55 protein-coding genes and 4 pseudogenes (1 of these 59 only partly in view) are annotated in these 55,317 nt (G+C 59.7%); 29 read left to right on the top strand and 30 right to left on the bottom strand.

Annotated features, from left to right (window positions below):
• Together NKG99_RS17325 and NKG99_RS17320 are read right to left on the bottom strand one after the other, a co-directional pair.
• A protein-coding gene (locus tag NKG99_RS17325) for a xanthine dehydrogenase family protein molybdopterin-binding subunit (RefSeq protein WP_352869812.1) crosses the window boundary here: on the bottom strand, positions 1–629 show its start. The gene continues 1,525 nt to the left of window position 1, outside the view; only the first 629 of its 2,154 coding nucleotides appear in the window; the start codon lies at positions 627–629; the stop codon falls past the left edge of the window.
• A gap of 7 nt (positions 630–636) precedes the next feature.
• The gene (locus NKG99_RS17320; RefSeq protein ID WP_352869810.1) at positions 637–1,089 is read right to left on the bottom strand and encodes a (2Fe-2S)-binding protein; all 453 of its coding nucleotides are present in this window, start codon (positions 1,087–1,089) and stop codon (positions 637–639) included.
• A gap of 306 nt (positions 1,090–1,395) precedes the next feature.
• Here NKG99_RS17320 and NKG99_RS17315 point away from each other — a divergent pair, with 306 nt between their 5' ends.
• A complete protein-coding gene (locus tag NKG99_RS17315; protein WP_352869808.1) occupies positions 1,396–2,697 on the top strand; it encodes a cytochrome c in 1,302 nt (433 codons plus the stop codon).
• 477 nt (positions 2,698–3,174) lie between these two features.
• On the opposite strand, the pseudogene NKG99_RS17310 reads toward NKG99_RS17315, so the two are convergent.
• A pseudogene (locus tag NKG99_RS17310) lies at positions 3,175–3,537 on the bottom strand (type II toxin-antitoxin system VapC family toxin); the annotation flags it as partial.
• Between the two features lie 101 nt (positions 3,538–3,638).
• Between NKG99_RS17310 and NKG99_RS17305 the strand changes: the two are divergent.
• Both NKG99_RS17305 and NKG99_RS17300 read left to right on the top strand, forming a co-directional pair.
• Entirely contained in the window at positions 3,639–3,848 is a 210-nt protein-coding gene (locus tag NKG99_RS17305; protein ID WP_352869806.1) for a hypothetical protein, read from the top strand.
• Positions 3,848–4,867 carry a choline/ethanolamine kinase family protein gene (locus NKG99_RS17300; RefSeq protein ID WP_352869804.1) on the top strand — a complete coding sequence of 340 codons (1,020 nt, stop codon included), beginning with the start codon at positions 3,848–3,850 and terminating at the stop codon, positions 4,865–4,867. Before NKG99_RS17305 ends, NKG99_RS17300 begins: the two co-directional genes overlap by 1 nt.
• A 469-nt stretch (positions 4,868–5,336) precedes the next feature.
• Here the strand turns inward: NKG99_RS17300 and NKG99_RS17295 are convergent, their stop codons facing one another.
• The 4 genes from NKG99_RS17295 to NKG99_RS17280 all read right to left on the bottom strand — a co-directional run bounded on the left by NKG99_RS17295 (position 5,337) and on the right by NKG99_RS17280 (position 7,724).
• Positions 5,337–5,537 carry a P-loop NTPase family protein gene (locus NKG99_RS17295; RefSeq protein ID WP_352869802.1) on the bottom strand — a complete coding sequence of 67 codons (201 nt, stop codon included), beginning with the start codon at positions 5,535–5,537 and terminating at the stop codon, positions 5,337–5,339.
• The gene (locus NKG99_RS17290; protein WP_352869800.1) at positions 5,534–5,728 is read right to left on the bottom strand and encodes a MutS-related protein; all 195 of its coding nucleotides are present in this window, start codon (positions 5,726–5,728) and stop codon (positions 5,534–5,536) included. Before NKG99_RS17290 ends, NKG99_RS17295 begins: the two co-directional genes overlap by 4 nt.
• Before the next feature lie 198 nt (positions 5,729–5,926).
• A complete protein-coding gene (locus tag NKG99_RS17285) occupies positions 5,927–6,241 on the bottom strand; it encodes a hypothetical protein (RefSeq protein ID WP_352869798.1) in 315 nt (104 codons plus the stop codon).
• Positions 6,242–7,544: 1,303 nt separating this feature from the next.
• Positions 7,545–7,724, bottom strand: a complete 180-nt coding sequence (locus NKG99_RS17280) for a hypothetical protein (protein WP_352869797.1) — start codon at positions 7,722–7,724, stop codon at positions 7,545–7,547.
• A gap of 282 nt (positions 7,725–8,006) precedes the next feature.
• On the opposite strand from NKG99_RS17280, the gene NKG99_RS17275 reads away from it, so the two are divergent.
• From NKG99_RS17275 to NKG99_RS17265, 3 genes are all read left to right on the top strand, one after another.
• Positions 8,007–8,198, top strand: a complete 192-nt coding sequence (locus tag NKG99_RS17275) for a hypothetical protein (RefSeq protein WP_352869795.1) — start codon at positions 8,007–8,009, stop codon at positions 8,196–8,198.
• A gap of 259 nt (positions 8,199–8,457) precedes the next feature.
• Positions 8,458–8,793: a helix-turn-helix domain-containing protein gene (locus tag NKG99_RS17270; protein WP_502911005.1), complete on the top strand. Its 336-nt coding sequence runs from the start codon at positions 8,458–8,460 to the stop codon at positions 8,791–8,793.
• Positions 8,786–10,030 (top strand): type II toxin-antitoxin system HipA family toxin, encoded by a 1,245-nt coding sequence (locus NKG99_RS17265; protein WP_352869793.1) that lies wholly within the window; start codon positions 8,786–8,788, stop codon positions 10,028–10,030. The genes NKG99_RS17270 and NKG99_RS17265 overlap by 8 nt, the downstream gene beginning before the upstream one ends.
• A 33-nt stretch (positions 10,031–10,063) precedes the next feature.
• Here NKG99_RS17265 and NKG99_RS17260 read toward each other — a convergent pair whose 3' ends face one another.
• Positions 10,064–10,243 (bottom strand): hypothetical protein, encoded by a 180-nt coding sequence (locus NKG99_RS17260; protein ID WP_352869791.1) that lies wholly within the window; start codon positions 10,241–10,243, stop codon positions 10,064–10,066.
• 177 nt (positions 10,244–10,420) lie between these two features.
• On the opposite strand from NKG99_RS17260, the gene NKG99_RS17255 reads away from it, so the two are divergent.
• Complete coding sequence (locus tag NKG99_RS17255) at positions 10,421–11,002, top strand: hypothetical protein (protein WP_352869789.1); 582 nt, start codon at positions 10,421–10,423, stop codon at positions 11,000–11,002.
• Here NKG99_RS17255 and NKG99_RS17250 read toward each other — a convergent pair.
• On the bottom strand, positions 10,962–11,474 hold the full coding sequence (locus tag NKG99_RS17250; protein WP_352869787.1) for an AI-2E family transporter: 513 nt from the start codon (positions 11,472–11,474) through the stop codon (positions 10,962–10,964). The two genes, NKG99_RS17255 and NKG99_RS17250, sit on opposite strands and share 41 nt — an antisense overlap.
• Positions 11,475–11,577: 103 nt before the next feature.
• On the opposite strand from NKG99_RS17250, the pseudogene NKG99_RS17245 reads away from it, so the two are divergent.
• Together NKG99_RS17245 and NKG99_RS17240 are read left to right on the top strand one after the other, a co-directional pair.
• Positions 11,578–11,835 (top strand): annotated as a pseudogene (locus tag NKG99_RS17245) (histidine kinase); the annotation flags it as partial.
• 44 nt (positions 11,836–11,879) lie between these two features.
• Entirely contained in the window at positions 11,880–12,440 is a 561-nt protein-coding gene (locus NKG99_RS17240) for a GDSL-type esterase/lipase family protein (RefSeq protein ID WP_352869785.1), read from the top strand.
• A 201-nt stretch (positions 12,441–12,641) separates the two neighbouring features.
• Here the strand turns inward: NKG99_RS17240 and NKG99_RS17235 are convergent, their stop codons facing one another.
• Entirely contained in the window at positions 12,642–12,803 is a 162-nt protein-coding gene (locus NKG99_RS17235) for a hypothetical protein (protein ID WP_352869784.1), read from the bottom strand.
• A gap of 33 nt (positions 12,804–12,836) precedes the next feature.
• Positions 12,837–13,043: a hypothetical protein gene (locus NKG99_RS17230; protein WP_352869783.1), complete on the bottom strand. Its 207-nt coding sequence runs from the start codon at positions 13,041–13,043 to the stop codon at positions 12,837–12,839.
• 125 nt (positions 13,044–13,168) lie between these two features.
• Here NKG99_RS17230 and NKG99_RS17225 point away from each other — a divergent pair, with 125 nt between their 5' ends.
• Positions 13,169–13,570 (top strand): diguanylate cyclase domain-containing protein, encoded by a 402-nt coding sequence (locus NKG99_RS17225; protein ID WP_352869782.1) that lies wholly within the window; start codon positions 13,169–13,171, stop codon positions 13,568–13,570.
• 233 nt (positions 13,571–13,803) lie between these two features.
• Here the strand turns inward: NKG99_RS17225 and NKG99_RS17220 are convergent, their stop codons facing one another.
• On the bottom strand, positions 13,804–14,772 hold the full coding sequence (locus NKG99_RS17220) for an enoyl-CoA hydratase/isomerase family protein (RefSeq protein ID WP_352869780.1): 969 nt from the start codon (positions 14,770–14,772) through the stop codon (positions 13,804–13,806).
• Positions 14,773–14,876: 104 nt separating this feature from the next.
• Between NKG99_RS17220 and NKG99_RS17215 the strand changes: the two genes are divergently transcribed.
• Positions 14,877–15,446: a TetR/AcrR family transcriptional regulator gene (locus NKG99_RS17215; protein ID WP_352869778.1), complete on the top strand. Its 570-nt coding sequence runs from the start codon at positions 14,877–14,879 to the stop codon at positions 15,444–15,446.
• A gap of 192 nt (positions 15,447–15,638) precedes the next feature.
• Here the strand turns inward: NKG99_RS17215 and NKG99_RS17210 are convergent, their stop codons facing one another.
• From NKG99_RS17210 to NKG99_RS17200, 3 genes are all read right to left on the bottom strand, one after another.
• A complete protein-coding gene (locus NKG99_RS17210) occupies positions 15,639–16,640 on the bottom strand; it encodes an NADP-dependent oxidoreductase (protein ID WP_352869777.1) in 1,002 nt (333 codons plus the stop codon).
• 62 nt (positions 16,641–16,702) lie between these two features.
• The gene (locus NKG99_RS17205) at positions 16,703–17,569 is read right to left on the bottom strand and encodes an alpha/beta fold hydrolase (RefSeq protein WP_352869775.1); all 867 of its coding nucleotides are present in this window, start codon (positions 17,567–17,569) and stop codon (positions 16,703–16,705) included.
• Positions 17,570–17,654: 85 nt separating this feature from the next.
• Positions 17,655–18,467, bottom strand: a complete 813-nt coding sequence (locus NKG99_RS17200) for an oxidoreductase (protein WP_352869773.1) — start codon at positions 18,465–18,467, stop codon at positions 17,655–17,657.
• A gap of 103 nt (positions 18,468–18,570) precedes the next feature.
• On the opposite strand from NKG99_RS17200, the gene NKG99_RS17195 reads away from it, so the two are divergent.
• On the top strand, positions 18,571–19,128 hold the full coding sequence (locus NKG99_RS17195; protein WP_352869771.1) for a TetR/AcrR family transcriptional regulator: 558 nt from the start codon (positions 18,571–18,573) through the stop codon (positions 19,126–19,128).
• A gap of 61 nt (positions 19,129–19,189) precedes the next feature.
• On the opposite strand, the gene NKG99_RS17190 is transcribed toward NKG99_RS17195, so the two are convergent.
• The gene (locus NKG99_RS17190) at positions 19,190–19,771 is read right to left on the bottom strand and encodes a TetR/AcrR family transcriptional regulator (RefSeq protein WP_352869769.1); all 582 of its coding nucleotides are present in this window, start codon (positions 19,769–19,771) and stop codon (positions 19,190–19,192) included.
• A 110-nt stretch (positions 19,772–19,881) separates the two neighbouring features.
• On the opposite strand from NKG99_RS17190, the gene NKG99_RS17185 reads away from it, so the two are divergent.
• The 3 genes and pseudogenes from NKG99_RS17185 to NKG99_RS17175 form a co-directional block, all read left to right on the top strand.
• Positions 19,882–20,670 carry an SDR family NAD(P)-dependent oxidoreductase gene (locus tag NKG99_RS17185; protein WP_352869768.1) on the top strand — a complete coding sequence of 263 codons (789 nt, stop codon included), beginning with the start codon at positions 19,882–19,884 and terminating at the stop codon, positions 20,668–20,670.
• Between the two features lie 58 nt (positions 20,671–20,728).
• Positions 20,729–21,823, top strand: coding sequence for an alkene reductase (locus NKG99_RS17180; protein ID WP_352869766.1), 1,095 nt, complete (start codon positions 20,729–20,731; stop codon positions 21,821–21,823).
• A 488-nt stretch (positions 21,824–22,311) separates the two neighbouring features.
• A pseudogene (locus NKG99_RS17175) lies at positions 22,312–23,335 on the top strand (IS110 family RNA-guided transposase); the annotation flags it as partial.
• A 199-nt stretch (positions 23,336–23,534) separates the two neighbouring features.
• Here the strand turns inward: NKG99_RS17175 and NKG99_RS17170 are convergent.
• Together NKG99_RS17170 and NKG99_RS17165 are read right to left on the bottom strand one after the other, a co-directional pair.
• Entirely contained in the window at positions 23,535–25,019 is a 1,485-nt protein-coding gene (locus tag NKG99_RS17170; protein WP_352869764.1) for a xylulokinase, read from the bottom strand.
• Positions 25,020–25,125: 106 nt separating this feature from the next.
• A complete protein-coding gene (locus NKG99_RS17165) occupies positions 25,126–26,082 on the bottom strand; it encodes a sugar-binding transcriptional regulator (protein WP_352869762.1) in 957 nt (318 codons plus the stop codon).
• A 138-nt stretch (positions 26,083–26,220) separates the two neighbouring features.
• Here NKG99_RS17165 and NKG99_RS17160 point away from each other — a divergent pair, with 138 nt between their 5' ends.
• The 10 genes from NKG99_RS17160 (at position 26,221) to NKG99_RS17115 (ending at position 38,622) form a co-directional block, all read left to right on the top strand.
• Positions 26,221–27,576: a sn-glycerol-1-phosphate dehydrogenase gene (locus NKG99_RS17160; protein ID WP_352869760.1), complete on the top strand. Its 1,356-nt coding sequence runs from the start codon at positions 26,221–26,223 to the stop codon at positions 27,574–27,576.
• A gap of 4 nt (positions 27,577–27,580) precedes the next feature.
• Positions 27,581–28,393 carry an HAD-IIB family hydrolase gene (locus tag NKG99_RS17155; RefSeq protein ID WP_352869758.1) on the top strand — a complete coding sequence of 271 codons (813 nt, stop codon included), beginning with the start codon at positions 27,581–27,583 and terminating at the stop codon, positions 28,391–28,393.
• Positions 28,390–29,937, top strand: a complete 1,548-nt coding sequence (gene glpD, locus NKG99_RS17150; protein WP_352869756.1) for a glycerol-3-phosphate dehydrogenase — start codon at positions 28,390–28,392, stop codon at positions 29,935–29,937. Before NKG99_RS17155 ends, glpD begins: the two co-directional genes overlap by 4 nt.
• 164 nt (positions 29,938–30,101) lie before the next feature.
• A complete protein-coding gene (locus NKG99_RS17145; protein ID WP_352869754.1) occupies positions 30,102–30,989 on the top strand; it encodes a carbohydrate ABC transporter permease in 888 nt (295 codons plus the stop codon).
• A 1-nt stretch (position 30,990) separates the two neighbouring features.
• Positions 30,991–31,872 carry a carbohydrate ABC transporter permease gene (locus tag NKG99_RS17140; protein ID WP_352869752.1) on the top strand — a complete coding sequence of 294 codons (882 nt, stop codon included), beginning with the start codon at positions 30,991–30,993 and terminating at the stop codon, positions 31,870–31,872.
• A gap of 70 nt (positions 31,873–31,942) precedes the next feature.
• Positions 31,943–33,442 carry an ABC transporter substrate-binding protein gene (locus NKG99_RS17135; protein WP_352869750.1) on the top strand — a complete coding sequence of 500 codons (1,500 nt, stop codon included), beginning with the start codon at positions 31,943–31,945 and terminating at the stop codon, positions 33,440–33,442.
• 125 nt (positions 33,443–33,567) lie between these two features.
• Entirely contained in the window at positions 33,568–34,293 is a 726-nt protein-coding gene (locus tag NKG99_RS17130) for an SDR family oxidoreductase (RefSeq protein WP_352869748.1), read from the top strand.
• A gap of 65 nt (positions 34,294–34,358) precedes the next feature.
• Complete coding sequence (locus tag NKG99_RS17125; RefSeq protein WP_352869746.1) at positions 34,359–35,423, top strand: ABC transporter ATP-binding protein; 1,065 nt, start codon at positions 34,359–34,361, stop codon at positions 35,421–35,423.
• A gap of 69 nt (positions 35,424–35,492) precedes the next feature.
• Positions 35,493–37,541 carry a bifunctional aldolase/short-chain dehydrogenase gene (locus NKG99_RS17120; protein WP_352869744.1) on the top strand — a complete coding sequence of 683 codons (2,049 nt, stop codon included), beginning with the start codon at positions 35,493–35,495 and terminating at the stop codon, positions 37,539–37,541.
• Between the two features lie 40 nt (positions 37,542–37,581).
• Positions 37,582–38,622, top strand: a complete 1,041-nt coding sequence (locus NKG99_RS17115; protein WP_352869742.1) for an NAD(P)H-dependent glycerol-3-phosphate dehydrogenase — start codon at positions 37,582–37,584, stop codon at positions 38,620–38,622.
• Between the two features lie 105 nt (positions 38,623–38,727).
• Here the strand turns inward: NKG99_RS17115 and NKG99_RS17110 are convergent.
• The 4 genes and pseudogenes from NKG99_RS17110 to NKG99_RS17095 all read right to left on the bottom strand — a co-directional run.
• Positions 38,728–39,424, bottom strand: a pseudogene (locus tag NKG99_RS17110) (FAD-dependent oxidoreductase); the annotation flags it as partial.
• 24 nt (positions 39,425–39,448) lie between these two features.
• Positions 39,449–40,345 carry a formyltetrahydrofolate deformylase gene (gene purU / locus NKG99_RS17105; protein ID WP_352869740.1) on the bottom strand — a complete coding sequence of 299 codons (897 nt, stop codon included), beginning with the start codon at positions 40,343–40,345 and terminating at the stop codon, positions 39,449–39,451.
• Positions 40,346–40,368: 23 nt separating this feature from the next.
• On the bottom strand, positions 40,369–41,253 hold the full coding sequence (folD, locus tag NKG99_RS17100; protein ID WP_352869738.1) for a bifunctional methylenetetrahydrofolate dehydrogenase/methenyltetrahydrofolate cyclohydrolase FolD: 885 nt from the start codon (positions 41,251–41,253) through the stop codon (positions 40,369–40,371).
• 109 nt (positions 41,254–41,362) lie between these two features.
• Positions 41,363–42,640 (bottom strand): 2-methylserine hydroxymethyltransferase, encoded by a 1,278-nt coding sequence (locus tag NKG99_RS17095; protein ID WP_352869736.1) that lies wholly within the window; start codon positions 42,638–42,640, stop codon positions 41,363–41,365.
• Positions 42,641–42,770: 130 nt separating this feature from the next.
• On the opposite strand from NKG99_RS17095, the gene NKG99_RS17090 reads away from it, so the two are divergent.
• Positions 42,771–43,667 (top strand): LysR family transcriptional regulator, encoded by an 897-nt coding sequence (locus NKG99_RS17090; RefSeq protein ID WP_352869734.1) that lies wholly within the window; start codon positions 42,771–42,773, stop codon positions 43,665–43,667.
• Positions 43,668–43,680: 13 nt separating this feature from the next.
• Here the strand turns inward: NKG99_RS17090 and dsdA are convergent, their stop codons facing one another.
• The 5 genes from dsdA to NKG99_RS17065 all read right to left on the bottom strand — a co-directional run bounded on the left by dsdA (position 43,681) and on the right by NKG99_RS17065 (position 49,296).
• A complete protein-coding gene (gene dsdA / locus NKG99_RS17085) occupies positions 43,681–45,057 on the bottom strand; it encodes a D-serine ammonia-lyase (RefSeq protein ID WP_352869732.1) in 1,377 nt (458 codons plus the stop codon).
• 20 nt (positions 45,058–45,077) lie between these two features.
• Entirely contained in the window at positions 45,078–45,836 is a 759-nt protein-coding gene (locus NKG99_RS17080) for an amino acid ABC transporter ATP-binding protein (protein WP_352869730.1), read from the bottom strand.
• A 25-nt stretch (positions 45,837–45,861) separates the two neighbouring features.
• The gene (locus NKG99_RS17075) at positions 45,862–46,992 is read right to left on the bottom strand and encodes an amino acid ABC transporter permease (RefSeq protein ID WP_352869728.1); all 1,131 of its coding nucleotides are present in this window, start codon (positions 46,990–46,992) and stop codon (positions 45,862–45,864) included.
• The gene (locus tag NKG99_RS17070; protein WP_352869726.1) at positions 46,989–48,197 is read right to left on the bottom strand and encodes an ABC transporter permease subunit; all 1,209 of its coding nucleotides are present in this window, start codon (positions 48,195–48,197) and stop codon (positions 46,989–46,991) included. Before NKG99_RS17070 ends, NKG99_RS17075 begins: the two co-directional genes overlap by 4 nt.
• Positions 48,198–48,264: 67 nt before the next feature.
• On the bottom strand, positions 48,265–49,296 hold the full coding sequence (locus NKG99_RS17065; RefSeq protein WP_352869724.1) for a transporter substrate-binding domain-containing protein: 1,032 nt from the start codon (positions 49,294–49,296) through the stop codon (positions 48,265–48,267).
• 1,518 nt (positions 49,297–50,814) lie between these two features.
• Between NKG99_RS17065 and NKG99_RS17060 the strand changes: the two genes are divergently transcribed.
• Positions 50,815–51,171 carry a MarR family winged helix-turn-helix transcriptional regulator gene (locus NKG99_RS17060; RefSeq protein WP_352869722.1) on the top strand — a complete coding sequence of 119 codons (357 nt, stop codon included), beginning with the start codon at positions 50,815–50,817 and terminating at the stop codon, positions 51,169–51,171.
• A gap of 17 nt (positions 51,172–51,188) precedes the next feature.
• Positions 51,189–51,923 carry an NADPH-dependent F420 reductase gene (locus NKG99_RS17055; RefSeq protein ID WP_352869720.1) on the top strand — a complete coding sequence of 245 codons (735 nt, stop codon included), beginning with the start codon at positions 51,189–51,191 and terminating at the stop codon, positions 51,921–51,923.
• A gap of 175 nt (positions 51,924–52,098) precedes the next feature.
• On the opposite strand, the gene NKG99_RS17050 is transcribed toward NKG99_RS17055, so the two are convergent.
• A complete protein-coding gene (locus NKG99_RS17050) occupies positions 52,099–52,434 on the bottom strand; it encodes a cupin domain-containing protein (RefSeq protein WP_352869719.1) in 336 nt (111 codons plus the stop codon).
• A 152-nt stretch (positions 52,435–52,586) separates the two neighbouring features.
• Positions 52,587–53,213 carry a TetR/AcrR family transcriptional regulator gene (locus tag NKG99_RS17045; protein WP_352869718.1) on the bottom strand — a complete coding sequence of 209 codons (627 nt, stop codon included), beginning with the start codon at positions 53,211–53,213 and terminating at the stop codon, positions 52,587–52,589.
• 128 nt (positions 53,214–53,341) lie between these two features.
• Between NKG99_RS17045 and NKG99_RS17040 the strand changes: the two genes are divergently transcribed.
• The gene (locus NKG99_RS17040) at positions 53,342–54,220 is read left to right on the top strand and encodes an SDR family oxidoreductase (RefSeq protein ID WP_352869716.1); all 879 of its coding nucleotides are present in this window, start codon (positions 53,342–53,344) and stop codon (positions 54,218–54,220) included.
• A 234-nt stretch (positions 54,221–54,454) separates the two neighbouring features.
• Here NKG99_RS17040 and NKG99_RS17035 read toward each other — a convergent pair whose 3' ends face one another.
• Positions 54,455–55,087: a tyrosine-type recombinase/integrase gene (locus NKG99_RS17035; protein WP_352869714.1), complete on the bottom strand. Its 633-nt coding sequence runs from the start codon at positions 55,085–55,087 to the stop codon at positions 54,455–54,457.
• Positions 55,088–55,317 lie beyond the last annotated feature (230 nt).

Here is a 55,317-nt window from a genome sequence, read left to right as displayed (position 1 = left end):
ACCTTGGCCGGCGTGTCGAGACGCTTGGCTCGAGTGCCGATCAGTCGAAACTCTGAGGGCTTCTTCAAAGGTATCGCTTGTGGGACCTGCTGCAGCGCGGCCTCGGTGGCGACATCGAGATAGGAGAGCGCTCGGTCGGAGGAAGTATCCCGGATAATGCCCTTCTCGACCCGACACGTGGCGGCATCCACCCCCCAGCGCGCGGCCGCTGCGGCAACCAGCATAAGCCGAGCGGCAGCACCGGCCTGTCTCAGGCGTAGCCAATCCGATCGAGTGGATGTCGAACTACCCGTCGCCTGATCGTGCAAGATCGGATCCATGTATTTGGACAGGTCCGGAGGCGCTGCTTCAACCTTCACCTGATCCAGCTCGAGTTCCAACTCCTCGGCCAACAACATGGCGCTGGAAGTATAGATGCCCTGCCCGACTTCGGTGTGCGGCATGATGAGCGTGACCCCGTCCCCGTCGATCCGCATGAATGCATTCGGAGCGAAATTCGGCGCCGTGTTCTCGGCCAACGCGGCACGACTGCGCAGAACGCCGGGCAGCCCGAACGAGAGGAGAAGGCCGCTGGTCGCAAGCGCGGTTCCCTTCAAGAACCCGCGGCGTGAAACAAGGTTTTCGATCATCGGACCCTCACACTGATGCAGCTTGGTGGATGGCTTCACGAATTCGCATGTAAGTTGCGCATCGACAGATGTTGCCGGCCATCGCGTCATCGATGTCCTCATCTGACGGAAGTGGTTGAACATTCAGGAGTGCCGCCGCCGACATGATCTGGCCCGACTGGCAGTATCCGCATTGGACGACTTCTTTATCCAGCCACGCGGCTTGCACGCGCTTGCCGGTTTCAGTCGAACCTACGCCCTCAATGGTGGTAATCCTCTGATCGGAAATCATTGCCATCGTAATCTGGCAAGACCGAACGGCCTCGCCGTCGAGGTGGACAGTGCAGGCCCCGCACTGAGCGATACCACAGCCGTATTTCGTACCGGTCATCCCCATGACATCCCGCAAGACCCAGAGGAGTGGCATGTCATCGGGAACGTCCACCTCGTAACGACGATCGTTGACCATCAGGGTTTTCATCGATTTTTCATCTCGCTTTGGGGATCGTCGGCAACAGCTCCCTCAGCGGAGCGCATGCACGGACGGACCACGCCTCGCGCTTGGATACTCAACGACGGGCTCCAAGAATTGTATCATCCAGCGCTGCGTGGGTTTCAAAGGAGCCAGTTCGCAGCGACCGGCGGTCCCGGGCCTGAATCCTACAATATACCCCCGGAACAACTGGCTACGAGATCGTGCCCTAAATGGGGACGCATCGTGTTCGGCAAGCCGAGGCCCCGGTAACCCGGGCTCGCTCAGTCAGTCGAATTCAAAAAGGTATCGGCCGTGACGCGATTTCATAAAGCAATCTATTCGGTGGCTGTGGTCGCCGTGATCTGCGCCGCGGGCGCGGCGGCATTCTTCTTTTGGCCCCACGGTCTGAATGAGGTCTCTGCCAGCAGCAGGCAGCCAACCGGTACGACACTGGTGGAACGTGGCCGGTATCTGACGGTCGCCGCCGACTGTGCAGCTTGCCATACGGCGAAAGGCGGCAAGCCATTCGCGGGAGGGGTCGCATTTGCGCTTCCGTTCGGAGAAATATTTTCATCGAATATCACGCCTGATCCGGTCGAAGGGATCGGCGCTTGGAGCGACGCAGAATTTGTCCGTGCCGTGAAGGCGGGAGTTGGAAAACACGGCGAGGATCTCTATCCGGCGTTTCCTTATGCGTCCTATGCGCTTCTTTCCGACGACGACGTTCTAGCCATCCGAGCCTATCTCAGTACGCTTCAGCCCGTGGCGGCTGCATCCCGACCGAGTGAACTCGCCTTCCCCTTCAATCAGCGCTACTTGATGCGAGCCTGGAAAATTCTTTTCGTCCCGCACGACGCAATGAAGGCCGATCTCGCGCACGACCAGCAGTGGAACACGGGTGCTTATCTCGTCGAGGCGCTCGCCCATTGCGGCGAGTGTCATACCCCTCGTGGCCTCATGTTTCAGCGGGTGCAAAGCAAAGCTCTGTCCGGGGCCGAGGTCGACGGCTGGAAAGCTTGGAATATCACAAGCGACAACCAGACCGGCATCGGCTGGTGGACTGACGGCGAGATTGCGGACTATCTTGCCAGTGGCCATTCTGATGGCCATGGATCAGCATCTGGTTCTATGCGCGAGGCAGTCGATCTCAGCTTGAGCAAGCTTCCGAAAACCGACATCGAGGCCATCGTCGCATATTTGCGAACAGTGCCCGCCGTTTCCACCGGTCTCTCACTAAGCGTGGACAGAAATATTCGCACGAATTCCGGTCTCGATCAGATCTCCGCGACATCCGATGATCCCGGGCGCAAACTGTTTGCCGGCGCCTGTGCCGCCTGTCACGGGTGGGATGCCCTGGGCAAATCTAACCCGCGCGCGGCAATCGACGGCGCCCATAGTTTCGCCGATCCGAAGGGGGCCAATCTGCTGCGGGTAATCCTGCAGGGCTCATCGAACGAAGAGCGTCGAACAGGAGAAACGATGCCGGCATTCGCTCCCATCCTTTCAGATGTTGAGGTTGCTCAGCTTGCGAATTTCGTTCTGGCCCACTTCGGTGAGACCAAGGGCTCCGTTCGCCCGGCGGACGTTCGCGCAGCACGCGGCCCGGTGAAATAACGGATTACGGATCGATCGGACTTCCTGCCCCAGTGGTGATGGGCAGGCGGATTGCTTCTACGCACAGCACCATGTTTCCAGCGCTTGTTTGACAAACAGTGCAATCGATTGGGCATTGAGTGTTCACTGGCAGGCGAAGGTTGTTCGACTGATGCCATCTGTGCGTGAGCGAATCACAGGTCATGAAAGTCAGCGGGGTCACCCCCCGATGGTTTCCGCATGATGCAGTTCCCAGCTGCAAGGGCTGGCAGGAATTGGCGAAGGCAGCCCCTAGCGAAGGATGCAGGCCACGATGCGACGTGCCCCAGTCGAACGCGCGGAGGCATTATCGCTCGTTTTTGTCCTTACGTTAGAAATGGCCGTTGTCGCCCGCGTTTCAACGGTCGCAGGAGAGTGTCAGCGACCTTTTTGAAGACTGGTGGTCATTAAAAGAGGGTGGACGATCACGGTGCACGGGCATATCTGCCACAGACGCTTTCAACCCTGCGGGCGCAAGTCTGTCACCGGTCGGTAGAAGATCACACGCACCGACGGAACAAGCTGGTTGAGGTAATCGAAATCCCGAACATTGCCGGTCAGGACCGTCGCGCCCAGCAGACCGGCCTGGTGAAAGATCAGCGCATCGTTGAGGAAGCGGCGTTCATGCCCCTCCCCTTTCGGCAGACGGCTCAGCCGGAACAGCAGGCCGGCAAGCATGCCGGCGCGTCCCCAGGCGGTGGCGTCGGGTGCATGCAGCCGGTGCACTGGGATGTCTTCAATCGTGCCTGCAACCACTTTCAGGACCGACTTCGTCGTGGGGTGCGCTGGGTCGAGCCGGCCGAACAGGTGGCTGAGCTCGGCAAAGGGACCGGGCGGCCAATGCCGATCCGCTGGAAGATCTCGGCAGTTTTCTTGTCGAGGCCTTCGACGAGGTGCCCGAAGCCCGCGACGCCTTTTCGCGCATGACCGGCGGCTTCGACGAAAGAGCCTTCAACCGGGCGTGGCTCTACGGAATCGCCGATGATTTGCGTTGGGGCCTGATCGGGGCGCTGGTTGCGGCGAAGTCGTCGCGCGATACGCATGAATTCTACAAATTCGCCAGCTGGCGATTCCTGCGTTGCCGGATGGCCCTGCGCGACCCGCGCTTCGGCCAAGCGCTGCGGAGGATCTGATGTCCGTCAGAAAGCCCCTTGGCCAGGCAGCCAACGATCACGAACGCACGCTGGAACAGGTCATCGGCCGGGTGCCGCAATGGCAGGGCCGCGATATCCGCTATGGCGCACTCGTCGGTGGCCTGATGAACCAGAATTGGGTCGTCGAGGTCGCCGGAGACAGCCGAATCTATTTCGTCAAGGTCCCGGGCGCGGGATCGGAAATGTTCGTCGACCGCGTGGTCGCCAACCAGGCCGCACGCAACGCGCATGCCATTGGCGTAGGCCCTCGGGTCGTGTTCTTCGACCCTGTCGACGGCGTCGAGATCAGCGAATTCCTCCAGGGATATCGGGCCCGTACGAATGCGGACTTCTCCAACGCCGCGATCCAGAGCGCGGTTCTCGACATCTATCGCCGTGTTCACGCGAGCCCGGCGCTGTCGCTGACTAAAACCATCTTCGACATGATCGATGAGCACATCGACCATGGCCGCCAGCTCGGCTCGCATTTTCCGCCTGCCATGCCGTGGATCGAACATCGCTACGAGCAAGCCAGATCCGCATTCATGGCGTCCGGCCTGGATCTCGTTCCCTGCTTCAATGACCCGATGCCCGGCAAACTCCTGATCAGCCTCGGCGGCACCGGGGACCAGCTGCCGATGAAGCTGATCGACTACGAGTTCGCTTCCAACAATGAGCGCGCCTACGAACTCGGCGTCCTGTTTGCGGAAATGTTCTACGAAGAGAAACTCATCCTTGAGCTGATCGAGCAATATTATGGCTCGATCAGACCTGATATTGTCGCCCGCGTTATGCTCAACCGCGCATTGGCCGACGTCAAATGGGCGTCCTGGGCGGTGGTGAATCGCAAGCTCAAGACGTGGGATTTCGATTACAGAAATACGGTGTCTGGAAGTATATGCGCGCACGCGATGTCATGTACGACCCGCGTTGGGAGGCTTGGCTGCGCGCCATTTGAAGAGCCGCGAGAGCGGCAATCTCGTTGGGGCAGCGATCGGGTTTCTCCCGTCCGAGAATAACCGCAGGTGGCTACTCGCTATCCTACGAGAGCGGCCGCGTTTGGCGCATTGTGGAGAGTGGTACCCGCGAAGAGCCGAGCTCATTCTGCGGTCGCCTGCGAAGTTCGCATTCCAAACGATCTTCCGCGTGTAAAGTGACGGATTAGTTTATCCTCGTCCCTATCGCTATTAACGTGGACTGTAGATCATCACGCACGTGGCCGGGCATGCACAGCATCAAAAAGCGCCGAAGACGTGGACTCTGCGGATTGTCAAAAAGGTCCTCAGATCGTCCTGCCTCTACGACCCGGCCTCCCCGCGTGCTTGGACTTGCGGCATGCATGCTACTACTGGTGGGATTCATAGCCGGTCGAAGGGGCCTCGAATATCCTATGATACAGATCTTCGCCGTAGCTTGTCTGCAACGGCTCAGCCTCACTCAACTTGAAAGTTCGTGAGCCATCCGCCTGCCTTTCGGCACGCAGGAATTTCACGCCAGGCCGTTTCGTGTCGTGAAGATCATGTGCAAACTCGTACAGATGCGTGACGAAGAAGACCGTGATCCCTCCTCGGTCAGCGCATTTACGATTTGGGTTACGATCTGCGATCCCTCTCTTTCGTTCGTCGCGGCAAACGACTCGTTGAACAGGACCATTGAGCCGGATGCCATATGATCCACGATCTCGCTCATTCTTCGTCCAGCTTGCCGCTCTTCATCGTGGCATCCTCCCCGCGCTTGTAGTGTGTGAAGACGCCATCACAGACACTGCCGCAAAAGGCCGCCGGCACGAACATGCCGCATTGCATCATCAATTGCGCAAGGCCAACCCCGCGCAGAAACGTTGACTTGCCGCCCTGGTTGGCGCCGGTGATGACGACCATGTTCTTGTCGTCCGCATCCAGATCATTGCCGACGACCCGCTGCCCTTTGGTAAGAGCAAGGCAGATGTCATACAGACCGGCGAATGTGTGCCTGTGCACGTCGGACAGTCGAAGGCGATTGCGCCATTAGTTAGAGACAACTAATATGCTGACTTGTTCGCGGTCGAGAGGGCCGCCTGCATGTCGGATCGACCTGCCTTAGCGCGTGATACAGTCGTGCCCGCCACGATGCCGGTCCCCATTTGCCTTGGCCTCGCCCCTCAAGCGCTCTGGGTAGAAGCATTCCAAACCGATGAGGATATCCGCCAGTACTGGCGAGGCTATGCCCTTGGGGGCGCGGTGTGCGCCGTTTTGCTGATCATCGAGCTTCTGGCAATTCACCTGCTGCTCTGAGCCTTTGAGGATCTTGCTGAGATCAAAAAAGCCCGCCTGTGGGAAGGCGGCAGGGCCTGGAGTGCTGGGATCAACCAGGGTCAACGAGCGGCGGAGGGGTTGGTTGCGCTCGTCGTTCACTGGCATGTTACCCTCTCACACCTCAATGGCATGCTAAATGGGCTTTAAGGACGCGGTGCGGTCCGGACGGGAGATGGGGGCATCACCCGCACGCGCCAGGCTCAGGCGGCTACCGCGTCCGATCCATTTCTCCTGTCCCGCAGCGCCGGCCAATAGGGGACTGGAGCCCTGCCGGGAGGATGTTCGAAGCCTTATGACGAAGCTGTCAGAGGAATGTCAGATGTCAGAGAAGTCACAATGCAGCCTCGCGTTTTTCCGGACGGGAATCCTTGCTTTTAAGTTACCCCGAGACAGACATGAATCGATGCTCGCTAAGAGAACTGCGATTGCTCTGCTCTCCTGCCTGGCCATATCGGGCTGCGGTATGGCCAAAGCTGCGAGGGAAACCGGGCAGACGTTCGACGAGTATGGATGCCTTGCTCGTGACTTCAAAGGCCAGCCGCCTTGCGAACCTGACAATGCCGCAGCGCCCTGACGGGGGAGGCAGGGCACGGGCCACCAGGCCTTTTTCCGTGCGGCGCTCCGCCGCTCGTAGAGGAACCTTCCGAGGGGGGCGGATGGATTCACGAGGTCAAGTTCGACGGCTATCGATCGCAGATCGTCTTTGACGCCGGCAAGGTCCGCATCTTCACCATGAACGGTCACGGCTGCCCGCGCTCGGTGGATGACGACGAACGGCTACCAATATCTTCTTGCTGAGCCCGCCAGGCGCTGCTCTACGACCCGATCAGTCGCCTCAAATAGTAAACAGCATCCAGAGTTGTACCAACCCAATCAAGACGAGGAGACCTACCGTCAACGGGGCGAACAAATCTGTCGGGACCTCGGCGGCGTACCTCGCGTGGTGGGTTTCCAGTTTCGCCTCGATATAGTCTTGGTTGAGTGCCTTGATCTCCTGGAGAGTTGACCTTCCTGCGAGAGCGCCGAAACAGGATATCTTAAAAACTGACAAGGCTAGCGCCAGTTTTGCTGAAGCTGGTGCTGTGTGAGCGAAGCTGAATATCAGAAACAAGTTCGCGACCGAGACAGCGAATGTTATGCCCATTACCGACATATAGTTGCCAAGTCGAGTATTCGTCAATGCGACCTCGATCGTACTCCTATGGTTCTGCATCGCACAGCAGAAAATATAACGCGCGACTTATCTTTTCCGCAGCCTCACGCCAGCGCCGCCGCCATTCTCGGGGATGAACTCGACGCCGGCCGATGATGGCAACGAAAAAGCCCGTCACCGTGAGGCAGTGGCTTGATCGTTTCGTGTGCGGAATGATTTCAGGGAGTCAGTTCGCCTTCTACCGGATCGTCAGGGAGAAATGGGAACGAAACTGCGCACCCTCTCGGGATACATGCGGAATGAGCGCCCGCCATTGGCGTCTTCGGTCTTGAACACCAGGATCATATCCCCGTTCGCTGTGTCGACGGTCGGGATGATGTAGTCCAGGGTCACAGCGCTCTCCATGTAATGGCGAATATTGTCTTTCATAGTCCGATCCTCGCAATCCCCGGCGCGATGATCGTCGCCTCATCGCAGTCGCGGCCGGTGTGTTGTCAATCATCGCAGAGATAACCAGTGCCTTCCGCAGTGCGCTTCATTAGTGTTCCGCGCCCTAAAAATAATCCGAAAACCTGCGGGATGACGTCTTTGTTGGTGCGGGGCGTGGAGTCGACCGGGTCTTGAAGTACCCCTTGGCCTAGAGTTGGAATGTGATTTTCGGGTCGGCACCAGACAGGTTACGATGCGTCTTCAACGAATGAGGAGAAGACGATGAAAACATTCCTCACAATGGCCGCCGCGCTGACCCTGTCCGTATCCGCTGCCCATGCCGATTGCCCATATCACGAGAAGGTACAGGCATCGGTCGAAACGCAGAAAACAGCGAGCGTCGAGAAGGCCGATATGTCGAAGGCTGCGGACACTCAAACTATAAAGAAAGAAGTGCCGGCAAAGACCGAATAGCGGCGCGCTTGCCGGATCCCTCGCAGGCAGTGTGCGGTCTCGGCCCAGCGTACTGCAGATGGCCGGCCCGGCTGCTAGTGAAGCAGCGTTGCCTAAAGTCGCGCCGGCCATTTGCCGCTCTTTGAGGGATGACCAGCGTGCAACTTCTTGCGTCGCGATCCCCAAACAGTTCATTTATATCACAAATGATCTTCAAACAGATCAGACTCCTTGACATTAATGGAGGAAAAGATGCTTATGCGTATCAAACCAGTCTGGAATGAAACGCATAAGTATCACCATGCCATCGGAATCTGCGGCCCTGCTTGAAATAGGTCACCTGCTGAAGCAGGCGCGGCTTACCGCGTCGCTGACGCAGGAGCAGGTCGCCGACATGGCCGGCATATCGCGTCCCCGATATCGCGACATCGAAACGGGCGCAGCCGCGGCACGTGCGACCACCCTGATGAACATCACCCGCGCCCTAGGCCTGGAAATGATGCTGATCCCACAGTCCATGGTTCCTGCCGTCAAGTCCTTGCTGCGGCCGCATGACGACGATCTCCCCGCCTTTGTTTCCCAACCCGACGAGGATGATCGTCCCCCGAATGTTTAAAGCACCCAAGGCCATCCCCTCCCTTGACGTGCTGCTGAACGATCTGAAGGTCGGAACGATCGTCAGGACGCCAGGCGATTTCAATGCGTTCAATTTCGACGACGCCTATCGAGCGACCGGGGGCTTTCCCATCCTTAGCCTTTCTTTCCGCGCGGCGGCAGGAGGATTGCGGAAGGATCCAAAGCCTCTTGCCGGGGCCTTACCTGCATTCTTCGCCAACCTTCTTCCAGAAGACAAACTGCGCGAAGCGATGGAGAAACACCACGCAGGCAATGTGCGCGCAGGAAACGATTTTGATCTGCTGGCCGCGCTGGGTGCGGATCTTCCCGGCGCCGTGCGTGTCTTGCCGAGCGATGCCACGACGGCGGTTGCCGAGGATGCCTCAAAGGATAGGCCAAAAGCCCGGTTCTCGCTCGCGGGCGTACAGATGAAACTCTCTGTGATGAAGAACACCGGCAAGGGAGGTGGGTTGACCTTGCCTATGGGCGACGAGCAAGGCCAGTACATCGCCAAATTTCCATCGTCGGCGTTCCCCGGCGTCTCTGAAAATGAGTTTGCCAACCTAGCGCTGGCGGCGGCGATCGGCATGGACGTGCCCGAGCGCGAGCTTGTCGAGAAATCCGATTTCGAGGGAATTCCCGAGGAGTTCGACACGCTGTCGGACGGCAAGGTTCTCCTCGTCAAACGCTTCGATCGCGTCGCTGGTCGTGAGCGCGTCCATATCGAGGATTTCGCGCAGGTTTTCGGTGTCTATCCCTCGCGCAAATATGAGGGCGCCGCATATCATGACATTGCCTCAGCCATGAGCGCGGCCGTCTCGCCGACGGCCGCGCTCGAATTCGTGCGCCGTCTGGCGCTGACGGTCATCACCGGCAACGGCGACATGCACCTCAAAAACTGGTCGCTGATCTACCGGGGCACGGGCGACAAGCCAGAGCTTGCGCCAATTTATGACGTCCTGTCGACCGTGCCCTATAATCCCGCCGACTCGATGGCGCTCTCGCTCGGCGGCGAACGCTCCTTCAAGGCGCTCGCTGCCCCTCGATGGAAGGCGTTGGCCAACCGTGCAAGGCTGCCAGAGCCGGCCGTGCTGAGGACGGTGATCAAGGTCGTCGAGCGCGTCAACGATCATTGGTGGAGCCTTCCGGAACGGGCCGTTATTCCGGAGAAGGTGCTCGAGCGGATTGATGAGCATGTGAAAACGATGACCCCGATACTCGGCACCTGTGCCGCATAAGGAGGGGAATCGCGGCGATGGGATGGATTTCCTTTACTTGCGCAGATCGATTTCCGAAATGAAGGCCTCGCCGATATGTAGCCTGGCGCTGTAGCGGCCGATGTAGCTCGTCGTGCGCTCCTTGGCCGCCCGCATGTTACCGTCCACCTTCTGGATCGGCTCCTCGAGGATAGATTTTGCCGAGGAAATCCAGCCCAACGCCATATCGGCCACGCACCCGTTCGATGCCGCTGGGAGTTCGCATCGGATGCAGCACGCCGATACTGCTGTCTGGAAGACATGACGAGGAATGCGTTGATCAGCGAAGACACGATGCCAGCCGAAATCACCGATCTTTCCATTGGCTACCGGCGCCTGTGGCTTGGCAAGTTCGCCAATCCGGTGACGTGAATGGAGGCGCGCGCTCCGCAGCCCGATCTCGCGCAACCTCTGGCGTTGACCCGGATCACAATGCCCGACTGCGCTTCCCATCGGGCAATCTTCCTCGAGATCGGCGCGCCCTGGGCTGTGGGATCGCGTTTCCGCAATGTCCGATGCCGAGATCGCGGCACATTTTGCCGTTCCGCGCCAGCATCTCTATTACATCATGACGAGGCCGGCGCGTATCTCGGCATGGTCGAATTGTACAACAGCAGCGCCCTGTTCCCCTCCTTGATCGGCCGTGGCTTCGGCAAGCGGCTGATGGCCGGCGCGCTGGATCAGGCATGGCGCTTCAGCCCCGGCCGCATGTGGCTGCACCCCGTTGTCGTCCTCGGCTTCCTTGCCCTCCCCGGCTGTTTCTTTTCCCGCATCCCTCTTGCCGTACCCGGCGGCGGCCGGCTCATCCTCTTCGACCGCTTCTTCGTGTGCGCTGTCGTCGAGGTTTGGCGTGTCGGCGGCGGGCGGCGACGTTTCCTGCAGATCGATCGCGCGACGCGCTCGATCACCTGGCTCAATCTGGCAATGATCCCTTCTCCTGCTCCGTTTCCTTGAGCGACCAGATCTTCGTCAGGATGTTTGTCTGGTAGGCCGGGATGTTCTGCGCCAGTTCGCTAACCTGCGATGCGGCAATGAAAGAGAACAGAGCGAGTGCCGCGAAAGCACCGAGCACACTGACGATGACAGCGGGAAGGCGGGGAATGCCGACGCGCTTCAAAGCCGACACCACGGGCGCAAGCGCGAAGGTCAAAAGCAGCGCAATGGCGATCCGCAGGAACACTTCGCGCCCGAAATACAGCGCCGCAACCGCTGTCCCGATGATAGCGACGCTGGGCAATGAGGTGCGCGGACGGGTGTTGGCTGCGGAAGAATGCCCGCCAGGCCGAGCTCTAATGGGTAAATGCCGTTTCGACGATTTGCCGCCATTGATACCTAGCGTCGCCAGCCCACCATGATCATTTAGCTGGCGTGCAACGTCAGCAGCTATACGCGCTTGCAGGTTCCGACCGAACGGTCCGACTGGCACGTTGTCGTGACGCGCCGGTTCGATTCAATTCGGGACACGAAGCCGGCAAGTGTGTAACAAGGGCCGAACGGGAGGCGAAGGCGCCTTCAGATCGGCTTTGAGCTTGTTCCACCCCATTGAGAATATCGAGGACGCGCAGACGCTGGCGCAGGCCATCGTCAACACGATTGCCGCACCGTTCCTGGTCCTCGACGAAAAGTTTCATGTGCTGGCGGCCAGCCGCTCCTTCTATCAGACCTTCAAGGTCGACCCCGACGAGACACACGGCGCCCTGCTTTATGCGCTAGGCGACGGCCAGTGGGACATTCCGGCACTGCGCCTGCTCCTGGAGACGATCATCCCTGAGAAGACTGCCATGGACGTTAGGCCAGGATAGCCCCTAATGGTCCCGCAGGGAGGTAGACCATGACAAAAGTGCGTGACGTTTCGTTTGGGGCCCTTGCCGCATTTTCCGCAATGTTGGGGTTAGCCGGCAACGTGGATGCCGAGGATGCACTTCCGACAATCGTCACCCTCGGCGACAGTTACATCAACAGCGGTGGAGTAGCTCCCACTGAGAGCTTTGCGACCAAGCTAAAGTCTGGGCTGAACGCTGCCGGGCACCCAGTGACAATTGCCGAGGTGGGGTACACGGGGACCAGCAAACGGGGTCTCGCTTGGCTGGCGGAATCCAAGGAGGGCCTTGACCTGCAGGCGAACCCTGCAAACCACGTTGTCATCGTTGAACTGGGTCAGAACGATTGCGCTCGTATCGACCTGGATCACACGCGCGCGAACCTCGACCAGATTCTGACTATCCTCGACCACAAGCGCGTTCCAGTGCTTGTGGTTGGAACCGCGGCCTATGGCTATTGCTCGTCTATGCTGTCTGCTGGGCAGGGGGCTGACTATGCCCACTGGGCATCGGGAGTTGCTGCAAGCGGACAACGACCACCCAAATGCAGCGGGCGATGCGATCATCGTTAGAAACATGCTCCCTATGGTTGAGGCGCTGCTCGCGCAGGTGCAACAGCGTTGAACACCCGTCTGAAGAACCCCTTTGCACGTACATTAGCTTAAGCACATATTAATGCAGCAGGCGAAGTACCCGTACCGGTTTAGGCTCAGCGCCAGCCCCTCCACCCTCGACGCCGGGCCGCTAGGGCCAATATGGCAGACTCGGTGGCCTTAGCTGTCTTGCCGCCGCTTCCTGTCGCGAAAGTTGAGAAGATCAACCAGATCGTCGGCCTCATCGATGGGCATGTCGATCAATGGAACACCCACCTCGACAACAGGCATGCCGGTGAACATGTCGATGATGTCCCACGTGCCTTCAGGCGTTTTTACCATATTGTATCGCTGCGTCATCGGGGGGCAGAGTGTTTAGCGCTGTGATTGTGTGTCGTCCCGCTTGGCATCGGGTCCTGTGCGGTCAAGTTCATCAACCAATGTAGCAACGTTGGGCGGCAGATCAGGTTCGAACCGCCAGTTGAGGAGCTTGCGCAGGTGCCGGCGGAGGACTTCCGTGCCCATCCAACGCCGCACGATTTCGGCAATAGCCTTCTGCCTTGAGCGATCAAGTTCTGTCATGTTCGGGGCTTTCGGAACATGTGCCTACACGCCGAACCCAACCGGGACGGAATGGTTCCTGGCAGAAAGTTGGCCCGCCAAAGGGCCTGCGCGATGGATGGACGAAGTTTCGGCGGGCCAAAGGCATGTCTCTTGGCAGCACCGGAAACGTTCCGACCTATTGGCGTCGACAGTTCGTAGCGCTCGCCACGCCAAAAAGGCCAGTGCAAGCGGCGCGAGCACGACACGGTCGCTCGTCTCGGCGGCGACGAGTTCGCCATTGTGCAGACCGATATTCATCGCCAGTCAGTGCCGCGGTCCTGGCAGGTCGTCTGGTGGCGGCAATGCAGGAGCCGTTCGAGGTCTGCGGGTGCACGGTGTCCATCGGCACCAGCATTGGGATATCGGTTGCGCCCGATGATGGTCTTTCGTTGGACGAACTCTTGCGGAAAGCCGACCTCGCCCTTTACGCAGCAAGCATGGTGGACGCGGTGCGTTCAACTCTTATGCAGGCGAGGCAGGTTAGCCTTTGGAGGCGAGCCACTTAGCCCCAGCCGTCTTGCGCCGTCCGGCTGTGTCCTTGTCGGCGCTGGTCACCTTTGTCGATGGTAGCGGTGCGGCACTCGAGGCCGGCCTGAAAGGCAAGTTGGACGGCGCCTCCGAGGAATTTGTGATCGGTTACGACCGCCAGGCATACGGCGTGACCGTGACCTGTATCGGTATAGACGCCGGCCGAGGGCGTCATCTGCGGCGGCACCCGGCCACAAGCGGACTGGAGCCGCTAGTCGCCCAAACGCCCCGCGGTCAGCGCACGCGCATAGATCTTCCGGTCCATAAGTGGCAGCTCGCCGGTCGCTTCCGTCGCAGCAATGTAGTTGAGCATCAACTGCTGAGCTTCCTTGGACTGATCCCTCACCAGAAACTCAGCATGCTCGAGCTGCAGGCCCTCTTCCAGCGGGAGCGAGCTGCCAAAGTAGATGGATCGCTTGATCGCCCCAAGAGATTGCTTGGGTCGGCGGCTCAGATATTCTGCGCGTTCTATGGCTCGTGCAAGCACCTCGTCCTGAGGAACGACCTCGTCGACTGCGCCAAGCGCGAGGGCTTCTGCTGGCGTGAACGGCTTGCCTTCGAGAATGGCGGCTAACGATCGCTGGGCGCCAATTAAGCGAGGTAGTCGCTGGGAGCCGCCACCGCCTGGTGTAAGCGCGAGTAGGACTTCGGAAAGGCCGATGACAAAGTCACCGTCCGCCATGATACGCAAATCACACGCCCAGGCGAACTCCGCGCCAACGGCAAGCGCTGAGCCATTGAGTGCCGCGACAAAGATAGTGCCGCTTGCATTCATCTTCAGGAAAGTCGCGTGAAAGCTATCGAGCTGCAAAAGCGTCTTGAGTCGCGTCATTCCCGCAAGCGTTCTAACGATCGGGATTCTATTGATGAGTCTCGCCATGCGAGTGACAATTCCGGCGATGCGCGTGTTGATCGGCGGGAACCCGATACCACCCTGTTGGAGCCACGTAACATCAGAGTGGCTCAAGAATCGATCGGGGTGCGTGCCAGTGAAGACGACTGCATGAATGTTCGGGTCACGGTCTGCGCGATCAACGAGCTCTTTTAGTTGCTTGGTAAGCGCAGCATCGAACAAGGCATGCGGTCCTCCATCGATACGAGCGACGAGTACCTTGCCGTGCTCTTCAACATCGATATGACCATGGGTCCCTGTCGCGGTTTTTCTGGAATCTGAGGCCATCGCTGTCTCCAAACGCTGGAACTCTTACCAGCGACGTGTTATTGCATGGCAATCACTTATATACCTTACGATAATAATGCAATGGTGGAAACGCAGGAGCAGACATGCGCTACGAAAAGGGCCGGAAGGAGGCATCCAAGCGCCGCATCGTGGAGATTGCAGCGCAGAAGTTCCGCTCCGACGGCATTGCCGCCACCGGACTAGCCGGCATCATGACCGAGGCCGGCCTGACCAACGGGGCTTTCTATCCGCACTTCAAATCGAAGGCGGCGCTGGTCGGCGAGAGTGTGTCGGCGGCGCTGGAAGAACAGTCACAACAGATTGCGGAACTGCTGGTCGCCGGCGGGCCTGACATGGTGATCGACACCTATCTGTCGGCTGCGCATCGGGACAACCCCGGCATTGGATGCGCATCTTCGGCATTGCTGTCCGAGCTCGGCCGTGAGCCAGCCGAGACGCGTCACCTCTACACCGAGCATGTACGGCCCCTGGTGCATCAACTGGCCGATCAACTCGATCCACAGGTTGCCGACCGGGAAAGCGTCGCGATGGCTGTCTTCGCAACCCTTATCGGTTCGCTGCAACTGGCCCGGACGGTTGACGACGCAGAACTGTCCGACCGCATCCTGACGGCGGGGGCAGAGGCAGCACGTACCCTTGTTCGACCACGATAATAGAGGGCATCGCCTTGAAAGTACGCTAAACAACGCTTAGGGAGAACAAACGGTGATTCTTGTCGGGCAGAACCTGCCTTGAAAGAGGCACCCGAACTCGCTCGCTTCTTACAGTCGGTCGGCGGCCACCGGAACGAGCAAGTAGCGCCATGAGCGGATATAGGCCGTCTTGCGTTCCAAAAAAGGGAACTGCTATCTGACCTTGATGACCACCTTGCCCTTGGCACGTCCTGTCTCGACATAGGCCAGAGCCTCATTGGTCGCTTCGAACGGAAAGATACGATCGACAACCGGGCGGATTGCTCCGGATTCGATGAGCGACGTGATCTTGCCCAGCTGATCACCCTGCGCCCACATGAAAAGAAACGAAAACCCCACGCCCCGGCGTTTGGCTTTGGTCCGGATACCGCGGCTCAACAGTCGCAGTATCAGCCTCAGCACGGGGTTCAGTTCCTTTTCCCGGGCAAAGTCGGGATCCGGCGGACCGGAGATGGAGATCAACTTCCCACCCGGTTTCAGCACATTCAAGGATTTTTCAAGCGTTTTGGCGTCCTGGCTGTTCAAGACCACGTCGTAGCCCGACAGGACTTTCTCGAAGTCATCTTTCCTGTAGTCGACGACGACATCGGCGCCGAGCCCCTTGACCAGGTCTGCGCTGGCTGCGCTCGCAGTGGTCGCAACCGTCACGCCGAGGTGCTTTGCCAGTTGGATGGCGAATGTCCCCACGCCGCCGGAGCCAGCCTGAATGAAGACCTTCTGGCCTTTCTTCAGGTTTGCCCTTTCGATGAGCGCCTGCCAGGCGGTCAGACCGACCAGCGGGATCGAGGCCGCCTCTTCCATGCTGAGGTTTTTGGGCTTCAAGGCCACGTCGGCTTCATCCATGGCGATGAAGTCGGCGAATGTCCCGATCCGGCCATCGCGCGGCCGCGCATAGACATCGTCGCCGGGTCTGAACTTGCGGACTTTCGATCCCACGCGGACAACCGTCCCAGCCACGTCATGGCCCAGGATGAAGGGCCGGCGATAGGGCAGGATAAGCTTGAACTCTCCGGTTTTGACCTTGGAATCGAGGAGGTTCACCGCCGCGGCGTGGACCTCGACCAGGATATCGCTATCCCCGAGTTCCGGTTCCGGCATCTCGGCCAATCGCAGAGTGTCCTTCTTGCTATATTTGTCGACGACGAATGCCTTCATGGCAGTGACTTTCTGAAAATGTTTGTTGATGCTCCGGGAGGGAACCGCCCGGACGAGAGGCGTCAGGCATCAAGGAAGGCCAGGGCTTTCAAGACGAAATCGGCGTGGTACTGGAAAACCCCGCCATGTCCGGCATCGGGATAGATCACCAGTTGCGCTCTAGGGATACGCCGGGCGAGATCGTGGGTGTTGCCGCTTGGCACCATCCTGTCGTGATCGCCATTCGCAACCAAGGCAGGAATGCGGATGGCGCTCAGGTCTTGCGGCGCCTGCAGTCCATAAGCCTTGATCGCCTTGAGCTGGGCGCCGAACGCGCTCAGCGATACCGGCTTGTCGCGATCGGCCTGGCGCTCCGTCAACCGCTGCAGGAAAGCTTTGGCGGCGCGGCGCCCATTCGCCGTCCTTGTGAAGAAGAGATAGTATTTCGGATCCCGAAGAGTAAGCGCCCCCTTGATCATGTCGATGATCGTCAACGGCGTCACCTTGTCGATGCCTTCGCCACCGGCCGGCCCGGTGCCGGCCAGGATTAGCTTGCGCACAAGCGTGGGCTCGGTCAGCACAATCTCCTGCGCCACGAAGCCGCCGAGCGAAAAGCCGAAGAGATCGACTTGCTCGAATCCCAACGCCCTGATGAAGGCGACCGCATCCCGTGCCATCCCGGCTATGCTTGACGGCGTTTTGCCGCCCGAAGCACCGATGCCCCTGTTGTCGAAGGCAATCACTCGACGGTTCGCGGCGAGGCCATCGACGATGCGTGGATCGAAGTTGTCCAGTTGAGCGCCGAGATGGTTGAGCAGGATCACCGGTACGCCGGTCTTGGGGCCTAGCTCCCGGTAGACGAACGCCGTGCCGCCGACATGCACCGAGCGCGTTGGCGTATCCTGGAACGATACCGGTGAGCGGGGCGACTGACTGAATCCATGCGTCATGCTTGGCACCTCCATCTGGTGGGGCCCGGGCAATTGCGTTGTCGTTGCTAGTCGCATGTGCGTGAAACCTTCTGCTCGCTGTTGTTCAAACCGGCAGGCGGAACTGCTTGCGCAGGCTCTTGTCGAATATTCCCGCGGGGGCGAAGCGGCGCAGCAGGCTGACCTGCCGCGCTGCCTTGCCGGCGGTGTAGTGCCGTCGCGGATTGGCCTCGGTCGCCGCCTTGACGACCACCTGCGCCACCACTTCCGGTCGATCGGCTACAGGCATCACATCGCGAAGCAGCGCTTCGAGCCCGGCTCGAGCCCGATCGTATTCTTTCAACAGAGAATCCGGCTCGATCCCGTTCTGGTCGAAGACGGTGCGGACGAATGCCGGCTCGATGACCGAGACGCGGATATTGAAGGCACGAACCTCGTGATCGAGCGATTCCGAATAGCCCTCGAGCGCGTGCTTGACCGCCGAATAATGCGCTGAATACGGCGCCGGCACGAGTCCCAATACCGAGCCGATATTGACGATGCGCCCTTCGCCGCGCCGCCGCATCGACGGCAACACCGCATTGGTCATGCGAATGACACCGAACAGATTGACGTCGAACAGGGCCTGCACCTGTGCCACGGAGGATTCCTCGGCGCCTCCAAGCAGACCGACGCCGGCATTGTTGACCAGCAGGTCGATCCGGCCGGTCTGCGCGAGCACCGTCGAGACAAGTGCGGCGACGGCCTCACCGTCGGTCACGTCACAAATCAGCATCGTCACCCCGTCCGGGCCGTTGGCCTTGCGGCGGCTCGTTCCGAAGACAGTGAACCCTGCCCGCACTAGCGCCTCGGCACTGGCGCGGCCAATGCCCGAGGAAGCTCCGGTAACGATCGCGGTTTTTCCCGAATTCATAGTCACTTCGTGCTCCAAGCTCATGGGGGCTAGCTTTTCTGTGCCCGTTGAATTACAGTCATACTATCAGATTATGAACATAATGCAATAGCAATGAGGAATAGCAGCCATGCGCTACGAAAAGGGCCGGAAAGACGCGTCACGCAGCCGGATCATGGAGGTCGCCGCCGACCGCTTTCGCGGCGACGGCATAGCCGCGTCCGGACTTGCGACCATCATGAGCGACGCCGGGCTGACGAATGGCGCGTTTTATCCCCACTTCCAATCCAAGGCGGAGCTTGTCCGCGAAAGCGTGGCGGCAGCCATGGAGCTTCAGGCGCAGCAGATGGCGGAAGCATTGGCCTCGGGTGGCCCGGAGATGGCCATAGAGGCGTATCTCTCGGCCGAGCATCGGGACAATCCGGGAAAGGGCTGCGCGTCAGCCGCGCTGCTGCCGGAGTTGGCGCGTCAGCCACCTGAAACGCGCGACGCCTATACCGACCATTTGCTGGCTTTGGTGCGCCAATTGGCTGAGGCACTTCCGCGGGCCAAGGACCCGGAAGGCCTGGCGCTTGCTGTCTTTGCGACGGTCATCGGTGCGCTTCAAATGGCTCGCGCTGTGAAAGGGACCGAATTGTCCGATCGGATCCTCGCGGCAGGGAAAGACGCGGCGCGGACGCATTTGTGAGGTCCGTGTCGCCCGCTATGGGTGCCAGCCCTTGGTGGCGACGCTAAGCGCGCTCTCGGCTTCATGCAGAGGGCCCCGGCTGGCTGGCAAACTGTCTACCAAGCCCCGCATCAACCCAAGCACGCGTCTGTTCCAGCACTTCATCCGAAAACGTTGGATCATCGATCGCCCGGGCAAGGATCACTGCCCCCACCATCGCCGCAAAGCTTCCGATCGCCGCGCGGCGTCCGTCTGCCGCATCCAGTTCCGGGAGCGCCTTGCCCATACGGTCGATCTGCGACCGAAGGCCTTCCGTCATGGCCGACCGAGCAGCCGGGGCCTGATGGCGGATGGCTGCGGCAAGGCTCGCCGTCGGGCAACCGCCGGCGCAGTTGTCGCGATGCCGGGGAGAAAGATAGGAACCTACATAAGCGCGAAGATCGCCCCCTACGCCTGAGTCCGCGGCGAGGACATGGGCAAGGGTCTGCGCGATCAGGTCGTCCTTCGAGTTGAAGTGACCGTAGAAGCCGCCATGGGTGAGCCCGGCGGCGTTCATCACTTCCGCCACGCTGACCGCGTCGAACCCCTTGTCGCGAAACAGCCGGCTGGCGATATCCAAAATCCGGCGGCGGTTCTCCGCCATCTGCTCTCGACTCACCTTCATTTCAAAATTCTCCGATAGGCCTGTTGACTTTTACATGATGGCCATCATATTTAGCCGCAATCATGATGATCGTCATGAATGTAGGTTCCATCAGAGAAAAGAGCAATGCCATGACCGTCATTCCGTCAGTCCTCATCACCGGCGCATCCACCGGCATCGGAGCTTCCTATGCCGAGCGCTTCGCGCGCCGCGGACACGACCTCGTGCTGGTTGCCCGTGACGTGGCACGAATGGAGGCTCTGTCGGCGCGCCTGGTTGAGGAGACCGGCGTGGCGATCGACATCATCCAGGCTGATCTTACCCAACCTGCCGAGCTTGCAGCGGTGGAGACGCGGCTGCGCGACGACGCCCGCATCGGAATCCTCGTCAACAACGCCGGAACGGCCATCGGCGGAAGCTTCGTCGAACAGAGCACCGATGACGTGGCGCGGCTCGTTGCGCTCAACACGACCGCGCTTCTGCGGCTTGCCAGCGCCATCGCTCCGCGACTTGCGAAGACGGGTGCAGGGGCGATCATCAACATCGGTTCCGTGGTCGGGCTGGCGCCCGAGTTCGGCATGACGGTTTACGGCGCGACCAAGGCCTTCGTGCTGTTTCTGTCACAGGGGCTCAGCCTCGAGCTCGGGTCGAAGGGCGTCTACGTCCAGGCCGTGTTGCCCGCCACGACGCGAACCGAGATCTGGGGCCACGTCGGCGCCGACGTCAACGCGCTCTCCAACGTGATGGAGGTGGACGATCTGGTTGATGCGGCGCTGGTCGGCTTCGACCGTCGCGAACCGGTGACCATCCCGCCGCTTCCCGATGCCGGGCAGTGGGACGCGCTTCAGGCCGCGCGCCAGGCCATGCTTCCGAACTATCGGAACGAACATCCCGCCGAGCGGTACCGCAAGGTCGCCTGAGCACCAACGAATCCATTTGATAACGACCTCGTCGCGGCGGGGACAAACAAGGTGACCCATGACCAACAAAGCACTTTTTGAGCCTTATTCTCTCGGCTCGCTGACCCTCTCCAATCGTATCGTCATGGCGCCCCTGACGCGCAATCGCGCTGGCCCGGGCTTCGTTCCGGGCGATCTTGCCGCCGAGTATTACGGCCAGCGGGCCTCGGCCGGCCTGCTGATCTCCGAGGCCACGCAGATCTCGCGGCAGGGACAAGGTTACCAAGACACGCCCGGCATCTACTCCCAGGCTCAGATCGACGGCTGGCGCAAGGTCACGACAGCCGTGCACGCCAAGGGCGGACGTATCTTCCTGCAGCTCTGGCATGTTGGTCGCGTCTCGCACGTCGATCTGCAGGCGAACGGCGCCGCGCCCGTGGCGCCCTCGGCAATCCGGGCCGCGACCAAGACGTTCGTGAACAACGGCTTTGTCGAGGTTTCGGAGCCCCGCGCGCTGGCGCTCGACGAGCTTGCGGGGATCGTCAACGATTTCCGGCAAGCAGCCGCGAACGCCATTGAGGCGGGCTTCGATGGCGTCGAGATTCATGGCGCCAACGGCTATCTGCTGGACCAGTTCGCCAAGGACGGTGCCAATGTCCGCACGGATGCTTATGGCGGATCGGTCGAGAACCGCGCCCGGCTGATGCTGGAGGTTGCGACTGCGGTGGTCGAGGAGATCGGCCCAGAGCGCACCGGCATCCGGATTTCGCCCGTCTCGCCCGCCAACGGCGTCTCGAGCAGCGCCCCCCAGGCGCAGTTCGACTATATCGTCGATCAACTCGACGCTTTGGGCATCGTCTATATCCATGTCGTCGAGGGCGCCACTGGCGGATCGCGTGAAGTCGCGCCGTTCGACTTCGGATCGCTCCGCCGGCGCTTCAACAATACCTATGTCGCCAATAACGGCTATGACCTCGAACTCGCGGCGTCGCGGCTCGCCGAGGGTAAGGCGGACCTCTTCGCCTTCGGGCGCCCGTTCATCGCCAATCCCGACCTTGTGGAACGGCTGAAGACGCGCACGCCGCTGACGGAGTTCAACTCGGCGACGCTCTATGGCGGCGGCTCCGCTGGCTATACCGACTATCCCGCGATCGCCGCCTCAAGCCGCCCATGAGCTATCGGAGGGCGGCGCCTGCGAGGAGCCATCCCACGTGACAGCAGCGCCTCAGGGCTCTCGAACTGGTGTCCAAACCCAGTGAGTGCAAGGCCGTCGTCCTTTCTGTCGATGCTCGTTCGTCCGCATGCGGGGTACAGGGTCGTCTTCGCGGTCGATGCAAGATCGCCGCAGGATGAGTTTCGCAGGTGAGATCTTCCTGTGTTCGTTGCGCAATCTGCTGCCGAGGCAGTTGCTTCCCGCTTCGCGGAATGGTCTCAGCCACGTCCCGGCAGGGACAGCTCGATGCGTCCCCTGTAAGAACGCTGTTGGTGGAATGGTCTGACGGAATCGTCGCTAGCGAGCGACTGAAGTATCAGGCCGCGGCTCGCGTTCCTCCGTGTGGATCAAATAGCTCGCCCGTCCGAAGCATAATTGCGGGAGCGGTGGCCACCTGAGACGTGGCGGCGATGTTCGAACCTCTAGCCGGCTGGCTTTCCCCCGATAGGATGAAGAACGGGCTCTCGATTGACACCAGGCCCAGGCATCGAACGGAGGACAGCCATAAGCAGTATATCGCTCTCGACGTATCCACGAAAGAGACGGCAATTTCGATCCGTCAGGACGGCAGAGGATCTGGCGGGGCAAGTGCGCGTCCGACCCGCAACTGATTGCGGCGGCAATCCGCAAGCACCCCAGGTCCGGCGGGTGGTATTCGAGACGGGGCCGCTGTCGGTGTGGTTCTACCACCGTTGACGGCAGAGGGACTGCCCGTGAATCTGCATGGACGCGCGGCATGCCAAGGCCGCGCTCGATTTGGCCGCGAACAAGACGGACGCGAATGATGCGGATGGCCTGGCACATCTGCCGAGGTCGGTTTCTACCGAGAAGTTCGGGTCAAGGGTTTTGACAGCATGCTGATCCGCACGCTGATCACCGCACGGCGCCAGCTTCTCAGATGCGGTTGCAGATATCCAACCAGATTCGCGGGCTGATGAAGACGTTCGGCCTCGTCGTGCCCAAGGGCGCCGGCAGTGTGTTCGAGCGCAACGTCCGCGACCTTCTTCAAGGTGAGGACAAGCTGGCGCGGATCGTGGTTCCGATGCTTCGGGCCTGGAGTGATATCCGGCACCAGACAGCAGAGCTGAGCAAACAGTTGGCAGCGATGGCGCAAATGACCAGCACTGCCGACTGCTCATGTCAGTGCCCGGTGTAGGCACTGTCACAGCCACCGCCTTTGCCGCAGCCGTGGAGAATCCCGCGAACTTCAGGAACTCTCGCACAGTGGGCGCGTGGGTGGGCCTGACGCCGAGGCGCTATCAGTCCGGCGAGATCGATCATGACGGTCATATCTCGCGCCGTGGCGATAGTCAGCTCCGCGGACTTCTGTACGAGGCGGCGGCGGTCATCCTGAACCGATCAACGGACACCAGCACTCTGCGAACCTGGGCGTTGGAACTGAAAGAACGGCTTGGCTTCAAGCGAGCGGCCGTGGCCCTAGCGCGCAAGCTGGCGGTGATCATGCATGCGATGCGGGATGGGTCATGGTCAGGCTCCTTGTTGAAGAAGCCCGTCATGCTCTGCCGCCGCCGAAAAACGTATGGTAAAAATGGCGCACCCGACAGGATTCGAACTAGTTCGACTTCCGACTTCCGAGCGATGCCGCCCCAGTTCGCTTGGGCTCGTCTGCCGACCTCAGCGTAGACACCACCGACAGGCTTCATGAAGTCAATCACCGTTCGCGATTGTTGATGTAAACATGGGCCTGTCTTTCGGAGAGGATAAGCCAATCTTGGTAAGCGGCAGGATCAGGCGCAAGTGCTTCGGTCGTCCGCGCCATGGCATTTTTCGCTTCGTGGAAATTCGTGTACCACCCGGCACCCACCGCAGCCGACATGCCTGCACCGAGTGCCGATGCCTCGTTCGAGAGGCTGCGATGGACAGGAAGCCCTGTCGCATCTGAAACCATCTTTCGCCACAGCAGACTCGAAGCACCACCGCCGATCACGAAGATGCGCGCGGCCGCAAGCCCCTTGGCCCTCATCTGCTGCAAGCTCCTTGCAAATTCGAGCGTGATCGCCTCGAGTGATGCGCGATAGAGATGACCCATTCCATGATCCGGCCCGAAGCCCGTGAAACTCGCCCGCGCATTTTCATCCCAGTAGGGATCCATACATCCCATCAGGTACGGGCAAACCATTAGCCCGTCAGAGCCGACGGGCAGGCGCATAGCCTCCGCCTCCAGTCGTTGGAAAACCGCCGCATCCGCGCGTCCACCAGCGAAATTATCGAGCAGCCAATTCACGAAAAAAGCACCGCCGCGCTGTACGCTCTCCAAGATATAACCGTCGCCGGTAGGCGATACCAGCGTCCGCCAATGCCCGCTCAATTCCGGCGTCGCCGACCAGACGCCACCCACAACCGCCGTTCCGAGATTGAGATAGACCGTTCCCGGTTCGATCGCGCCGACGCCAAGGGCGGCGCAGTGACCATCTCCGCCGGCGGCAAAGATCGGCGTGCCCGGTCTCAACCCGGTCTCTGCAGCGGCTTCCTGCGAGACGGCGCCGATTTGGGAGGCCGGCGGATTGAGCGATGGAAACTTGGCCTCATCGATCATCAGATGATCGAGTATTTTCGTCGACCAGGTTTTGCTGACGATATCGAAAATGCCGAACGGATCGGCGCTGGTCCATGTCGCCTGAGGCGCGCCGCACAGGCGCATCGTCAGATAGTCATGTACGGACAGAATATGAGTGGCCTTATCAAGCAGATCTGGTTGGTGAGTACGCATCCAGCGCAGGCGATAGACGCAGGGAAGGACATCGACCGGCTTGCCTGATATGGCATGTAAAGTCTCTGCGCCCAGTTCGTTTGCAAGGATTGCAGGCATGTCCCGAGCGCGCCGGTCGAGCCAGACCGTGGCGGGAGCCAACGGACGCCCCTGGTCGTCCAGCAGCGCCATTGTCTCGCGCTGATTAGAAATCGCCACGCCATCGATGCGGTCCGGTGCGATAGTATCGGTCACGGCCTTCAACGCAGTGATAGCCGCGCTCCACCACTCGTTTGGATCCTGTTCGGCGCGATAGGCGTCGGGGCTTGACAGCGTGTGCGGCGAACGACCCTCGAAACAGGGCTGCCCGTCTTTCGACCAGGCAATAGCTTTCACCGATTGCGTCGATGAATCGATCCCAATGACATACCGTTCCTCTGACTGCATGAAAGCGGCTCCTCTCCGAAAAAGCGATCCGCCTCGGGACGAGCCGGTGCGACGCAGTTGGGTTCCCCTCCACATGCAGCGGCTGTCCGGCCCCCGCTTGTGATGGTCAAACCGCCAGCAAGGCCTCTCCCGTGGCCATGTCGGTGACGAAGTGCGTCGAGTAGCCACCTTCAAGCGTCGCACTAATGGCCTCGATCTTGCCGCTTCCACCCGCTACGCAAATCCTGTTGGGCGTCTGGATCAGCTCTTCCAGCGCGATTCCAACCATTCGCTCGTCGTGATCCCCGCCCACGGCACGACCATGCGCGTCAATGAAGCGACCGATGATGACCGCGACGGCGCCATTTTCGACATAAGCGTCGATTTCAGCCTGACTTGCGATCCCGGACGCACGGACGGTGCTATTCGGGCCGACATCGCCGACGCCGAACAGGATGCGATTAGTCGAGTGTATGAGATCGAACTGTTTCTTCAACACCGGTTCGTCTAGCAGCATCGCCCTGAGTTCCCTGGTCGACAAAATAGCTGGGGCAAGAAGGTTTACGCAACGCGCGCCGATCCGGCTCGACAGGAGCGAGGTGCACAATTCGGGCGAAAAATCCGGTTCGCCCGTCGAACTTCCCGAGACCTGGACCACGGTAAGATTTGGGACCGGTTCCGGAAGGGAAATCTGGTCCGCGACCGAAAGCACGGTGCGTCCCCAAGCCACCCCGATCACGTCTCCCGTCGCCACCTGTTCGGCCAGAACCCGTGCTCCGGCATTTCCCAACCTGCGCACGAGATCGCGATCTCCGGTCGAGGGGATGACCAGCGCGCCTTGAAGGCCGAATTTTTCCATCAGGCCACGCGCGATCCGGGTGCGGCCGCTCGCATGCGTGTTAATGCGGATCGACACGATGCCACGTTCCCGCGCCTCCTGCAGATAGTTGACGATGGTTGCGCGCGAGACATTCAGCGTCGTGGCGACTTCGCCCTGGGTCATCTCGTCGGCGTAGTAGAGCCAAGCCGCCCAAGTGACGGCGTCGTCGAATTCCGTGGGCAGGGTGACACCTGCGTCCTGCATCTTTTTCCTCGAATTTTCTTGTTGTTCGATCCCATCAGGCGGCATCGGATGGCAAATGTCAACATGCTCTGTCATGTGTATTGACAAGTGTCACACCGTGGTGTCATTTGCCAACATCTGAAAAAACGGACTTCGGGAATGGAAACGGCAAGGAACCAGGGCAGCGTGGCAAACGCTCCCGAGGGCGGTTGGAACGCCCTTATCGATGACGTGGTGGGAGGACGCTGGGTCAATCCGGAGTCCGGAAAGCGTGCTGTCGCGCCCTATGAGTCGATTGTCATTGCGGAAAGTCTGGAAGGGCGCGAAGCCGAACTGGTAGCAGACCTCGCGCTCGGCGGGAGCCACACCGTGGTTGCCGATCATGCGACCTGGGAGGCAATGGGCGCACGTGTCGCGGGTGCACTCGAAAAGCTCGGTCCAGTCAAAACCATCCTCCTCGATCATCCGCATGCCGACATGGCCAATGTGGCGCAGTTGACCGAAAAGCTGAACGGTGCCGAGGGCGTAGTCGCGGTCGGGTCGGGCACGATCAACGACTTGGTCAAATATGTTACCGGCCTCGACAACCGCCGCTATTGCATCTTCGGCACCGCCGCCTCGATGAACGGTTATACGTCAACGACGGCGTCTATCACGCTAGCAAGCGGGCTCAAGGTCTCGCTACCGTCGCATGCGCCGGCTGGTTTTTTCGTCGATCTTGGCGTCGCGGCATCCGCGCCGACCTATCTGTCCGCTGCGGGCTTTGCCGACTGCCTTGTTCGTTCGGTGGCGCAGGTCGACTGGTGGCTCTCGCACCGCTTGTTCGGAACAGTCTATTCAAACCTTCCCTATGTTATCCAGGAGCGGGACGAGATCGAGCTCAACCGGCGCGCCGAAGGCATCGGCAGCGGCGATGTCGCAGCTAATGGCTATCTCTATCGCGTGCTGACGCTCTGCGGACTTGGTGTGTCGTTTACCGGGATGTCCAACCACGGCTCGATGGGCGAGCATCAGATTTCGCATTACATCGATTGTTTCGCCGGAGCCGAGCATCCCGGCACCCTGCACGGCCAGCAGGTGGGCGTCGGGGTACTGACCATGGCCCGGCTGCAGCGCCAATTCCTGGAAAACGCCACGCCACCGGTGATGAAGGCAACCAGGATCGACGTCGGCGATATGGCGCGTCGCATGGGTGCTGACATTGCAAGACAATGTTATACTGAGATTCAGCCCAAGATTTTCAGCGACAGGGCAATTGGCGCGCTCAACGACAAGATCGCCGATCTCTGGCCGGTCCTGCGCGAGGAATTGAAGGCCTTCGTCATCCCAGTCGATGAAATGACCCGGCTACTGACGGCGGCGGGTGGGCCGACGACGGCCAGGGAACTCGGTGTGCCGCCCCACTTCTATCGCGAGGCGGTTATCCATTGCCGCGAGATGCGCAATCGCTACTCCTTCCTCGACATTGCCGCCGATGCCGGCATTCTTGAGGATTTTGTTGGCGGGGAGGTTTGAGGCCATGCGCTCGATCTCCGAAATGCCAGTCGAGGATGCAGGCAGGATTAGCACTCTGTTTGCGGATATTGACGACACACTGACCAATGACGGCCGGCTGCCGGCCTGCGCCTATGAAGCGCTGGAGCGGCTTCAGGCTGCGGGGGTTGCCGTCGCGCCGATCACCGGCCGTCCGGCCGGCTGGTGCGACATGATCGCCCGGATGTGGCCGGTTTCCGGTGTCGTCGGCGAGAATGGCGCCTTCTATTTCTCCTATCATCAGGACAGCCGGCGGATGCGCCGGGTCTTTGCGATCAATGACGACCAGCGCGCCAGTGATCGCAAAAAACTTGAAGCGGTACGGGCGCGCATTCTGGCCGAAGTGCCGGGTACGGCGATCTCTGCCGATCAGCCCTATCGCGAGGCTGATCTTGCCATCGATTTCTGCGAGGACGTCCCCCCGCTGTCCGCCAGCGAGGTGGAGCGCATCAAACGGATCTTCGAGGAGGAGGGCGCGGTCGCCAAGGTTTCGTCGATCCACGTCAATGGCTGGTACGGCGCCTATGACAAGCTGACCATGACGCGGCGGTTTGCCGCCGATGTGCTGGGGTTGGATATCGACGGCCACAAGGACAAAGTCGTGTTCGTCGGTGACAGCCCCAATGACGCGCCGATGTTCCATTTTTTCCCCAATGCCTGCGGCGTTGCCAATGTGTTGCGATTTCGCGGGCGGATCGACTCGGAGCCCGCCTATGTGACGTTGCATGAGGGTGGGCATGGATTTGTCGAAGTCGCCAACCGCATTCTCGATGCGCGCAAGGGGAGGGTTGCGGCATGACGGCTCCCCTCTACGATCTCGCAATCGTTGGCGGCGGCATCAATGGCGCGGGCATTGCCCGCGATGCGGCCGGTCGCGGCCTGAGCGTCTTTCTCTGCGAGAAATCGGATCTCGGCTCGGCGACCTCCTCGGCCTCGACCAAGCTTATTCACGGTGGGCTGCGCTATCTGGAACATTACAAGTTCAAGCTGGTGCGCCATGCGCTGAGCGAGCGGGAAGTGTTGTGGCGGATCGCGCCGCATATCATCTGGCCGCTGCGCTTCGTGCTGCCGCATCGCAAGGGCCTTCGGCCAGCCTGGCTGCTGCGGCTTGGCCTGTTCCTCTACGATCACCTCGGCGGACGACAAAAACTGCCGGGCACGAAAACGCTGCGATTGTCGCGCCATCCGGCCGGTGCATCCCTGCGGGATGTCTCCTCGGTTGGGTTCGAATATTCCGACTGCTGGGTGCAGGACAATCGCCTGGTGGTGCTCAATGCTCGCGATGCCGAAACCTATGGCGCCGACATCCGCACGCGTACCCGCTGCATCCGGGCTCTGCGGGAAAAAGGGCTCTGGCATGTGAGTGTCGAGGACGTGGAAACGGGCGTGGTCGAGACCATCCGTGCGCGGGCGCTCGTCAATGCCGCCGGTCCGTGGGTGGATCAGGTTCTGGCAACAGCGATTGGCCGAAACGCGGCCGGATCTATCCGGCTCGTCAAGGGCTCGCATATCGTCGTGCCTTTCCTTTATGACCATGACCGCTGCTACATCTTCCAGAATCCCGACGGGCGTATTTTCTTCGCCATCCCCTATGAGGAAGACTTCACGCTAATTGGGACGACGGACGTCGACTACAAGGGCGAACCGGAAGAAGTCCGCATATCGGATGACGAGGTCGATTATCTCTGCAAGGCAGCGTCCTCTTATTTCAAGCGCGCTGTGACGCCGGCCGATGTCGTCTGGACCTATTCCGGTGTCCGTCCCCTTTATGACGACCGTGCTGCCACTGCGCAGGAGACGACGCGCGACTATGTGCTGAAAGTCGATGGCGCCGATAATGAAGCTCCGCTTCTGAGCGTCTTCGGCGGCAAGATCACCACCTATCGCTGCCTTGCCGAGGATGCGTTGCGCGTGCTGGCGGGACGTTTCCCGCAATGGACGTACAAGGCGGGATGGACCGGGCGACAGCGTTTGCCAGGCGGTGATTTTCCGGCGGACGGGGCGGACCGGCTCGCACAGGACCTGAGCCTCGAATACACCTTTCTCGACAAGCGCGCCGCCCGCCGCCTTGTCAGGCATTACGGGATCGAAGCCAGAGATATTCTCGCCGGTTCGCGGGTCAGGGCCGATCTGGGCCGCACCTTCGGTCCCGATCTAACCGAGGCGGAAGTCCGTTTCCTGATGCAGCGCGAATTTGCGCGGACCGCAGAGGACGCGGTTTTTCGCCGGACCAAGGCCGGCATCCGCATGCGCAAGGACCAGATCGCCGAACTGGACGTATGGATGGCCGAGGAGCGCTCCGCACGCAAGGCGGACCGCAAGGGGATTGCTGTGGCGCGATAGGACGCGCCGCTGGCCGAACGAAGGACATGAGCCGGGTTGTGCCGGAGAGGACGAGAAACAGGTTCGAGGCCCGAACCCGCAGAGGAGCGGGTACAGGCCAGGAGAAGGCCGAAGCGCCGGTTTGAGGCGCATAGGCCGGCATCCGCCCTTGGGAGGAGCACGGAATGTCCGTCACACAGGTGAGGCGTTTAGCGATTTCAGATTCGCCCTGGCCGTGGCTGTTGCCGCTCGTCAGCCTGCTGGTCGTGTTCACCATCTACCCGTTGATCTACAATATCTGGCTGAGCTTCCATGAATTCGTGCCGAAACAGCGCGCGTTGAAATTCGTCGGTATGGCGAATTGGATTCAGCTTTGGAACGACACGCGTTTCTGGAGCGCGCTTGGCGTCACCTTCCTCTATTTCTTCATCGCGCTGGTGTTCGAAATCATCCTCGGCATGGCGATCGCGATGCTGCTCGATGCCGAACTGCCGGGCTTCGGCGTGCTGCGCGCTACCCTGTCGATGACGTTGGTCATCCCGCCTGCCATCGCCGGAATGATGTTCCTGCTGATGGAGGATCCGCAATTCGGGCTCTTGCCCTATCTGCTAAACACGATGGGCCTTCTCGACAAGTCAACGCCTATTCTCGCGACCTCATCCTTGGCCTTGGCCGGTGTGCTCGTTGCGGAAATCTGGCAGTGGACGCCCTTCATGGTGCTCATCTTCATGGCTGGCCTTCGCTCGCTGCCGGCCGAGCCCTATGAAGCAGCGATGATCGATGGCGCCTCGTCCTTCCAGATGTTCCGCCGGCTGACGCTGCCGATGATGTCGAAGGTGATCGCAGTCGCGGTGCTGCTGCGCGGCATCGATCTCTTCCGGGTGTTCGACTACGTCTTCGTCATGACCTCGGGCGGCCCGGGAACGGCCACCTATACTGTCAGCCTTTATGCCTGGCAACAGACGTTCTCGTTCCTGAAATGGGGTTATGGCGCGACGCTGAGCCTCGTCAGCCTGGCAATGGTGATGATCATGGCCAACGTCTTCATCAAAGTCTTCAAGGTGAGGTGGTAACATGCACCAGAGCGCTGGCACCCGAACATTGCGCACGATCACCGGCTGGCTCGTCGTTGGAGCCTTCTTCTTCCCAATCTACTTCTGGACGTCGGTCGCCTTTCGCAACGCCAAGGACATTTTCAACTGGCCGCCGAAATTTTTCGTCTTCGAACCGACGCTCAAGAATTTCGAGCAGGTGTTTGGCATTTCGCTCGGCTTCGGTTTCGGCAGGCAGGAAACGGTCAATCCCGGCGGCGGCAATTTCTACATGGCGCCCCGACTTTGGGATTCGATCGTTGTCGCCTCGATGTCGACCGTCCTTGCCATCGTCGTCGCCACCCTGGCCGCCTACTCGCTGTCGCGCATGAATTTTCGCGGACGCCACGAGTTCGTTAACTGGGTGTTGTCAACCCGCATGATGCCGCCGGTCGCCGTCGCCATCCCGATGTTCTTCATCTTCAAGCAGTTCAGCCTGCTCGATACGTATATCGGCGTTATCCTGATCCACGGCCTGATGAACCTGCCGCTGGCGGTGCTGCTCTTGAAGAGCTTCTTCGACGATATTCCGTCCGAGATCGACGAGAGCGCACTGCTCGACGGCGCGTCGCGTTGGACGATTTTCCGGCGCATCGTCCTGCCGATGGCCAAGGGCGGCATCGCGGCGACAGCGGTTCTCTGCTTCATCTTCAGCTGGACGGAATTCCTGTTCGTGCTGACGCTGACGCAGACCGGCCTGAAGACCGTGCCGGTAGTGTCGTCGACCTTCGTGACATCGATCGGAACGGCCTGGGGCAATATGGCGGCGCTGGGTGCAGCGGCCATCGTGCCAGCCTTTATCGTGATCCTGCTGGTCCAGCGCCATCTGGTGCGCGGCCTGACGATGGGGTCGCTGAAACAGTAATTCGGCGCGCAGGGCGCTTGAATATTCGGCCGGCAATTCTGTCGTCCGTTTAAAAGTGGAGGAGAAGAGGATGAAGGACAGTATCAGAAAGAACTATCTCGCGTCGATCACGGACAGGTTCATCAAAGGTCAAATGGGCCGCCGCGACTTCCTGATGGCCGCCGGAAAGCTGGGCCTGGGTGCAGGTGCGCTCGGCATGGGAATGGGACGCGGGCCGTTCGGGGGGCTCTCGCAGGCCAATGCACAGGAAGCGCTGCAGCCGTCGCCGGAAGTGATCAAGTGGCTGCAGGACGTCGGCAAGCCTTTTGCCGGCACCACGCTCAAACTCGCTACGGAATCGACGCCACCGTCAAACGCCATCAACTCGCAGCTGAAGAAGTACTTCGAGGAAGCGACCGGCATCAAGGTCGAGATCGAGGTTCTTCCGCTGGAGCAGGTTCTGCAGAAGCTGACACTCGACGTGGCCTCATCGCTCGGCACCTACGACCTCTACTATATCGACCAGAGCTGGGCGGCCTCCTTCAGCCAGGACGTTTTCGATCCGCGCGAGCAGATCGAGGCCAAGCCCGATCTGGCCATGCCGAACTACAACATCGATGATTTCCTGCCGGCGCTGGTCGACGGCATCGCCAAATACAAAGACCGCTGGGTCGGCGTCCCCTACGATATCCCGATCTTCATCATGATCTATCGCAAGGATATCTACGAGAAGCTAGGCCTCAAGGCGCCGGCGACACTTGAAGAGCTGTACACCAACTCCAAGACCATCACCGACGAAATGGGCCCGAACGTCTACGGCACCAGCGGCCAGATGAAATCCGGCCATTACAGCCTGGAATGCGACTGGACGGCGTGGCTCTGGGGCCATGGTGGCTCGATCTTCGGACCGGACGGCAAGTTCACCGGTAACGACGAAAAGGGCGTCGCGGCGCTGGACTACTGGACGAAGCTCAAGGCAACGATGCCTCCTGGCGTCGATGGCTGGACCTGGGACGGCCAGGGCCAGTCGGTGGCACAGGGTGTTGCGGCGTCCATGCTATCGTGGGGCGAGTTCTTCCCCTATTTCGACGACCCGACCCAGACCAAGGTTTCGGGCCTCTGCGAAGTTGCGGTACCGCCGCAGCCGATCGCGCTCCGCACCGTCAAGGAAACCGGTTACGGCGAAATCCCCGGCGTCGGCCATCAGGGCGGGTCGTCGCTTGCCGTGTCAAAATACTCCAAGAGTCCGGATGCGGCGTGGGTGTTCATGCAGTGGGCGACCTGCGCCGACACGCAGGCCCTGGTCACCACGCTCGGTGGCGGCACGGGTCCGACCCGCGCCAGCGTCTATGACGATCCGCGCGTGCTCGGCAACGCCCGCGTCGGTGCCGGTACGACCCGGCACCTGCCGGTCGTGCGCGAGACAATCGCCAAGTATATGGGCTCCGAGCCGGATCTGCCGGAATGGGCTCAGCTTTCCACCGATACGATCCCCGTCGGCCTCGGCAAGTATTTCGCCGGCAGCTACGGCTCGCCGAAGGAGGCCCTCGACGACATCGCTGCGCAGGTTGGCAAAGTGATGAAGGGTTGATTGGACGGGCGGCGGTTTCCGCTGCCGTCAACGAACCGGTTCCCGAGTTGCGATGTCCTCTGGCCCTCGCCAGTGGCAACGCTTCTCGGGGATCGACTACCCAGAACAGTGCGGAAGGCTGAAACATGGCGGACAAGCCGCTGATTGCAATTACAGGCGCGAGCTCTGGCATCGGCGAGGCGACGGCGCGGGCTTTTTCGGCAGCCGGTCACCCGGTGCTGCTGATGGCGCGCCGTCTCGACCGGCTGCAGGCGCTCGGACTGCCGAACGCCGTGCTGAAACAGGTCGATGTGCGTGATCGCGCCGCACTGGCTGCAGCCGTTGCCGATGCCGAAGCGCAATTCGGACCGGTGGATATGATGTTCGCCAATGCCGGCCTCGCCCGTCTCGGCGACATCGCCAAGCAGCCACCCGAAGAGTGGGACGAGATGATCGACATCAACACCAAGGGCGTGATGAATTCCGTCCATGCGGTGATGAAAGGCATGATCGCACATCGCCACGGCACCCTGATGATGATGAGTTCGATTGCAGGCCGCAAGTCCTATCCGGACCACACGGTCTATTGCGGCACCAAGTATTTCGTCCATGCGGTCTCGGAAAGCCTCCGCGAATATCTGGCGCCGCACGATGTGCGCGTCATCGTCCTGTCGCCCGGCATTATTGACACGGAAGTGCTGGATCATGTGAAGGACGAGAATACGCTGGCCAGCTACAAGGCCAACAAGGAGGCGATCGGCGGCGGCATTTCCGCCGATATCGTCGCGGAGCTGATCCTCAATGCCTACAATCTTCCGCAGAAGGCGATCGTGCAGGAAATCGTCATCACCCCGACCCGGCAGAGATACTGACACTACATCCGGCGATCCGGCTGTAGTGAACAATGAAAATTGAAAGACGCGTGGAGAAGAAGTTCATGGCAACCGTAGAGTATCAGCGCATCGGCAAATCTTTCAGTGCCTTCAATATCATGCGGGATATCTCGTTTTTGATCGAGGATCACCAGTTCGTCGTTCTGCTCGGGCCGTCCGGCTGTGGGAAGACCACCCTGTTGCGCATGACCGCAGGCCTGGAGAGCGTCACCTATGGGGATCTGCTGATCTCCGGCCGCCGCGTCAACGATGTGCATCCGCGCGACCGCGACATCGCCATGGTGTTCCAGAACTATGCGCTCTATCCGACCATGAAGGTCTACGAGAACATTGCGTTTAGCCTGGAAGTGGCAAAACGGCCGCCGACCGAAATCAAGAGGCGTGTCGAACACGCCGCAGAGATCCTCAATCTCACGCCCTATCTGCAGCGGTATCCGAAGGAGCTTTCGGGCGGCCAGCGCCAGCGTGTCGCCATGGGGCGGGCGATGGTGCGCGAAGCGGCGGTGTTCCTGTTCGACGAGCCGCTTTCCAACCTCGACGCCAAGCTGCGTGCGCATATGCGCACCGAAATCCGCCAGCTTCACAACAGGCTGAAGACGACCACGATCTATGTGACCCATGACCAGATAGAGGCCATGACCATGGCCGACAAAATCGTCGTGATGCGGGCCGGCAAGATCGAGCAGATCGGCACGCCGGACGATGTCTACGACAGGCCCGCGAGCAAGTATGTCGCCGACTTCATCGGCTCGTCAGCGATCAACTTCCTGACCGGCGTCGTCGTCGCCGATCAGGGTGCGCTGGCTGCCGAAACCAAGGCGGGCCTCATTCGGCTCGCACCATCCGTAAAGGTGTTTACCGGCCAGCGGGTTATCTGCGGCGTCCGTCCGACCGATGTCACGGTCGATCCGCAGGGATCCATTGTCGCGCGCTCGCTGCTGATCGAGCGCATGGGGCATGAGGCGCAACTCTGCTGCGAGGGTCCGGAAGGTCAGTTCCTGGCGATCGTCGACAAGTCGGCCCATTTCGACACGCATGCGGATGTCCGTTTTTCGATCGCGCCCGAAAAGGTGCATGTCTTCGACGCCGCCACGGAAAACCGGGTCTGACACTGAACCCATTGGATATTCGGTTTTTGCAACCCGGTTCGCGAGGATGCGGGAAGAGAGGAAATAGTGATGAAATCGAGATGGAACGACAGCGAGCTTGGATCCGTGGTCGAGGCTTATGTCGGAAAGGGCGTAAACCGCGATCTGGCGATTCGGACCTATACGACGCGCCTGCTCGGGCAAGACCCGGAACTGGTGCTGCACGGCGGCGGCAATACGTCGGTTAAGGCGGCGTTTACCGATCGGGACGGCGCCTCGGTCGATGTGCTTTGCGTCAAGGGCAGCGGCTGGGATATGGGCACGATCGAGCCACAGGGCTTGCCGGCCGTTCGGCTAGAGCCCCTGAAGGCCATGGTCGGTTTCGACGAATTGAGCGATGACGAGATGGTGATGCTGCAGCGGCGGCTCCTGATGGACCCGAACGCACCGAACCCGTCCGTCGAAGCCATCCTGCATGCATTGCTCCCTTTCAAGCATATCGACCACACCCATGCCAATGCGATCGTCTCCCTGACGAACCAGCCGCATGGCGAAGACCTCATCCGCGACCTGTTCCCCAAGTCGATCATCGTTCCCTATGTCATGCCTGGCTTCCTCTTGGCCAAGGCGTGCGATGCGGCCTTCCGCGCCAATCCCCGGGGCGATGGCATGATCCTTCTCAAGCATGGTATTTTCACTTGGTCTGACGATCCACGCGCAGCCTATGAGGACATGATCGACAAGATCGACCAGGCTGAACGGAGGTTGGCAAAAGGCCGGCCCAGGCCCTTTACGCCCGTCGAACTGCCCGTGGAGATGGCCACGGTGGCGGAGATCGCGCCGATCCTGCGCGGTGCCATCGCCATCGACACCGGCGTCGAGGGAGCACCCAAGCGTCTCATCCTCGAACACCGGACCAGTGAAAAGGTGCTCGACTTTTGCAACGCCGAGACGGTGGCGGGCCTCGTCAAACGCGGCAATGCGACACCCGAACACGTCATCCATATCAAGCGCTTCGGCATCGCCTTGCCTGCGCCTATCTCGGGGCTTCTGAGCGAATGGGCGGAGGTGGTCCGTGACGCGGTCGCGGTCTACCAAGCGGAGTACCGCGCCTATTTCGAGCGCAACAATGCCCGTGTCGGCGGCGGAAAGACGATGCTCGATCCGATGCCGCGCGTCTTCTATGTCGCCGGGATCGGCCTGTTTGCAGCTGGCGCCACGCGCAAGAACGCGCTTGTCGGCGCCGATGTGGCCGAAGCAACGATTGACGTGATTACCAAGGCCGAGGGTATCGAATCGTTCGAGGCTTTACCCGAAGCCGATCTTTTCGATATTGAATACTGGTCGCTGGAGCAGGTCAAACTGACCAAGCAGGTGGAAAAGCCCCTGACCCGGCAGGTGGCGGTGGTAACCGGTTCCGCTGGCGGGCTTGGTCTGGCCATCGCCGAAGCGCTTCGTTCCGAGGGCGCCGAGGTTGCGCTGATCGACATTGCCGAAGACGCCGTGGCACGCCAGGCCAAGCGGCTGGGCGGGCTCGGCGTCGCCTGCGACGTTACCGATCCCGCCGCAGTGGACGCCGCCATCGCCGAAGTGGCAGGCTATTTTGGCGGGGTGGACATCCTGATCTCCAATGCCGGCGCGGCGTTTCAGGGCCGGCTGCTCGATGTGCCGGAGGATACCTTCCGGAAGGCATTCGAACTGAATTTCTGGGCCCATCATTATATGGCTCGTGCCGCCGTGCAGGTGATGGAAAAGCAGAAGACCGGTGGCGCGATCGTCTTCAATGTGTCGAAACAGGCCGTGAATCCCGGGGCGGATTTCGGCCCCTACGGCACGTCGAAGGCGGCGCTGATGGCGCTGATGCGTCAATACGCGATCGAGCACGGCGCATCCGGCATCACGTCGAATGCAGTCAACGCCGACAGGATCCGTACCGGATTGATGACAGACGAGATGGTCAGCGAGAGAAGCCGCGCGCGCGGCCTGACACCGGAGGCCTATATGCGTGGCAACCTCGTCGGCCGCGAGGTAACGGGTTCCGACGTTGCGGCTGCCTTCGTGCATCTCGCCAAGGCTCGGGCCAGCACCGGAGCCGTGATCACGGTGGACGGCGGCAATGTCGCAGCGATGATGCGCTAGCGGCTGCGCCTCCTAATTGAAACGACATGAGGAGGTCATCTTGGCAAAAATCGTCGTACTCGGTGCCGGTGTGATGGGTACAGCCCTATGCGTCCCCGCTGCCGAGAACAACCACACGGTGCTGCTCGTCGGTACGCCGCTCGACAGCGACATCGTGACTGCCATGCGGCAACCGGGCGGGGTTCATCCCAAACTTGACTACGCGCTATCTGACAACGTGGAGGCGATCCCTTTCGACGGGCTACGGTCTCACCACCTCAGCGACGCCGATTTCATTATTGTCGGAGTGAGCAGCCCCGGGATCGCCTGGGTGACCGACATCCTCAACCGGCTTATGACAGCACCCCGTCCGGTGGCCTTAGTGACAAAGGGGCTCGACCCGGCAGGTTCTACCGTGTCGACCTATGCCCAAACGCTTCCGTTCCGTATTCCCATGATGAGCGCCTTCATCGGCATCGGCGGACCGTGTATCGCCCGCGAACTTGCCAACCGTCTGCCGACCGCCAGCATTTACGCCTGTCAGGATATTTCGACCGCCGAACGGTTCGCGGCGATCATGGAAACGGACTATTACCGTTTGGCGGTGACAGCCGACGTCACGGGCGTCGAAGCCTGCGCCGCACTCAAGAATTTCTTTGCGATCGGTGTCAGCGCCATGCAGACGCGATATCCCGATCAAAAACGTGCGGACGGTCAGTCCAAAAACCCCACGGCTGCAGCCTTCACCCAGGCCAGTTTGGAAATGGCAAGGCTTTGCGAGAGACTGGGCGGCCATGCCGCGACAGCATTCGGGCTTGCCGGCCTCGGCGATCTGCATGTCACGGTCGGCGGAGGGCGCAACAGCCGCCTCGGCCATGGGCTCGGAACCGGCCGCAGCGTCCTTGATGTCTTGTCCAGCGACTTGTTTGGCGAAACGGTCGAAGGCGTGGATACTGCGCGGGTTCTGGCGACAATGGCGCTGGAGAAACCCAGCATCGACGGCGAAGCGAGCCCTTATTTCCCGCTTGCGTCTGCCATTATGGATGCCGTTCTTCAGCAGAAACCCTTCTCGTTGGATTTTTCATGCCTCGTTGTTCAGTAGCCACCGGCTCAAATCGACAAGGGAGAGGGGTTTTCCCGGAAGACAACCGAAGCGCGCGACAATAAAGTCGTCGCTGTTATAGCGTCAGGCGCGCAGCCCCGGTGCCTGCACGCGGCCGCTTTCCACCTCTAGCCGGATAATGTCCGTTCCAAAGTACTGACGCCAAGTTCCTCAGACGTCTTTGCCAGCGCATTGGCAAATTTGGAGCAGCCCCCGGTCTCGTTCTTTGGGGTGAGGAGGCGACAATCCTTTCCCGGACATGTGCCAGCGCGGGCTCCGACCTGATGCACCCATCGCGGTCAAGCGCTTCGTAGGGAATTCCATCAGCAGCAAGCGCCTTCACATCTTTTGCCGAGGCGTCGAGCTGTTGCTTGGTCCGGAAGAGCTGCTGAGTTCCCTGCGTTCTCCCATCGTATTCGATGCCCGTCTCTGCACGAAGGCTTGCGAGCGAAACGCGGCTGTAATCGGCAAGGCGCAACATCCGGCTTTTGTTGATCGCGTACCGTTCCGAATTGCAGTTGGCGAGCATCCTAGTCAGCCAGGACAGCATGGCCGTGTCTAGTTTCGGGCGAAGGATGAGAGGAGCATGCTTCATGAACAGCCACTTCATCGCCTTTAACGGTATGCCAGGGGCAGCCCAAGGGGAACAGTAGCCGAAGGAAATTTCACCGGCGTTGGCGAAGCTCGTCTCAAGCGCTGGCCCCTTTTGTCTGTCGATGACGATCACCTCGTGTCCCGCCTTTGCCAACTGGTAGGCGGATGTCACACCGACGATCCCGGCGCCCAGAACTGCCACTTTCATTTGAGACTGAGGTTGCTGGAGGGCTCACCCCATGCGTTCGGAGGCATAGGATCCGGGCGATGCCGGGAAGACCACCGCCTTGCTTCCGTTGATGAAAACGCGACCATGGATGTGAGCGTGGATCGCACGGGCGAGAACCTGGCTCTCAACATCGCGGCCAAGGCTCACGTAGTCTTCGGCACTTTGTGCGTGCGTGACCCGCACAATGTCCTGCTCGATAATCGGACCCTCGTCCAGGTCCGCTGTCACATAATGTGAAGTCGCGCCGATGAGCTTCACCCCGCGCTCGTAGGCTTGCTTGTAGGGATTTGCGCCCTTGAAGCTCGGCAGGAAGGAGTGATGGATGTTGATGATCCGCCCCGACATCTGTCGGCACATTTCATCTGAAAGCACCTGCATATAGCGGGCGAGAATAATGAGCTCAGCTCCGGATTCTTGCACGATGCGCATTTGCGCCGCCTCGGCCTCGGGCTTGTTTTCTTTTGTGACCTTGATGCAATGGAATGGGATGTCGTGGTTAACGACTACGCGCTGGTATTCCATATGGTTCGAGATAACCCCTACGATATCGATCGGAAGCGCTCCGATGCGCCATCTGTAGAGGAGATCGTTCAGGCAGTGGCCGAAGCGTGACACCATGAGGATCACCTTCTTTCTGACCGATTCGTCGAAGAACTCGGCGGTTGCCCCGAAGTTGCTGGCGATAGGATCGAAGCCCTGCTGAAGCTGATCGAGTGTCCGCGTCTCGTCGGGCTGAAAGCTCACGCGCATGAAATAGCGTCCGGTATCGCCATCGTCGAACTGTGCGCTATCAGAGATGTTGCATCCGCTTTCGGACAAGTAAGTCGCTATGGCAGCAGTGACACCCCGGATCGCGGGGCATGCGACGCGAAGCGCGAAGCGCTGTTTTGTGTCGGTCATTGGAAAGATCCTAGGTTTCTTGCTCAAGCCACTCGCTGACGACGAAAGGCGGTCAGCGTATTCGACAACAGGCAGGCGATGGTCATGGGGCCGACACCGCCGGGAACTGGCGTGATCGCACCGGCATGTCCGGCCTCTGCAAAGGCAACGTCGCCAACGATCCGCGACTTGCCATCCTCCTCAATCCTATTGATGCCGACGTCGATGACGACGGCGCCAGGCTTGATCCAGTCGCCGCGGACGAGACTGGGTCGTCCGGCTGCTGCGACGAGGACATCGGCCGAGCGGCAAATATCCGCGATGTTCTTGGTGTGCGAATGAACGATCGTCACTGTACAATTCGCGCTCAGCAACATCTGCGCCATCGGCTTGCCGACGATGTTCGATTTGCCGATGACGACTGCGTGGAGGCCAGCAAGGTCTGTGCCGAGCGCATCCTTGATAAGCATCATGCATCCGAGCGGCGTGCAGGGAGCAAGAGCGGGCTGTCCGGTCGCCAGCCGGCCTGCGTTCGAAACGTGGAAACCATCTACATCCTTGTCCGGATTGATCGCCTGGATGATAGCGTTTGGATCGAGATGTTTGGGCAACGGCAGCTGGACGAGGATTCCGTGGACTTCCGCAGCGACATTGAGGCGAGCGACAAGACGCATCAGCTCTTCCTGCGAAGTCTCTTCCGGCAACCGGTGCTCGAATGATTTCATTCCGACAGCCACTGTCTGGCGCTGCTTCGCAGCAACGTAAACAGCGCTTGCCGGATCAGATCCGACAAGCACGACGGCCAATCCAGGGATAGCCTCCGTTTGGCCCTTAAGGGCCGCGACATCGCTCTTGATTGTTTCCAGCAGGTTTGAGGCAAACTGTTTGCCATCGATGGTCGCAGCGCTGGTAAATCTATCCATTCCCATGTCGTATGCTCCAATGGATGAGGGCTCGGGTACTCATGAGCGGATGTAAAAAGCCATGCCGCACGAAGCGGTAGCGCGAGCGGCATGCTTGGGGGCCGGTGGAGTTACGTCAGCGCCCGTAAACCGGGAAGTTGCTGGTTAGTGCTGCGACCTTGGCTTTTGCACTTTCGACCACGTCATCTGCCTTGCCGACGGCTTCGGCATCGATGAGGTCTGCAATCACGTTGCCGAGTATGCGGAATTCCTCCTCTTTAAGCCCGCGCGTCGTCGCTGCCGATGTACCAAGGCGCATGCCGACCCACTCCGGAGGACGGGGGCTGTCGCCAGGGATAGGGTTTTTGTTGGATGTGATGTTCGCTCGGGCGAGTACGACCTCGACCTGCTTACCGATCAGCCCCTTGTTGGAGAGATCGAGAAGAACGATGTGCGTATCGGTCCCTCCAGACACGATGCGGATGCCGCGATCAGCAAGTGTTCCCGCCAGAACTTTGGCATTTGACGTCACCTGACGTGCATAAACCTTGAAATCGTCGCGCAAAGCTTCACCCAGGCAGATCGCTTTTGCTGCTAGGACATTGCTGTGCAAGGAGCCCTGAACGCCTGGGAAAACCGCTGCCTGCAGTTTCTTATACCAGTCCTCGTTATTCGTGAGGATCAGGCCACCGCGCGGACCGCGAAGGGTCTTGGTCGTCGTGCAAGTCACGATATCGGCATAGGGGAAAGGCGACGGGTGGACGCCCGCGGCAACCAGGCCTGCGATATGCGCCATGTCAACCATGAAATAGGCGCCAACCTTTTTGGCAATCTTCGACATGCGCTCGAAATTGAGTTCGCGCGGATAGGCCGAACCACCTGTGATGAGCAGCTTGGGGCGCACTTCTTCTGCGATCCGCGCCATCTCATCGAGATCAATGACCTCATTCTGCTGATTTACGCCATAGTTGCTGGCGTCGAACCAGCGGCCGGAGAGATTACCCTTCATACCGTGCGAGAGGTGACCGCCGGCAGCGAGGTCCAGCGAAAGAACCTTATCGCCGGGCTTCAGAAGCAGGAAGAACACGGCAAGATTGGCTTGGGTGCCCGAGTGCGGCTGAACGTTTGCGTAACCGCAGTTGAAAAGCTCCTTCGCGCGATCGATCGCAGCCTGCTCGACGACGTCTACGAACTCTCCGCCACCGTGGAAACGGTTGCCCGGATAGCCTTCGAGAGTCTTGTTCGTCATTTCGTGGCCTAGCGCGTCGAGGACGGCGCGGCTCACGATATTCTCGGATGCGATCAACTCGATCTGGTTTTGCTGCCGTGCGCGTTCTGCAGCAAGTGCATTCGCCACGAGAGGGTCGCGCTCCTCGACGTGAGTTGAAAAAAACGCCTTCGGCGAGTTGGCCATCGCTAGTCTCCACAGTCAGGATTTCCTGCTGCCGAACGTTAGTTTGAGCGATGATCCAGAAAAAGTTAATAATATTTGCATATATCTTCAGGGATGCTAATGATTGATCGTTAGGATCGAGGAGGACCAAGTGGACATCGGTCGCCTGCGCGCGTTGCGCGAATTGTCGATCCGCAAGACCATGGCGGCGGTGGCGGAAGCGCTCTACGTCTCCCCATCTGCGGTGTCACAACAGATTGCGCTTCTGGAAGACGAAGTGGGAATCAAGCTGATCGAGCGGCGCGGTCGTGGCGTCGTCATGACGGCCGCGGGCCAACAACTCGTGGAGCGAGCGGAGCGGATACTTCAGGAGATCGAATCGGCGCGTGCGGAAATCGCTGAATTGAAAACCGTAGTGTCCGGCGAAGTTCGCGTGGCGGCCTTCCCGTCGGTCGCTGCGGCTCTCATTCCAAGGGTCGTACACCGTCTGGTAGACATGCATCCGCGTTTGACAGTTCAGTTCGACGAAATGGAGCCGGCCGAGAGCGTCGCCGCGCTTCGAAGCTGGCAGACGGATGTGGCAATCATCGATGACCTCAACATCCCGACAGGCGCGCTGGACCCGAACATCGAAACCATTTTTCTGTTGGAAGACGTCTTCAACGTAATGGTATCGAAGCATCACCAGCTTTCGGAGCGCCCAACCGTCAACTTCAAGGAGCTCAAGAACGAAAGGTGGGCAATCGATACTGCCTCCGAAACCTACACACGAATGCTCGCCGATGCCTGTCAGGCAGCCGGCTTCAAACCAAACATCGTCGCACGCTGCAAGGGTTTCGAGGTCACGATTGCCATGATCCGACAGGGGTATGGCATTTCGATACTTCCTGGGCTTCGGGCCAGTCACGACCTCGAAGACGTATGGGTATGCAAAGTCGTTCCGGAAATCCGGCGCAAGATTTTCCTAGCGTTCCGAAAGGGAGAGAAACGAAGCCCGGCGTTGCAGATCTTCATAGACGAGATAACGCGCAAGCCGATTCTGTCATAAGCCGCCGCGAGGATTACCCCAAAGCAGCGGCAGCACGACCATTCGAACCTGTGCCGATCTCAGAGCCCTCGGCAAGAGCTTCCGCCTGCTGCAGGAAGTTCTTGAACTGCTCCTGCGGAACGAATGAACCGCCCGTGGTCCAAAGAATGTGGGTCGCACGAGACATCTTCGCCTGAAGGCCTCTCTCCCGCTGGAATCGGCGTCCAGCTTCATGTCGGACGATGAAATTCGGTCCAATCAGCGCCGCGGCCGCAGATGGCTCCAGCTTCTGACCCTGAGTTAACCATGCCGCACGTAGCAACCTGAACAGGTCGTCGTCGGCAACCGTGAAAATGCCTGCCAGCATTTCGCGCATCACTGTTGCCACGAATGACGACATTCGCGCGACCGCCATGCCATCAGCTTCGGTTCTGTTGGTCAGGCCGATATCATAGACCGAGACGAGTGCCTTGGACCCGGACATCATATGCGCAAGTGCGCATGGCGACTGGGTAGGCTCGACAAAGAAGGCGTGGACGTGGTCACCAAGAATGGCTTTTGCGCCGTAGGCCACGCCTCCGGGGGCCCCGCCTATACCGCAAGGCAGGTATAGAAATAGCGGATGATCCGCGTCGACCGGGATCCCCAGATCTGCAAGTTGCTCTGCTAGTTCACCCGCTGCGGCACTGTATCCCAGGAAGAGGTGACGCGACTGTTCATCATCGACGAAATAGATGGTTGGATCCGAGGCGGCTTTGTCCCGTGCGTTCTCCACCGCGGTTGTATAGTCAGCTTCGTGCTGAACGACTTCAACGCCAAGACGGCGAAGGCGCTCAACTTTCCAAGCCTTGGCATCCGACGACATGTGCACGGTCGCCTTGAAGCCCAGGGCGCGGGCGGCGATTCCGACACTCAGTCCGAGATTGCCAGTACTGCCGACGGCGAGGGTATAGGCTGAGAAGAGTGCCCGGGCTGGGTCGTCGGCCAGCTTCACAATGTCATCGTCGTCGGAGAGAAGTCCGGTCTTTCGGGCGAGCTCCTCGGCAAATAGGAAAACCTCATAGACACCTCCCCGCGCCTTGATGGAGCCAGCCACGGGGAGATGACTGTCAGCCTTGATGAGGGTGCGGCCGAACTCTCTCGATCTGTAGCCAAGGGCCTCATGCAATTCCTTGAGCTCAACAAGCTCAGATCGAATCCGTCCTGACGTCGCCTTAAGTTCGGGGAAGCACGCCGCCAGCAGGGGCGCCAATCGCGCCCAGTTTCTACAAGCATCGGTTACATCGTTGGGCGAAATCGGAAGCTCAGCGTCACCGATGGCTCCATTGCGATACAAGGGATTGAGCCAAAGGGTCGGCTTCGCGGCCAGAAGATCGGCGCGGGCGGGATCTGTGGGCAGCCGAACTTTCATATTGGAATCCTTGGATGTCGCTAGTGTTTCAAGACACGGGCCAGGAACGAGCGGGCTCGATCGTTTCTGGGGTTGTCGAAGAACTCGTCCGGTTCGCCGATCTCAAGGATACTGCCCTGATCAATATAAACGATGCGGTCGGCCACCTCCCGCGCAAACCCCATCTCGTGCGTCACGATCATCATCGTCATACCGTCGGCCGCCAGCTCCCGCATGACGTCGAGCACCTCGCCGATCATCTCCGGATCCAGGGCGGAGGTCGGCTCATCGAACAACATCAGATGGGGCTCCATCGCAAGCGAACGGGCGATAGCCACCCGTTGCTGTTGCCCGCCGGACAGCTGGCCTGGGTACTTGTGGGAGTGCGCTGAAAGTCCGACCCGGTCGAGGAGTTTCAATGCCGTGTCCTCGGCCTCTTTCTTAGATTTCTTGCGGACACGCATCGGAGCGATCGTGATATTCTCGACAACTGTCTTGTGCGGGAAGAGATTGAATTGCTGAAACACCATCCCGACGCCCTTGCGGATGGCCACCAGTTCGCGCTCGCCGCCCAGCACGCGGTCCGCCTGGACAGGCATCTTGTAGCCATCCACTCGAAGATTGCCGGTCTGGTACATTTCCAGGCCGTTAACACAGCGGATGAGCGTCGATTTTCCAGATCCGCTGGCGCCGACCACGACCACGACCTCGCCCCGCGTCACCGAGAGATCGATGTCCTTCAAGACATGGTGGGTGCCATAGAACTTGTTCACGCCCGACATTTCGACAATCGCATTCATCGATCGGCTCCTCTTTGGTTGATGCTCAGCGGCTGCCGCGCGCCAGATGGGCTTCGAGTTTACGGGCTACGAAGGTTATGACCGATCCGATCAGGAAATATGTCAAGAACAGGAAGGCATACACTTCATAGGTCCGATTGCTGTATTCGGGATTCGCGAGAATCATTTGGCCCGCGCGCAGGAAGTCCGTAAGGCCGATGATGAAGACCAGTGGCGCGGCATTGAAGATATCGAGAACGTTGCCAACCAGGGCGGGCACGACGACGCGCAACGCCTGGGGCAGAACGATGGACCGGTTGATGTCGAATTCGGCCATGCCGAGAGACCGGGCCGCCTCGACCTGGCCGCGAGGCACCGCCTGCAGGCCGCTCCGGACGTATTCTGCAACGTAGGCGGAGTAGAAAATCGTGAAGCCGATCATGCCTCGCGCCACGTCGGCAATGCTCAGCTGTGGCGTGAGCACCGGCATGATGATCCAGATCCAGTAGATGACCAGGATAAGCGGCACTGATCGCATTACCTCGATATAGGCGGTGCAGATCCAGCGCACGCTCGAGAAGCGGCTACGTCTGCCGAAAGCCAAGAGGATGCCGATAGGAAGGCTTACGATGGATGTCACGAGGGTCAGAAGGATGCTGAGCAGCAAACCGCCCCACAGGCCCACTCCGGGGGGCGCTATGACGGCAAAGATGGCGATGAGGCCCACGGCGGCACCCGGTAGAACCAAGCGCCGGGCAACCGTAGAGTGGGAGCTGGCGAACCAGGTGCCACCAAACAGGGCTAGGCCGGCCATCGCGAAGCCCACCGCCACAGGATCCCGGACAAACCCGGCCGCCAAGCAGGCGAGTGCGCAGAGAGCAAGCACCAACCCGTGGTGTCTTCGGAGCGCGAAAACGCAGCCAAGTCCCGCACCAAGCAGCGCGGTAATGATCAGGGCCGCGGTCCAAGCCCGCCAAGCCTGGTCGGCCGGGAATATGCCGATCATGAGCACGCGGATGCTGCGGGGAATGATGTCCCATTGGGCGACCGTGAGCGCCCAGCGCAGAGCCTCAAAGGCCATCCAGATGACGGCTGGGATCACCGTCAGCGAAAGCAGGACGTCGAACGGCTTGCCGAACAGATTGTGGTGCGACCATTTCAGAGGTTTAGCAATCATCGCGCAGCTCCAACGGCGTTGAGGCGATGGTCGATCGCACCTACGATAGCGCTGATGATCCAGCTGATTACTAGATAGGCGAGCATCACGATGATGATGCCCTCAAGGCTATGGCCGGTCTGGTTTGCAACGGTGCCATAGATGTTGAAGAGGTCTGGATAGCCGATGGCGATGCCAAGCGCGGTGTTCTTGGTGAGACTGATATACTGGTTGCCAAACGAAGGCAGTACCACCCGGAAGACCTGGGGCAGGATGATGTCGTTGACGATGTCTCTACGGCTTAGGCCAAGTGCGGCCGCGGCCTCCCATTGGCCCTTGGGCAGCGTATCGATCGCACCACGGACAATCTCCGCGATGTAGGACGCGCTATTGAACACGATACCCAGGAGCAGCGCGGCCATCTCAGGGCTGATGCTAGTCCCGCCGCTCGCCTTAAATTTCGAGGCCATCGGAAAATCGACGGCGATCGTGCCCTTACCGAGCATCAGGGCAAAAACGACAACCGCAACGGCGCAGCATAACCAGCGCGCCCTGCCGCGGTCGAAAATCGTTCCGACGATGGCGACGACGCATGCTGTCAACAGAACTAGGGCCACCGCATCGCCTGCGCCTTGCCAGGTGAGTGTCGGCAGATAAAGTCCCTGTTGGCTAATGATCACACCATAAAACTTGGCGGCGCTTGCGATTGCAGGAAACTGCAGGACGACCGCGAAATACCAGAAAACGATCTGGATCAAGAGCGGCGTGTTTCTTACGAACTCGACCACCCAGAAGCAGAGATTACGGACGACCCAGTTGGTTGAGAGTCGTCCAACACCGAAGAGAGTGCCAAGCACAGTGCTGAGCACGATACCGAGGATCGCGACCTTCAGCGTGTTGAAGAGGCCGGCTACAAACGCCTGCGCGAGATTGAGGTCAGCAGTGAAATCGGTGAGTCTTGGCCCGATGCTCTGATCGAAAACAACGGTCTTCCCCTCGCTTATGTCAAAGCCTGCACTGTTCCAAAGGAAGGTGAAGGTGAAGTTGATCCCGCGCTGAGCGAGACCGCTGTTCACCAGCATACCGAGCAGCAGTACCAGCGCGATTGCCACGACAACGATCGCCAGCTGTGTTGCCTGATATTTGACCCTGTTACGGCGTCGGCGCGCAACGATAGAAGCTGCATCCGAGCGCGCGACGCCTGCATTTGCCTGTTCCAACGCCATTGTCCAGATCCGAGCCGCCAGGGATAGACGCCGGGGCGGAGGAGCCCGCCCCGGTCGGTTCACGTGGTCAGTTCCACAGCGGGGAATAGATCGCACCGCCCTCGGTCCATGGGGCGTTCGGCGTGCCCTTGCGGTCTAGGAACATCTTCGTCTTTGGCCCCAGGTTACGATCGTAGAGCTCGCCGTAGTTACCGACCGCCTTGATCGCCTGCGCGTTAAAGTCGTCCGGCAAACCGAAATCCTTGCCGAATCCGGCACCGACGCCGAGGAACTTCTGGATGAAGGGATCGTTGCTCTTCAGCTTCTCTTCCAGGTTGGCCTGCGTGACGCCGGACTCTTCGGCCTGGAACAGGCCGTAGCTGATCCAGCGAAGCGCGTTGCGCCACCGCGAGTCATTCGCGACGACAAAGCCGGCGAATGGCGACTTGTCGAGCGTATCGGGCAAGATCAGATAGTCTGCCGGCTTGGCCGAGTTGCCAGCCCAGGCAGCAAGGGCGGAGCGGTCAGTGCTCATGGCGTTGCAGCGACCCGAGTTCAGCGCGGCGAACAGCTTCTCGAGGTTCTCGTAGGTGAGGACCTTGGAATCTTTCCAGCCACGAGCCTTGAATGCACTGCTGAGAACGGTTTCGGTTGCCGAGCCCTGGGTCGTGCAGAAGGTGGCGCCGTCGAGATCGGCGAACTGCTTCGCGCCCGACGCGACCTTCACCATGATCCCCGTGCCGTCATAGAAATTGATGGGCAGAAAATCGATCGCGATGGCTGACTCCCGGGCCGGTTTCATCGTCGTGTGAGCAAAGACCACGTCGACCTGGCCAGTCAGGACCGCATCGAAGCGGCTCTTGTCGGTTACGGTGACGAACTTCACCTTGGATGCGTCGCCCAGAACGCCAGCGGCGATGGCCTTGCAGAAATCGACGTCGAGGCCTTCCATCTTGCCTGTTGCGGTGTTGAGGTAACCGAAGCCCGGTGCGGTGTTGTCAGTTCCGCAATTCAGCACACCGCGCTGCTTGACTGTGTCCAACACCGATGCAGAGGCCTCGGTGGCAACGAATGCGAGTCCGGCCAAGAAGCCGGCCGTCAGAATTTTGAGAAGAGTCATTCTAGTTCCCCTTTCGGATCGCGATGGCGAATTTGGTCGCCGACTGACTGGCTTTGGCGGGGATCAATGAATTTTTTCGACGGCTCTTGCCGTTCTATTGGATGCGTTCCCACCAGAAACCCAAGGGTCGCGAGGAACACCACACGGCCCGTCAGGCGGCAGTCGCGACGATAGGAGGACATTTCATTCAAATATACTTAATTTTACTTGATTAATACGTAAGTAAAAATGTTGGATTGAGGGCGACCTCGGTCATTATCCTTTTCGCCCAATCGCTAGGCCGTAGGGATCAAGCAGCGGCGTGATAGCGAAGGAGCCTGGATCGCAAGCGGATTGTGAATATAGCGAAATGGCAGGTTCTGGACAGAGCTCCCCGGTAGCAGCCGGTCAGTGCCCGGCCCAATTCCAGCCGCGTGCGATGATGAGCACCTCTAACATTACGTGTCCAAATCCACTACGGGCCGCATGACTTTGACCACTGCCTTTGTGAGCAGCAGTCAGCACTCTGCCACTTGTTTGATGCCGACTTTCGCAAGAAAATGGGCTGCTTTTGCCGTATTCCGCACGAAGTCGCATCGATTGGCGCCAGTACAATGAGTGGCAACCGGCCTCTGCCGCTTACGTGCAAATTGCCCGACATCGAGCTAACGGACCCACGCCGGCCTAATCCTTTGGAATATATATTGAAACTGGCGCACCCGACAGAATTCGAATCTGTGACCTCTGCCTTCGGAGGGCAAGGCACTCCCTGCGCCAGATTTGTAGGCAGGACGGTCTCGTTTCGTTAGCCGCTGCAGTCGGCACTGGCAGTTCGATGGGTGGGGGAAAGGCGGTAGCGCTCTCCCACTACCAACCTACCTTTAAGCTATTGAAATCACAACAAAAACATGAACCTTTGGTGGCGCCCTGTCCAAAAAAACTTCAATGATTTCCGGGCCGAGCCTGCTACCTTGTGGTGCCAACGAAACGTCGCAGAGGCGCCAGACGCGGTCTTTGCCAAGCGCCAGTCTGATGTCGCCTTTGGGCCGTAACCGGACTGTCAGGTCTCGGCAGGCATTTGAGATCAGCTGCCGTTCTCCATACGACCCCATCTCGGTCATTCCAGCCCTAAGCTCGAAATCGTAAAAGCTGCCATTCCTTCGCTGCGGGCCACATCAACAACGCGCCCCCTCCAGTCGTTTGGGGCCGCGGCATCCTCTCCCGAAAGCTGCCGTTGCCCAGCGTCCCCGATGCCCACCCGAGGGACCCCTGCCGGGCATATGTCGATCAGGTTTTCGAGAACCCCAGGCCCTCCAAGGCGCATTCGCCGGAAGATTAGTCGCGCACGCGGTCTGACTCCAGCAGCTGGAGGGTTGCAATCCTCCATAGCTACATTATCTAGTGCACTAGATACTAGTTCGCCAGTGAACTCGGTTTGTCTCTTTGGGCTATGGTATGGCACCTCAAAAAAGCGCGTCACATTTGGTTCGAATGCAAATCTCGTTCGCCCTGTACGGGGCGGCGGGCCGGATGGCACGCATGCACAAGCCGTTCCTCGATCCGCTGGGCCTGACCTTTCCCCAGTACCTTGTGATGCTGGAGCTCTATGCGTCCGCGCCCCGGTCCGTAGGTGATCTTGGAAACGCTATGGGCATGGACACCGGCACGATCACCCCATTGCTCAAGCGGCTCGATACCTGCGGGATGGTGACGCGAATGCGCGATCCCGAGGACGAACGCCGGGTCCTTGTCGATCTCACACCTGCCGCTCACAGCATCAAGGACGAGGTCTGGACCATCTCCGGCAAGATCAAGAGTGCCTGTCAAATGTCCGAGGACGAGATCATTGCGCTGCGAGACACTCTTCATGACTTCGCTCACCCTGCTAAAATTTGAAAACCAAAGGATGTAAAATGAAAATCGGAATCATTGGGGCCGGCAACATCGGCTCGCTGGTTGCAAAGAAGCTGGACGCCGCTGGCCACCAGGTGAAACTGGCGAACTCGCGTGGCCCCGAAAGTCTTGCGGACACAGTTGCCGGCACCGGCATCCAGGCCGTTGGGAGAGAGGCGGCAGTACTGGATGCCGATGTGGTCATCCTGTCAGTGCCCTTTGCCAAGAACCCAGACCTGGCAACGATTCTTGCCGGCGCCCCTGCTGGCGCAATCGTGGTGGACACCTCCAATTACTATCCAACCCGTGACAGCAAAATCTTCGAGGTTGATAGCGGCAAGCCGGAGACCGTTTGGGCCAGCGAGCAGGTGGGGCGTCCCCTTGTTAAGGCTTGGAACGCGCTGCTAACGCAGACATTGGCAGAGGCCGGTTTGGAGGCCGGTGCTCCAGGTCGCATTGCCATCCCGATTTCGGGTGACGACGCCGCGGCCAAAGCACTTGTATCCGATCTCATCAGCGTCACTGGCTTCGATACGGTGGATGCGGGTACTCTTGAGGAGTCCTGGCGACTGCATCCGGGCACTCCCGCCTATTGCACTGAGTTGACCGCCCACGAACTCAAGGCTGCGCTCGCCGCCGCTGACAGGAAACGCGCTCCTTCGAACCGCGACGCCATCATGGCATCGTTCTCCAAGCCGGATGCAGAGTTCACCCGAGCTGGCGCAGTCGCAACCAATCGGTCTCTCTCTGCCTGATTTAGATTGCGGCCGCCCGCGATAAGCGGGCGGCACGCAGCCTTCGCCAACTTACTGGGGCGCCTATTTCACTAGGGCCATCGCCATGGACCCTCGCTCTCCACATGCCCTGAAAATTTCTGAAGGGGTTGAAGCCTTCACGAAACCGTGGCCCCTGGCGTCATTGACCGCCACACTAATCCACGTGTTGATATTGCTCGAGTTTCCAATCCGGTCTTGTGATAGTTAAGTAGGTAAGAGCACTGGTTTCAATGTAGTGAGCAATACATGCCTCAACGACCACGACGTCTTTCTCACCCACGTCGTACTCCTTGTCGCCAACGACAAATTTCGCCGTCCCTTTAACAATAAAGTATATTTCATTGGTTTCCTTATTCAGGTGCTGACCTGATTGTGGACTTATCATCGTCAGCGTTTGATATGAAATGCCCACCTCACTGTTTAGGAAATATTTCCATATCGTACCCTCTAACGTATTTATCTCTTTCGATTTTCTAGCTGGAATATGCATCGTTAGTCCTCATTGATGTCGCGCTTAGTTTCTTCATCGAGCTGCGGCCGAATGCGCTCCATTCGCCGCCAAATTCTCGCGCTCGGCCTGTGGCCACGTTTTTTTAGTCTGAGCTGACCATCAGGCGCCGCAGACGCCGAAATTTCCTTCGATCAGCCCCGCTCAACCGCAGCCTCGAGCAGCATCTTGGCCGCATCGCGCGTTGCAAGAGGTTCAACGCCCCCCCTCATGGCTTGTGCGTTCACGAGCGAGCCCTGGATGAGCGCTAGGATCTGAACGACCACGCTCTCTTGATTTTTTAACTTCAAGGGCTGGACGAGCGACACGACAAACTCATGTAAGTCATGGAAATATGCTGCGAGCGTTGCCTGCACCTCTGGGGTTTCCGCGTCCGGTCCGAACTCGGCCAGCCCTCGAACGAAAGGACAGCCGCGAAAAGTAGGCGCCTGGAAGGACTCGTTCAGTGCGTCGAATATGGCCAGCACGCGATTCAGCGGCACCGGTCCGGCTTGTTCGGTTGCAGTCGCCAGCATGTCGAACCACAGCGCGCTTTTGTGGCGCAGATAGGTAGCTGCAAGATTGGCCTTCGAGGGGAAGTGCTTATAGAACGTCATCTTTGCGACGCCGCTCTCGGCGATGATGCGATCTATTCCCACCGTATGGATGCTGTTCCGGTAAAATAGTTCAGACGCTGTTTTCAGAATTCGCTCTCGCGGAGCCAGGGCGTCCAGCGACCGCGATTCCAGGTCGAGGTACTCACTCACATCCAAAGTTTTCATTCTCGCCTGCCAGTGCGCGCTCGGTGTAAAAAACAGAATAGTCTGTCTATTTTCCCTTTGCAAGAGACATACAGGTCTGTATATATGCCGCTTGTCCCGTTAGGTGGGCAAGCGAGAGGATCGAGAAAATGAGCAGTAAGGTTGTAGTTGTTACCGGGGCGAGCAGCGGTTTTGGAAAGCTCACCGCCTTGGAGCTCGCCAGGCGCGGGCACGTGGTGGTCGCGACCATGCGCGACATCGAAGGCAAAAACAGCCAGATAGGCAGTGAGCTAATCAACGCTGCAATAGCCGAAGGGCATGAGCTGCAGGTCATTGAGATGGATGTGACGAACGAAGCGTCGGTCAACGCTGCGATCGATCGGGTCGTCGAGCAACACGGCAGGATTGATGCGCTCATCAACAACGCAGGCACGATGTTCGTCGGCGTGACCGAAGCCTACACGGTGGCAGACATCGAGCAGCAATTTGCGGTGAACTTTTTTGGGGCCGTAAGGGCCGACCGCGCCGTCCTACCCCATATGCGTGCTGCGGGTAGCGGCGTGCTGATCCATGTCACCTCGTTGATGGGGCGCGTCATCTTTCCGTTCTTTGGTGTCTATTCCGCGAGCAAGTTCGCGCTTGAAGCGCTTGCCGAGGCATATCGATATGAACTGTCCAGCTTCGGCGTAGACTCGGTGATCGTGGAACCCGGGCCATTTCCGAGCAATCTGCTTCCATCTAGCCCAGCGCCCTCGGACGAGCAGGTCTTGGCGACATATGGCGCAGTTGCGTTGGTCCCAGGCCAAATCAAAAACAACTCCGATCAGGGACTTGATCCTGCGAATCCACCCCGCCCTCAGTTGGTGGCTGACGCCATCGCACGGCTAGTCGAGGCTACGGAACGGCGCCCATTGCGCACCGTCGTCATGCCAGAGGGCATGGACTTCGGGGTGGAGGGACTGAATCTGGCCGTCGCTCCTATTCAAAACAACCTGCTTACTGCGCTCGGTATGTCGAACATGATCTGATAGCGGAACCGCCATCACGTCGCGGCCTATGACCTCAACGTCAGCTTTAGGCGCACGGGCGCCGAAAGCCGGCGGTCTGATTGCGGGCCCAAATTACCCAATCGCCGAAGTCTGCTTTTCAGGCCGGTCGATGCAGGAGCGGACTGTCCGCAACCCACCCCGAGACCGACAGGCCAGCAACCCACCTAGCGCGTTGAAGCGGCCGTCCGCGCTACGTCGGATAGCCGCTCAACTTCAAATTTCGGTTCGCTCAGCCAAGAGCAGCGCGTCCTCCACATCGGCACCTAGATATCGGACGGTGTTCTCAATTTTGGAGTGACCGAGCAGGATCTGGATGGCGCGGAGATTGCCTGTCGCCTTGTAGATCATTGATGCCTTCGTGCGCCGAAGAGAGTGTGTCCCATACTCCTCTGGACGCAGTCCGACTGCGGTCACCCACTCGTCAACCAGACGCGCGTACTGCCTCGTGCTCATATGGCGTGCGTGATCAATCCGGCTTGGGAAGGCGTAGTCCTCGACCGTGCCTCCACGCCGTTCGAGCCAGGCCAGCAGGCTCGCTCTTACGTCGCTGGTGATCTCGAACTGGACTGGACGACCTGTCTTCTGCTGCACGACGATCGCACGGGTCCGGATTTCCGGTCCGGCAACTAGATCACGAATCCTGATCTTGACCAGGTCGCAGCCGCGAAGCTTGCTGTCGATCGCAAGATCGAACAAAGCACGGTCCCGGACACGTCGCTCGCGATCGAGGAAGAAGCGAACTGCCCAGATCTGTTTCTGTGTCAGCGGACGCTTTGTGCCCACCTTCTTGTCTGCATTCCAAGCGGCTCTCTCTCGGCTAGCATCATCGAAATAAGAATGGCCCATGTGAGTTTTCCTCGGCCTTGATTGGCCAGACGAGGAACGGTGTCACCAGCATCACGCCTTGGGGGCCGATGAACGAACCCGCTGCGCGGGAGGGGCGCCTGCGGTTGAGGTAGAGATCAAGAACCGGTCGTCGCGCTCGCGTTGAGCGTCGTTCGGCTAGAGCAGAGCATGGCGAGCTTCTTCAACAAGGAGCCTGACCATGCACCATCCTATTCTCGATGCACGGATCA

It is taken from the genome of Mesorhizobium sp. M1409, assembly GCF_040317535.1.
In the GTDB taxonomy this organism is placed as follows: domain Bacteria; phylum Pseudomonadota; class Alphaproteobacteria; order Rhizobiales; family Rhizobiaceae; genus Mesorhizobium.
Note: the sequence above shows the minus strand (reverse complement) of the source record. Positions and strands in the feature narration are given on the sequence as shown.

Excerpts from the sequence above, each read along its gene's own strand:
- NKG99_RS17225 (WP_352869782.1), top strand. The coding sequence starts at position 13,169 with ATGTCTCTTGGCAGCACCGGAAACGTTCCGACCTATTGGCGTCGACAG.
- NKG99_RS17305 (WP_352869806.1), top strand. The coding sequence starts at position 3,639 with ATGACCGGCGGCTTCGACGAAAGAGCCTTCAACCGGGCGTGGCTCTAC.
- NKG99_RS17205 (WP_352869775.1), bottom strand. The coding sequence starts at position 17,569 with ATGACGCATGGATTCAGTCAGTCGCCCCGCTCACCGGTATCGTTCCAG.
- NKG99_RS17235 (WP_352869784.1), bottom strand. The coding sequence starts at position 12,803 with ATGGTAAAAACGCCTGAAGGCACGTGGGACATCATCGACATGTTCACC.
- NKG99_RS17050 (WP_352869719.1), bottom strand. The coding sequence starts at position 52,434 with ATGCATATTCCAGCTAGAAAATCGAAAGAGATAAATACGTTAGAGGGT.
- NKG99_RS17230 (WP_352869783.1), bottom strand. The coding sequence starts at position 13,043 with ATGACAGAACTTGATCGCTCAAGGCAGAAGGCTATTGCCGAAATCGTG.
- NKG99_RS17275 (WP_352869795.1), top strand. The coding sequence starts at position 8,007 with ATGAAAACATTCCTCACAATGGCCGCCGCGCTGACCCTGTCCGTATCC.
- NKG99_RS17195 (WP_352869771.1), top strand. The coding sequence starts at position 18,571 with ATGCGCTACGAAAAGGGCCGGAAAGACGCGTCACGCAGCCGGATCATG.
- NKG99_RS17155 (WP_352869758.1), top strand. The coding sequence starts at position 27,581 with ATGCGCTCGATCTCCGAAATGCCAGTCGAGGATGCAGGCAGGATTAGC.
- NKG99_RS17035 (WP_352869714.1), bottom strand. The coding sequence starts at position 55,087 with ATGGGCCATTCTTATTTCGATGATGCTAGCCGAGAGAGAGCCGCTTGG.
- glpD (WP_352869756.1), top strand. The coding sequence starts at position 28,390 with ATGACGGCTCCCCTCTACGATCTCGCAATCGTTGGCGGCGGCATCAAT.
- NKG99_RS17190 (WP_352869769.1), bottom strand. The coding sequence starts at position 19,771 with ATGAAGGTGAGTCGAGAGCAGATGGCGGAGAACCGCCGCCGGATTTTG.
- NKG99_RS17180 (WP_352869766.1), top strand. The coding sequence starts at position 20,729 with ATGACCAACAAAGCACTTTTTGAGCCTTATTCTCTCGGCTCGCTGACC.
- NKG99_RS17185 (WP_352869768.1), top strand. The coding sequence starts at position 19,882 with ATGACCGTCATTCCGTCAGTCCTCATCACCGGCGCATCCACCGGCATC.
- NKG99_RS17240 (WP_352869785.1), top strand. The coding sequence starts at position 11,880 with ATGACAAAAGTGCGTGACGTTTCGTTTGGGGCCCTTGCCGCATTTTCC.
- NKG99_RS17060 (WP_352869722.1), top strand. The coding sequence starts at position 50,815 with ATGCACAAGCCGTTCCTCGATCCGCTGGGCCTGACCTTTCCCCAGTAC.
- NKG99_RS17125 (WP_352869746.1), top strand. The coding sequence starts at position 34,359 with ATGGCAACCGTAGAGTATCAGCGCATCGGCAAATCTTTCAGTGCCTTC.
- NKG99_RS17300 (WP_352869804.1), top strand. The coding sequence starts at position 3,848 with ATGTCCGTCAGAAAGCCCCTTGGCCAGGCAGCCAACGATCACGAACGC.
- NKG99_RS17065 (WP_352869724.1), bottom strand. The coding sequence starts at position 49,296 with ATGACTCTTCTCAAAATTCTGACGGCCGGCTTCTTGGCCGGACTCGCA.
- NKG99_RS17095 (WP_352869736.1), bottom strand. The coding sequence starts at position 42,640 with ATGGCCAACTCGCCGAAGGCGTTTTTTTCAACTCACGTCGAGGAGCGC.
- dsdA (WP_352869732.1), bottom strand. The coding sequence starts at position 45,057 with ATGAAAGTTCGGCTGCCCACAGATCCCGCCCGCGCCGATCTTCTGGCC.
- NKG99_RS17040 (WP_352869716.1), top strand. The coding sequence starts at position 53,342 with ATGAGCAGTAAGGTTGTAGTTGTTACCGGGGCGAGCAGCGGTTTTGGA.
- NKG99_RS17295 (WP_352869802.1), bottom strand. The coding sequence starts at position 5,537 with ATGAGCGAGATCGTGGATCATATGGCATCCGGCTCAATGGTCCTGTTC.
- NKG99_RS17080 (WP_352869730.1), bottom strand. The coding sequence starts at position 45,836 with ATGAATGCGATTGTCGAAATGTCGGGCGTGAACAAGTTCTATGGCACC.
- NKG99_RS17075 (WP_352869728.1), bottom strand. The coding sequence starts at position 46,992 with ATGATTGCTAAACCTCTGAAATGGTCGCACCACAATCTGTTCGGCAAG.
- NKG99_RS17320 (WP_352869810.1), bottom strand. The coding sequence starts at position 1,089 with ATGAAAACCCTGATGGTCAACGATCGTCGTTACGAGGTGGACGTTCCC.
- NKG99_RS17290 (WP_352869800.1), bottom strand. The coding sequence starts at position 5,728 with ATGGTCGTCATCACCGGCGCCAACCAGGGCGGCAAGTCAACGTTTCTG.
- NKG99_RS17170 (WP_352869764.1), bottom strand. The coding sequence starts at position 25,019 with ATGCAGTCAGAGGAACGGTATGTCATTGGGATCGATTCATCGACGCAA.
- NKG99_RS17165 (WP_352869762.1), bottom strand. The coding sequence starts at position 26,082 with ATGCAGGACGCAGGTGTCACCCTGCCCACGGAATTCGACGACGCCGTC.
- NKG99_RS17130 (WP_352869748.1), top strand. The coding sequence starts at position 33,568 with ATGGCGGACAAGCCGCTGATTGCAATTACAGGCGCGAGCTCTGGCATC.
- NKG99_RS17135 (WP_352869750.1), top strand. The coding sequence starts at position 31,943 with ATGAAGGACAGTATCAGAAAGAACTATCTCGCGTCGATCACGGACAGG.
- purU (WP_352869740.1), bottom strand. The coding sequence starts at position 40,345 with ATGACCGACACAAAACAGCGCTTCGCGCTTCGCGTCGCATGCCCCGCG.
- NKG99_RS17280 (WP_352869797.1), bottom strand. The coding sequence starts at position 7,724 with ATGAAAGACAATATTCGCCATTACATGGAGAGCGCTGTGACCCTGGAC.
- NKG99_RS17215 (WP_352869778.1), top strand. The coding sequence starts at position 14,877 with ATGCGCTACGAAAAGGGCCGGAAGGAGGCATCCAAGCGCCGCATCGTG.
- NKG99_RS17120 (WP_352869744.1), top strand. The coding sequence starts at position 35,493 with ATGAAATCGAGATGGAACGACAGCGAGCTTGGATCCGTGGTCGAGGCT.
- NKG99_RS17055 (WP_352869720.1), top strand. The coding sequence starts at position 51,189 with ATGAAAATCGGAATCATTGGGGCCGGCAACATCGGCTCGCTGGTTGCA.
- NKG99_RS17140 (WP_352869752.1), top strand. The coding sequence starts at position 30,991 with ATGCACCAGAGCGCTGGCACCCGAACATTGCGCACGATCACCGGCTGG.
- NKG99_RS17145 (WP_352869754.1), top strand. The coding sequence starts at position 30,102 with ATGTCCGTCACACAGGTGAGGCGTTTAGCGATTTCAGATTCGCCCTGG.
- folD (WP_352869738.1), bottom strand. The coding sequence starts at position 41,253 with ATGGGAATGGATAGATTTACCAGCGCTGCGACCATCGATGGCAAACAG.
- NKG99_RS17045 (WP_352869718.1), bottom strand. The coding sequence starts at position 53,213 with ATGAAAACTTTGGATGTGAGTGAGTACCTCGACCTGGAATCGCGGTCG.
- NKG99_RS17160 (WP_352869760.1), top strand. The coding sequence starts at position 26,221 with ATGGAAACGGCAAGGAACCAGGGCAGCGTGGCAAACGCTCCCGAGGGC.
- NKG99_RS17210 (WP_352869777.1), bottom strand. The coding sequence starts at position 16,640 with ATGAAGGCATTCGTCGTCGACAAATATAGCAAGAAGGACACTCTGCGA.
- NKG99_RS17270 (WP_502911005.1), top strand. The coding sequence starts at position 8,458 with ATGAAACGCATAAGTATCACCATGCCATCGGAATCTGCGGCCCTGCTT.
- NKG99_RS17070 (WP_352869726.1), bottom strand. The coding sequence starts at position 48,197 with ATGGCGTTGGAACAGGCAAATGCAGGCGTCGCGCGCTCGGATGCAGCT.
- NKG99_RS17265 (WP_352869793.1), top strand. The coding sequence starts at position 8,786 with ATGTTTAAAGCACCCAAGGCCATCCCCTCCCTTGACGTGCTGCTGAAC.
- NKG99_RS17255 (WP_352869789.1), top strand. The coding sequence starts at position 10,421 with ATGGAGGCGCGCGCTCCGCAGCCCGATCTCGCGCAACCTCTGGCGTTG.
- NKG99_RS17220 (WP_352869780.1), bottom strand. The coding sequence starts at position 14,772 with ATGGCCTCAGATTCCAGAAAAACCGCGACAGGGACCCATGGTCATATC.